Below are 56,438 nucleotides of genomic sequence, written 5' to 3'. Positions count from 1 at the left end.
GGGTGTGCTGGTGAACGGGAAGTTGGAGCGGGTAGCGGGAATCGAACCCGCATAGCCAGCTTGGAAGGCTGGAGCTTTACCACTAAGCTATACCCGCTCGGGCCAGCAGGCCTCATTGGCCTCGTGGTGCAGGCAGGGCGCTTGCCACGGACTTGGCGATCTAGTCAACCTTGGATGAAGCATGAATTCGCGTCGGCAGTTGACATGATGTGATTACGATATATCTTAGATGCATTGAAAACAGTCTTTAGAAGCGAGTGATCCATGACCTCCAGCCGCGCCACAGTCCCGACCGCAAACGCCAGCCGCTACTTGCAGCAGCTCTGCAAGCATTGGGGCCACAAGTTCGAGGTGTCCTTTGATCCCCATGAGGGTAGGGTTGCCCTTCCGTTCGGACCAGTCGATCTCAAGGCCCACGACTCAGCCCTTGAAGTCACGTGCACCATCGACGGCGAAGGCGATCTTTCGCGAATGCAGCAGGTTGTCGCCGATCATCTCAATCGTTTTGCGCACCGCGAAGGCGAACTGGCATTCGACTGGCAGCCGCTGAACTGAAAGCTTCACGGCGCGAACACCCCCGTCTTCCTTTTCACGAAAGCGGGGGCATCGACGTTGGTGCTGTCAGATCACTCCTGCTTCTCCATGAACACCCGCGCGCGATCGGCTGCCCAGTTCTGCAGGGCTTCGGTGCGCAGGCGGGCGCCTTCCGGGTCGGCTTCGAGGGGGAGGACCGATTCGACGATCCGATCGAAGTGGGCTCGCAGGCCGTCCCTGGCTTCGGGGTAGGGGATCACGTAGAGCTGGTTGGCTTCAATCGCGCGCTTGACGTGCTCGGCGAGTTCGACCGGGTCCATGCCGTGCTGGTGGATCGAGTGGAGCGAGGCGATGGAGTCCTCGTTTTCGACGTAGCCGCTCTGGCCGAACTGCGCGGGGCGCAGGCGGCTGGCTTCGGCGATGTTGGACTTGATGTTGGCCGGGCATAGAACTGAAACGCCGATGCCGTGCTTTTCAAGGCCGAGGCGGTAGCTTTCCATCAGGTTCACCACCGCAGCCTTGGCCGCCGAATAGGGTGCGGCCAGCGCGCTGCCCATCAGGCCGCCGAGGGACGAGGTGGTGACGATGTGGCCGGGCTTGCCGCTTTTGATCATGCGGGGCACGAACGTGACCATGCCGTTGATTACGCCCCCAAGATTGACGCCGATGATCCAGTCGAAATCGTCGTAGCTGGTGTTCTCTACCGGGCCGAAGCTGTTGACCCCGGCGGTGTTGAACAGCAGCGTGGGCGCGGCGCCGAACACGGCTTCGACTTCGTCAGCGGCACGGGCGTAGGCAGCGCGGTCCATGATGTCGAGCACGAGGCCGTGGGCGGTGATGCCCTCTGCGCGCAATGCGGCGAGCGCCTGATCGATGGCCTCGGCCCGGATATCCGCGATCACGACCTTTGCGCCGGCACGGCCGAAGACCTGCGCCTGCCCCAGCCCTGCGCCAGAAGCGCCGCCGGTGATGAACGCGATCTGATCGTTGAAGTCTTGCACCTTTGCGGCTCCTCTGCCCGATATTGTTAGTGTTACTTACAAAAGTCGCGTGACCAGGGCAAGCGCTGGCGATAATCCGGCCATGTTGCGCATGATTGACCTCACATCCGATAAGGTGCACCAAATGCGTAACATAAACTGACAAGTTCAGCGCGAAGCGAAAAACGGGAGATAGTATGGGCGAGATTTTTCCGGCCGGTGCAACGATCGTATTCGGCGGCAGTGGCGGCATCGGCCGGGGCGTGGCACTGGAGTTCGCGCGCGAGGGCAGCGACGTGGCGGTGGTCTATCGCTCGAAGGAGGATGTGGCCCGCGCGGTGGCCGACGAGATCGCTGCGCTGGGGCGCAAGGCCACGATTCACCGCGCCGACGTGCGCGACCGCGGGCAGGTGCAGGCGGCGCTGGCGGGCGCGGTCGAACAGCATGGCCGGGTGCATAGCGTGGTGTGGGGGGCAGGGCCGGTGGTGCCGCAAGTGGCGATTGCCGACTGGACGGAGGAAATGTTCCGCACGTCGATGGAGATCGAGGCGTTCGGCTTCAACAATGCCGTCCACGCCGCGCTGCCGCACATGCGCGCAAGCGGCGGGGGAAGCTTCGTCCATCTCGGCTCTGCCGGGCACGATTGGTGGCCAAAGCTCGATGGCCTGTCGGTAGCGCCCAAGGCCTGCAACGAGGCGCTGATCAAGGGCATCGCCAAGGAGGAGGGTCACAACGAGATCCGCGCCAATTCGATTCTCGTGGGTGTGATCGATGCCGGGCAGTTCAAGATCGGGCAGGAGGCGGGCACATTCACGCCGGAATGGGAAGCCGCGGTCAAGGCGATGCTGCCGCTGAAGCGCTGGGGCACGCCGCAGGACATCGGGCAGGCTGCGGTCTACTTCGCATCGTCGCGCGGGAATTACGTCACCGGGCAGACCATTTCGGTCGGCGGGGGCTTCGGTGTCTGAGCTGGCACCGCACCCGATCAGCCTTGACGAACTGATGGCGCGCGAGGCGCTGCGCCATCTCGTCACCGCCTATGGCCACTGCATCGACCGGCGCGACTGGGATCTGCTGCGCACCCTCTACCATGACGACGCGGTGGACGATCACACGCCCTATTACTGCGGGCCGGTGGATGGCTACATCGCGTGGCTGCCGGGCATGATGGCGAACTGGCGGGCGACGATGCACACGGCGCTCTCGGCGCTGTTCGTGGTGGACGGCACGCGCGCCCAGGGCGAGATCACGGCGCGGGCGTGGCACCTGACGCTGGATGGCGAGCGGCAGTTCGTAGCCTGGGGGCGCTATGCGGATCACTACGAGCAGCGCGACGGGGTGTGGCGCTTTGCCCGGCGCTCGTTCATCCTCGATCATGCCGAGGACCTGCCCGCCGCGCAGGGCGACGATTTCGGCAGTGGCGGCGTCGGCACCGGGCGGGCCGGGGCGGACGATCCGGTCCATGCGCGGCTTTCGCTGTTTGCGCGGACGGATGCGTAATCAGCGGTTGGTTTCGATACGCATAATACGTTCGGGTGATGACGCCGGCGCGGGGGTGAGCGATCTGGCCGGTACTGAACAGGCACTCACGAGAATGGGAAGAGAATGAGCGAGACGGGTGGGAAGGCGCGGTTGCGCTATGCGGTGATTGGTGCGGGAATGTCGGGCGTGATGGCGGCGATCAAGCTGCTGCAGCGCGGCGATGCCGACTTCGCAGTGTTCGAGAAAGGCGCGGAACTGGGCGGGACATGGCGCGATAACCGTTACCCGGGCCTGACCTGCGACACACCGTCGCACGCCTACAGCTACAGCTTTGCCCTGAACCCCGACTGGAGCGCCTACTACGCCACCGGGCCGGAGATCCACGCCTACTTCAAGGGCGTGGCCGAACGCTTCGGGGTGGTGCCCTACATCCGCTTCAATAGCGAAGTCACCTCGTGCACTTTCGACGATGCGACGAGGACATGGACCCTCGGCATCGTCGATGGCTCGACCTACGAGGCAGACGTGGTGATCGTTGCCACGGGCGTGCTGCACCATCCGAAGATGCCGGACCTGCCGGGGCTCGATACGTTCAAGGGCAAGGCGTTCCATTCGGCGCGCTGGGATGACAGCGCCGTGCTCGACGGCGCGCGCGTCGGCGTGATCGGTTGCGGGTCGACCGGGATCCAGATCGTCAACGCGCTGAGCAGCCGTGCGGCGAAGCTGGTGCACTTCCAGCGTTCGCCGCAGTGGATCATGCCGGTGGTCCAGTTCGAATATACCGCCGAACAGCGCGCCGCCTTCGCCGCCGATCCTTCGCTGATCGAGGCGATCCGCAATGACCCGCAATACTGGGAGGCGGTCTATCGCTTCACCGAGGGCGTGACCGACTTCACCAGCCCGCAGATGCACGAGATCGAGGAGCTGTGCCGCCAGAACCTGGAGCAGAGCGTGCGCGATCCGGAATTGCGCGAAAAGCTGCGGCCCGATTATCACGCCGCGTGCAAGCGCCTGATCTATTCGTGGGAGTACTACGAGTGCGTGCAGCGCCCCGGCGTTTCCGTCGAAGTGGGTGCGATCGAGCGGATCGTGCCGGAGGGCGTGCTGATGAAGGACGGCACCTTGCACGAACTTGACGTGCTGGTGCTGGCAACCGGCTTCCGCGCCGACAGCTTCATCCGCCCGGCGGTGGTGACCGGGCGCGGCGGGCGCTCGCTCGACGAATTCTGGGCGACCCGGCCGACTGCGCACTATGCGATCGCGATGCCCGATTTCCCGAACTTCTTCATGCTCAACGGCCCCGGCGCGCCGGTCGGCAACTTCCCGCTGATCGACATCGCCGAGCGGCAGTGGGAATACATCGAGCAACTGCTCGAACCGGTGCGGCGGGGCGAAGCGCGTACGGTGGAACCGCTGGAACCGGCCTATCAGGCGTATGAGGCGCGGCGCATCGCGGCAGCGAAAAAGACGATCTTCGGATCGGGCTGCACTAGCTGGTATCTCGACAAGACCGGCATTCCCGCGACCTGGCCGTGGGGCTATCACGACTTCGCCAATGCCATGGCCAAGCCGGTGGCCGAAGAGTTCGCGTTCGCGGCCTGACCCAATGGAGACGACCAAGCCGGAGGTGCCTGCCGAGGTCGAGCAGGCGATTGCCACGCTGATCCGCTGGGCGGGGGACGACCCCGCCCGAGAAGGCCTGCTCGATACGCCCCGGCGCGTGGCGCGGGCGTGGCGGGAGTATTGCCAGGGCTATGCCGAGGACCCGGCCTCGCACCTTTCGCGCCAGTTCGAGGAAGTGGGCGGGTACAACGAGCTGGTGCTGCTCAAGGACATCCCGTTCCAGAGCCACTGCGAGCACCACATGGCTCCGATCATCGGCAAGGCCGCCATTGCCTATCTGCCGCGCGACAAGGTGGTGGGCATCTCGAAGCTCGCCCGCGTGCTCCATGCCTATGCGCGGCGGCTGCAGATCCAGGAGCGGCTGACCGCACAAGTGGCGCAGTGCATCTGGGACAACCTGCGTCCGCACGGCGTGGCTGTCGTAATCGAGGCGCAGCACGGCTGCATGACCGGGCGCGGCGTGCGCACGCCGGGCGTGGGCATGGTGACGAGCCGGATGATGGGCACGTTCCTCGAGGACAACCGCAGCCGCAAGGAAGTGCTGAGCCTGATGGGCTATTGAGGGCGGCTTGCTGGTCATCCATATTCGGACTACATTCGGACCGAATATGGATGGAGCCGCGTCATGGGTCTTGAAAGCCGCATCAAGCCGATCAGCTACCTGAAAGCCAACGCCGCCGAAGTGCTGCGCGAACTGAATGAAGGCGCCGAGCCGCTGGTCATAACCCAGAATGGCGAGGCCAAGGCCGTGCTGCAGGATGCGGCAAGCTATTACCAGATGCAGGAGACAATGGCGCTGCTCAAGCTGCTGGCGCTGGCGAAGGAGAATATCGCGGCGGGGAAGGTCAAGACCGTCGAGGGACTGGCCGACCGTATCCGCGCCCGTGCCGCTGAAGAAACCCGCTTTGTCGAATGACGGGGACCTATCGCGTCGAAATTGAAGACGAGGCGGAAAACGATCTGTTCGAAATCTATCGGCGCCGCCTTGCGCAGCGCGGACCCGATGGGCCAGACGGCGCCGAGGCGCTGCTGGATTCGATGATGCAACTCATCGACAGCCTTGCCCACTATCCTGAGCGCGGTCCGGTGCCGGTGGAATTACTGGAACTGCGCGGAAGTCCGTGGCGGCAGGTTTCACATTCGCCATATCGCATCATCTACGAGTTGGGGGACGGAGTGGTGACGATCGCGCTGGTCGCAGATGCGCGACGAGACTTCTCGACCCTGTTCCAACGCCGCCTGCTCGCCTTGAAGCGCTGAGCCACCGCTAACCCGCCAGCGCGGCCTTGTCGCGTTCGAACGAGCGCATTGCGCGCAGGGCGGCCCAGACGCCGATGTAACCGGTGGGGATGGCGACCGACAGGCCAATGCGCAGGCCATGAGGACCGGCTCCCGCGATCCAGTCCGAAAGTTGTCCGGCCAGAACCGGGCCGAGTACGTTGGCGAACATGCTGGAGATCAGCAGGACCAGTGCGGTGCCGGTGGCGCGGTGGCTGTTGGGCAGGATGTACTGCAGGCCGGCAAGCACGCCGACCGACCAACCGCCGCCGAGCAGGCCCGAAGGCACCGCGAGCAGCCGGGCCACGGTCAGGCTGTCGCTCCAGGTGACGAGCAGGATGGTGGTCGTTGCGCCGCCGAGCGCCAGCGCGGTGAGGCGGAGCTGAACGGTGGCATCGCCCTTGCCGAGCTTGTCGGAGAGAAAGCCGAAGCCGAGCACGCCCAACAGGCCGGGCAGCCCGAACGACAGAGCGAAGGTGGCGCCCGCGGCTTGCGTCGAGAGACCATAGGCGCGCTCGAACAGGGCGGGGCCCCACATGCCGAAGGTCACGCCCGAAAGCGAGCCCAGCGCCATCACCGTGGCCAGCAGCATGACCGACGGCGTCCCGACCAGCAGGCGCATCGTCTGCTTGAGCGGGAGCACGGGCGTGGCGACGTCAATGACCTCACGCGCGGGTTCGCGCACGATCAGCCATGTCGCCAAGGCGATGACGATGCCGATCATGCCCAGTGCGTGGAAGGCGGTCTGCCAGGTCGAGGCGGCGGCGATGGCGGGGCCGCCGGCAAGGCCAGCCATCTGGCCGACATAGATCGCGGTCCCGAGCAGGGCGAAGGCGCGGCCCCGTTCGTTGGCGGGGAAATAGGCGGCGATCAGGGCGGCGGCAGGGGCTTGGTAAGCGGCCTCGCCAATGCCGACGCCGACGCGGGCCAGCGCCAGCATTTCGGCGTTGGTGGCGAGCCCTGACAGCAGGGTGAAGAAGCTCCAGAAGCCGCAGCCCAAGGCAATGATCATCACGCGCGAGCGGCGATCGGCGGCGCGCGCGATCGGCAGGGTGAACAGGCTGTAGAGCAACGCGAAGGCCGGGCCCATCAGCGCGCCCATCACCGTATCGCTGATGCCGAAGTGCGCCTTGATCGGCTGGGCGAGGCCGGGGATCAGAAAGCGGTCGGCATAGTTGAGCACCGCGACCATGACCAGCAGCGTCAGCGCCAGCCAGCGGTTGGTCAGCGGCTTGCCACTGGTGGACAGGGTGGCGGCGGCGCCTGCCGGAATGGTCGCGGCCACGCGGCTCAATCCCGCATCTGCGCGCCGCCGTTGACGTGCCAGACCTGACCGTTGACCCAGGCGCCATCGTCGGAGGCCAGGAACGTCACGGCGGCGGCGATGTCTTCGGGCTGGCCGAGGCGGACGTGCGGCACGGCGGCGAGGCCACGCTCGACATACTCGTCGGTGAGGTGCTGCCTGACCGCTTCGGTGAGGACGAGGCCGGGGCAGATCACGTTGGCGCGCACGCCCTTCTTGCCGAACTTGGCGGCAACGTGGCGGGCCAGCGCATGGATGGCGTTCTTGGTCATCGGATAGGCAACCTGCCACGGTGCGCCGCCCGATGCCGCGCCGGAGGAGGTGTAGATCATTGCGCCGCCGCCGCGTTCGAGCATCTTCGGCAGCGCCGCCTGCGTGGCGAGGAAGTGGCTCTTGGTGTTGATCGCGAAGCTGAGGTCGAGCACGTCCTCGGGGCAATCGAGGATGTCGTTGTCGCCCCCGGTGCCGCCCGCAAGGTTGGAATGGTAGAAGTCGAGGCCGCCATAGGTCTCTACCGCGCAGGCCACGATCGCGGCTTGTGAATCGGCCTTGGTGCCGTCAAGTTCGATGCCGGTGGCGGTGCCGCCGGTTGAGCGGATGCTTTCCGCCACTTCGCGGGCCCAGTCGCCCATGAGGTCACCGATGACGACGTGGGCGCCTTCTTCGGCGAGGCGCCGTGCGGTTGCAGCGCCAATGCCGCGCCCACCGCCGGCAACGATGCCGACTTTGCCCTTGAGGCCCTTCATTCCAGAATCTCCCGTATTGCCGATTTGCGGATCATAATGCCGCCAGAATTATGCAAACATGCATATCACCGGAATTATGATCGCGCAACGTGCGATATTTTTTGCTCTTATCTCCGCATAAAGCCAGTCTTGTGATTCGCGGCGTGCGCCGATGCGAGTGCTCTGGAGCGCATCGGCATGCTGCATTTTTGCGGGAATCGCCGGGTCCATATCCCGGACAAGTGGCGCATTTCTGCGAGTCATGGCATGTTTGCGTATTTCGACTTGTCAATTTCTACGCATTAGCTATCTTCCGCGCCAACAACGGTTTGGAGGGGAGTAACAATGAAGGCCACCACTTGCGCAACGCTCGCCGTGCGGCTGATGCTTGGCGCCAGCCTGGCGTCGATGATGCTGGGATCTGCCGCCCATGCTGCGGATGAACCCGTGCAGGCCAGCGATGACCAGGGCCAGCTGGAGCAGATCGTCGTGACCGCGCAGAAGGTCGAGCAGAACCTGCAGGACGTGCCGCTGGCAATCAGCGCGATCAGCGCCGACAAGGTCGAGAAGCTGGGCATCCGCGATGCCAAGGACCTGTCCGGCCTCGCCCCCAACGTGACCATCGTGCAGGGCACGACCAACGCCAATGCCGCCGTCATCTCGATCCGCGGTATTCCCACGCCGGCGACCGAGACCTTTGGCCTCGACACCGCGAACGGCCTTTACGTCGACGGCGTGTTCATCGCCCGCTCGGGCGGCAGCGCGCTTGACGTGATCGACGTTGCCCGCGTCGAAGTGCTGCGCGGGCCGCAGGGCACGCTGTTCGGCCGCAACACCACCGGTGGCGGCATTGCCTTCATCTCGCGTGCGCCGTCGAAGGAATTCAAGCTTTCGGCCGAAGCCGGCTATGGCAACTACAACGCGTTCAACGCCAAGATCACGCTCGATCCGGGCGAGATCGCGGGCATCTCGACCAGCTTCACCTACAGCCACCGCCAGCGCAACGGCGTGGTCGACAACCTCAACGAGCCAAGCGATGCGCGTGATCCCGGTGCGCGCAAGGGCGATTCCTTCCGCATCGCCGCCAAGGCCGACATCGGCGGCACGGGCTCGATCCAGTACATCTTCGACTGGAGCAAGATCGACGCCTCGCCGATCAACTTCCAGCTGACCAATGTCGCCAGCGGCGCGGTGCGTCCGCCCGAAGTGGTCGGCGGCGTGCCGGTGGTGGTGACGCAGCAGGCGCCCGTCGCGCCGTTCCTGAACACGGTCAACTTCCTCGATCCGCGCTGCGCCGCTCTAGCCGCGCCGACGCGCGACTGGCGCCGCACGGTGTGCAACGACATCAACAGCCGTTCAACCGACAAGGCCTGGGGCCACAACGTGCAGGTCCAGAACGACTTCGGCGCGTTCCACCTGAAGTCCACCACCGGCTACCGCTTCTGGAACAACGACAGCGTGACCGACCTTGATGGCATCGGCGCGTTCACTGCGCCGCGCTTCACGCAGGCGTCGCTGTTCAACGGCATGCCGGCAAGTCTGCTGCAGTTCATCCCGTCGATCCCGGCAGCATTCCGTCCGTTCATCGCCGCATCGCCGGTACCGACCGTGCAGCAGAACCTGTTCGACACCAACAACAAGCGCCGCCACAAGCAGTTCAGCCAAGAGGTTGAAATCGGCAACGAGAGCGACAGCCTCGACTGGGTGCTCGGCGGCTTCTATTTCTGGGAAAAGGGTTCGGAGTACAACCCGCAGAACAGCGGCTTCGTGCTCGATACCAATTCAATCTTCCTCGGCAACTTCGGCCCGCTCGGCCCCTCGTTCGTCGCGGCCAATCCGGCGCGCTACCGTCTGGTGCAGACGCTTTCGGTGCTCGATTACACCGCGACGGCGGAAAGCACTGCGGTCTATGGGCAGGCGACGTTCTACCCCGGCGGCAAGGACAGCGGCCTGCGTCTGACGGCCGGCGGCCGCTATACCTGGGATACCAAGTCGATGGTGCGCCGCCAGAACGGCGCCGCCCCGCTTGCCACGCCCGAGCAGGGCCGCGCCAGCTACAGCAAGTTCACCTGGAACCTGATGCTGGGCTATGACGTGTCCGACCAGGTCAACCTCTATGCCCGCATCGCCACCGGCTATCGTTCGGGCGGGTTCAATGCGCAGGACCCTGCGGTGGCCGGCGTGCTGCCTTCGTTCAAGCCGGAGAACGTCACGTCCTACGAAGTGGGCCTGAAGTCGGAACTGTTCGACCGCAAGGTGCGCTTCAATCTTGCTGGATACTACAACGAGTACAAGGATCTGGCGATCGCCGTGCCGATCACCAACCTTGCTCCGGGCACTTTCGCCACCAAGGTCACGAACGCCGGCAAGGTCACCTACACCGGCGTCGAAGCCGAATTGACGGCGGTGCTGACCGACAACTTCACCTTCGAGGCGAACGCCGGTTACGTCGACATCAAGTACAAGGAGTTCCTCGCCGGGCTTCCGGTCGCTGCAGGTCAGCCGCTGGTCAACATCGCGGCCTATGCCACGCCGGGCTACACCTCGCCGTTCACCGCAAATGTCGCGATGAATGCGCAGTTCCCGCTGGGCGACAACGGCATGCGCCTGACCGGCCGGGTCAGCTATGCCTACGAAGACGGCAAGTACAGCTTCTCGAACGTGCTGTCCTCGCCGTTCAACGAAGTGCTGAAGGGCGACAATCGCAATATCGTCGACGCGCAGGTGGCGATCGATCGCATCCCCCTTGCCGGGAGCGAGGCGGCGGTGCGCTTCTGGGTCAAGAACCTGACCGACGAGCACAACCTCGTCCGCGCAATCGACTTCGGCCAGCTGGGCTATGGCGGCGGCTACTACGCCGATCCGCGCACATATGGCGTGACGGTGGGCGTGAAGTTCTGATCTTTGGGGAGGATGGGCGCCGGTCCTCCGGCAACCGTCTTCGGGTGGCCCCGCTTCTGCAAGTGCAGGGGCGGGGCTTTTCTGTTATTACGCGTTCATATAACGAAAACGCATCTTCACAACGGAATGCGTATCCCTATAGCTAGTGACAAAGCGAATCATGCAAGGTTCGTGTGGGAGAGCCGTGATGACGATCAGCCTTGAAGACCTCGCCGCGCGGCTGACCGCGCTTGAGGACAAGGAAGCGATCCGGGCGCTGAAGGCGCGCTACCTGCGCGCCTGCGACCTCAAGCAGGTCGAAGATGTGCGCGATTGCTTCGCCACCGGCAAGATCCGCATCGCCTATGAAAACTTTCCCGAGTTCGATGACCGCGATGCATTTGTCGCGATCTATCAGCAGATGGCCTGCAATGGCGGCGTCTATGACATCCACCACGCCACCAACTGGCAGATCGATCTTGAAAGCGGCACGCGGGCGACGGGCAAGTGGTCGCTCAATTTCCGCACGATCCTGACCGGGCCACGCCAGGTCGTCCGCCTCGCGGTGGAATACGATGACGTTTACGAAAAGCGCGACGGCCGCTGGTGGATCGTCGAGACTGTCAGCCGCGTGACTTCGATGCTGACCGAGCAGGTCGGCGAGGACGGGAGCGTGACCGTGATCGCGCTGGCCGAGCCGCCGGCAGCCTGAACCTTCGAAAGGGAAATCCAGACATGGCAATCAATTACGGCCTTGATGGCAAGGTGGCACTGGTCACGGGCGCAGGCGGCGGCATTGGCCGTGCGGCGGCAGAGGCATTCGCGCGTTCCGGCGCGAGCGTCATGGTCAGCGACGTGAACGAGGCAGGCGGTGCTGAAACGGTAACTTTGATCGAGGCTGCAGGCGGCAAGGCCGCGTTCGTGCGCTGCGACGTGAGCAACGCGGGCGAGGTCAAGGCGATGGTCGCGGCCACGGTCGCAACGTTCGGCGGGCTCGACTGTGCATTCAACAATGCCGGGATCAACCGCATCACCGACGACCAGTACGACGACGCGATCTGGGAGCGCGACATCGCGATCAACCTTTCCGGCGTGATGCGCTGCATGCGTGAGGAGGCGGCTTACATGCTGCAGAACGGCGGCGGCGCAATCGTCAACACTGCCTCGATCAACGGGCTGGTCGGCAATGGCGGACAGCCTGCCTATACCGCCGCCAAGCACGGCGTGGTCGGCCTTGCTCGCCATGGCGCGCTGCGCTGGGCCAAGGCCGGCATCCGCGTCAATGCGGTCTGCCCTGGCGTGATCGAAACGCCGATGACCGCGCCGCTGGTGCAGAACGCGGAAATGAAGGCGCTGATCGACGGGATGACGCCGATGGGCCGGATGGGACAGGCCAGCGAAATCGCCGAGGCGGTGGTGTGGCTGTGCTCGCCTGCGGCAAGCTTCGTCACCGGACATGCCATGGTCGTCGATGGGGGCGCTACGGCGTTCTGACGCCTTGCATTTAATCGCGCGCTTAATTACCCCTGTGTCAGTAACCGCGAGCAACGCGGAATCGGGACAGGTGGATGATGGCGACAGGCGCTTTCGACTTTATCGTGATCGGTGCGGGCAGCGCGGGCTCGGTGCTTGCCGCGCGCCTGTCCGAAGACCCGCAGACGCGTGTGCTGCTGCTCGAGGCCGGCGGGCCCAACACGTCAGTCCTGGTGCGGATGCCGGCGGGCGTGGGCACGCTGATCAAGCAGAAGAGCAAGCACAACTGGGGTTTCTGGTCGGAACCGGAACCGCACATGGACAATCGCCGGATGTGGCATCCGCGTGGGCGCGGCCTCGGCGGCTCGTCGGCGATCAACGGCATGGTCTATATCCGGGGCCACGCGCGCGATTATGACCAGTGGCGGCAGATGGGGCTGGAAGGCTGGTCCTGGGCCGATGTGCTGCCCTATTTCCGCAAGGCCGAGGACAATTGCGACGGTGCCGATGCCTTCCACGGTGCGGGCGGGCCGCTGAAGGTCAGCTGGGGCGAGAATTCGCACCATCCGCTCTATCGCGGGATCATCGAGGCCGGGCGGCAGGCCGGGCACAAGGTCACGCCCGATTTCAACGGGGCGGATCAGGAGGGCTTCGGCCGCTACCAGCTGACCATCCACGATGGCCAGCGCTGGAGTGCGGCGCGTGGCTACCTCGCGCCGATTGCGGGCAAGCGCGGCAACCTGAACGTGGTGACCGGCGCGCGGGTTCACCGCATCGTGGTGGAGAACGGGCGCGCTGTGGGCGTGGACTATTCGCTTGGTCAGGGCAAACCGGTCATCCGCGCCAGCGCGACGCGCGAAGTGCTGCTTTGCGCAGGCGCGTTCCAGTCCCCGCAGATCCTCCAGCTCTCCGGCATTGGCGATCACGAGGCGCTGAAGGCCAAGGGCGTTGCGCCGGTCCATGCGCTGAAGGGCGTGGGCGCGAACCTTCAGGATCACCTGGACGTCACGCTCAACTGGGCCTGCACCCAGCCGATCTCGCTCTACAACGAGATCAAGGGGTTGCGGCAGCTCAAGGTCGGTCTGCAATACCTGCTGACCGGCAAGGGCACCGGGCGGCAGAACGGGCTGGAGGCCGGCGCCTTCCTCAAGTCGCGCCCCGATCTTGATCGGCCCGACCTGCAGATCCACTTCGTCATCGCGATCATGCAGGAACATGCCAAGGTCCAGGCCAAGCGCGATGGCTTCACCATCCACGTCTGCCAGTTGCGCCCGGACAGTCGGGGGCAGGTCTCGCTCAGCAGCGCTGATCCTTACGCCGACCCTGCGATCCTTGCGAACTTCCTCGCCGCCGAGGAAGACCGCCGCGTGGTGCGCGAGGGCATCCGCATCGCCCGTAAGGTGGCGGGGCAGGAGGCATTGGCACCCTATCGCGGCGAGGAGATCTGGCCCGGGGCGCATGTGCAATCCGATGCCGACATCGACGCCTGGGTGCGCGCCAGGGGCGAGACAATCTACCACCCGGTCGGCACTGCGAAGATGGGCACGCGCGATGACCCGATGGCGGTGGTGGACAAGGACTGCAAGGTCATCGGCCTCGAAGGCCTGCGGGTGATCGATGCCTCGGTCATGCCGACGCTGATCGGTGGCAACACCAATGCGCCGACGATCATGATCGCCGAGAAGATCGCCGACGTGATCCGGGGGCGGGCGCCGCTCGCTCCGGCCGATACGCGGGTGGCAGAACTGGTGTGATAATGTGATGAAGGCCATTGCGCGAGGAGGACCGGCTGGGCCACCTTGCCGCGCATGATAAAGCGTCTGTTCGCCAAGCATCCCGTCCTCACTACCGCAGGCGCCGTGGCGCTGGGCAGCCTTGGCGTGGGCACCGCACTGTGGGCCTGTGCCGATACCTCGTGCTATCCCGGCTGGCAGCTGGGTGCGCTGGACTATGACTGCGCAGGCCGCGCGCTGATCAGCCCCGGCAACGATACGCGCATCAACATGGTCATGCTGATGCAGAGCGTGCAGCCGGGGGTGGCACTGCCTGCCGAGGCGAAGATTGATCCCAACGATCCGCAGTTCGGCAAGGTGTTCGTGTCGTGGGAAGGCTTGCGCGCTTCGCTGTGGCCTGAGCCGGAGGCGCCCGAGCCGGATTATGACGAGAAGAGGTGCTCTGAGGCTGAGGCGGGTAGTGCCGATTTCCTTGCGGCGCTGGCGGCGGACAAGGGCGTGCCGGCGGGAGAGCGGGCCACGCTGACAGCGCTGCGGGCGACGGCAGGGTGCCATGACGGCGAGTGGAATGACGCGGCAATTTCCAGCCAGCAGGGCCGCGCTTTCCTCTCCTACCTGAAAGCCGCCGATGCCTTCCACAAGGCGGACTATGCGGCAGCAGAAGCGGGGTTTGCCACGCTGGCCAAGGTCGGCAATCCGTGGATTGCCGAGACTGCGCGCTACATGCCGATCCGCACGGGGCTTCGCCGCGCGGCGGCGACGTCGCTGGACGAGTGGGGCGATTTTGCCGGACCGGAAAAGGTGGATCGCGCGGCGCTGACATCGGCGGCACGTGCGATCGATGCCTATCTCGCCGCCTATCCCAAGGGCCGCTATGCCGACTCTGCGCATGGCCTGAAGCGGCGCGTGGCGTGGCTGGGCGGCGATACCGAGGCGCTGGTCGGCACCTACGAGGCGCTGCTCAGGGCGACGCCCGCATCAAGTGTCGAGGCGGCCTATCTCGTTGAGGAAATCGACCGCAAGCTGCTTGATCGCGAGGATGCGGCAGCTGTCGTGGCAAAGCAGGGCAAGGCGCCGCTGCTGCTGGCGCTGGCCGACATGAAGAAGATGCGGCCGGTCTACGACGGGCCAGCGGTGGGGTTGTCTGCCGCAGAGCTTGCGGCGCATAAAGCGCAGCTCTTGGCCTACCCCGATCTCTACGGCCTGCTCGAAGCCACGCGGATCACTTATGCTGGCGAGAATGCGAAGCCGATCCTCTCGATCCTGCCGGATGCGGCGCGGGCGAAGGGGATGACGCCGCTGGCCTTCAGCCGCCAGATGGTGCGCGGGCAGGCGCTCTCGGCCTTGCGCGATCCCAATGAGGCGGGGTTCTGGCGCGAGCTGATCGGCGCGGCGAGCCCGTTCCACCAGCGCCCCTTGGCCGAACTCGGCCTTGCCCTGCGCTGGCAGCGCGACGGGCGCGTGGATCAGGTCTTCGCGCCGGGATCGCCGGTGCAGGAGCAATCGATCCGCGAGGTGCTGTTGCAGACCGTTGCCAGCCCGGAGATCCTGCGCGCCAGCGCGGCCGACGCCTCGCGTTCGGACCATGAGCGCGACGTTGCCCGCTTCGCCCTGCTGCACAAGGACCTGACGCGCGGCGCGTTCGCCGATTTCACGCGCGATGTGGCGCTGGTGCCTGCCGATGCCAACACCGATGGCGGGCTGTGGGGCTTTGCCAGCCAGCAGAGCGTGCCGGTGGGCCTGTTTACCAAGGGCCAGTGGTCGGACGGCTTTGCCTGTCCGGCGATTGCGCAGACCGCCGCCACGCTCGCCCGCAATCCGGCTGACCAACGCGCGCGCCTGTGCCTCGGCGATTTCTGGCGCCTGAACGGCTTTGATGGCTTCGCCCTGCACGCGCCGGGCGATGGCGCGAATATTCTCGGAAGCGCGCCAGACCTTTTCCCCGGCAAGGCCAGCTATCGCGATGCGATCTATGCCGCGATCATCGCTGACAAGGCGGCCCCGGCAGACCTGCGCGCCTATGCGCTCTACCGCGCGGTGCGCTGCTATGCGCCTTCGGGCTACAATGGCTGTGCCGGGCCTGCGCGGAGCACGGCGGAACTCGAGGGGGCGCAGGTGCCGCTGGCCGTGCGCAAGGGCTGGTACGACGAGCTGAAGAAGCGCTACCCGCAAAGCCAGTGGGCCAGGGCGCTGCGCTTCTACTGGTGAACTGGCGCGCGATTGCCTTTGCCGCTGCGCTGCTCCTCGCCGGATGCGAGCGGCAGCCAGACGCGCCGCGCGTGCGGGCCGAAACGGCTGAGGCAGTGTTCGTCTGGCCCGGCGTCCACCCTGCGCCTGAGATAAAGGCGCGCACCGTGTACCTGCTCGATGGCGAAGTGCGGCGCGATGGCGCAGCGCGGCTGCATCGGCTGCGCATGGGCATCCCGCGCTTGCCCGGGCGGACGCTGTGGCTGGTCGTGCGAGCCGAGCGGCTCGACTGGACCGACGCCACCCGAGCCGCGATCCTCGCCGACCTTGCGCAGTGGCGTGCGGCGGGTAACGAGGTGGCGGGCCTGCAGGTCGATTTCGATGCCGCCACCAAGGGCCTGTCAGGCTACGCCGCGTTCCTCAAAGACCTGCACGCCCGCCTGCCCAGGGACGTCCGCCTGTCGATCACCGGCCTGATGGACTGGAGCGCCAATGGCGATCCCCGCGCGCTTGCCCAACTTGCCGGCACGGTCGACGAAGTGGTGATCCAGACCTACCAGGCCCGCTCCACGATCCCCGGCTACGAAGCCTACTTCGCGAAACTGGCAAATTTCCCAATTCCCTTCCGGGTGGCGCTGGTCGAAGGCGGCGAATGGCAAGCCCCACCGGGACTTGAGACCCACCCGATGTTCCGGGGCTACGCGGTGTTCCTGCTGGGGCGCGAGCGGCGTTGGGGGGAGGTCCGGTTTCGGACGCGGCGTAGTTCGGGCTGAATGGCTAGAATGGGGTGGAAAATGGACATTGCTCCGTTGGCTGATTTTCCCGATAGAGCACTGGTGACAGATCAGCTTTACATCTATCTTGCCGAGGCGATTGCGACGGAAGCAACTGATAAGCGGCCCGGCGCCCGCCATGCCTTGATGCTTTACGCCTCCGGGTCCACCATGGACTGGGCTCGGGGCCGAGCAACGAAACATGCAGATGAAGCGGGCTGGCTGCATGTCGAAGTTAAGCGGGAAAAGGAATTGAACCGCGACACCAGCCTCATTGCCGATCCGACGTTAAGAACGGCTGCGGATGCAGCGCTCGCTCGAGGCTCTGCTATCGTCATTTACGGCAACGAAATACCAACCCACAGTTAGCCAATCCAATTGTCCGCAATGGCGTCGTATGCGGAACGGCGGCTTTTCAAGTAGGAGTTCGCCATAGCCGCCGATCCTCCCTTTTCATCGCTGGTGCAAAGGAGGGCGCGGAAAGGACTGGTTGCCACCCCTCCGTCAGTCCTTCGGATTGGCACCTTCTTTGGCCTTCGCGAGGACGGGGAGGATCAGAGATCTTCGAAGGCGGCTCAGGGCCGCCCGCAGATGCAGGTTGCGTGCGGCGTCGATTGCGGCCAGACCTTCGCTCCATGCAACCTCATGTCATCGCAGCCGTCCTGTGGGCCCTGATCCTTGGCGGGGCGGGTGGGGTCCTGACCGAGATCGGGCCGTGGTATCGCAATCTGAAGAAGCCTTCCTGGCAGCCGCCCGACTGGCTGTTCGGCCCGGCGTGGACGGTGATCCTGGGGCTTGCCGCCTGGGCGGCGGTGCTGAGCTGGGATGGTGCCAGTGACGAGGCCGGGCGGATGACGGTCATCGCGCTGTTCGCCGTGAACTTCGTGTGCCACTTCCTGTGGTCGCCGCTTTTCTTTGCGCGCAAGCGGCCCGACTGGGCGCTGATCGAGGTGGTGCCGCTGTGGCTTTCGGTACTGGCGCTGTGCGTCATGCTGCGGCCGTTCTCGGTGCTGGCGAGCTGGCTGATCGTGCCCTATCTTGCGTGGGTGAGCTTTGCCGCCTGCCTCAACCTTGTCATCGTCCGGCTGAACCGGCCTTTCGGCAACGTGAGAGAAATCTCGTAGACGTGTGAATTGTCGCACATTCTTCTGCGACGAAGCGAGCTAATCAGCCCTTGCGACCCGAAGGGCTCTGCCAGTCAGAGTTCCTGAACTTCAAGGGGACGGCGCGAGCGATCGCACCGTCCCCCTTTTTTGCAGGCGTTCCGTAACAACGCCGAGGTCCCCGCTCCAAAATCCATTCAGGCGCGGGGACGCCGGGTTTTTGTCACGCGGCGAGCGCCAGGTCCTTGGTATCCTTCGTGGTGGGCACGAAGGGCAGGTAGGAGACGCGGTAGCGCACGGCGAAGGTGATCTGGTGATCGCCTGCGGCAAGTTCGCCGTTGAGCACGATGATCCGGGCCTTTTCGCCGAAGTTCCAGCGATCGTCGTAAACGGTTTCCATCTCGTCGAGCGTGTAGGTGTTGCCGTGCGCGGAGAAGCGCACGGTTTCACGCGGCTGCACGACGCCGTCGACGGTGACCTGGATGTCCTCGATCATCGAGAGGCCGAGGCCGCGGTAGTAAGGCAGGCGCCCGAGGAAGGAAAAGCCGCCGTCCTCGCTGCGGAGGCTGCCCTCGACGATCATCTTGTTGTCCATCATGGGAAGAGTCTCCTTATTCTGCAGCTTCGGCCATGGCTTCCGCATCGGCGCAAGCCGTGGGCGAGGTCTTGATCGCGGGGTCCTGCGCTTCGCCGAGAAGGCGGGCGAGCATGACCTGCTGGCGGCGGACCTGTTCGACCGAATCCGGCTCCTGCGCGTCCTCGATCCAGCGGTTGCCTTCGTATTCCGAGCAGATGTAGCCGTCGTAGCCGCCCTGGTTCAGCACTTCGACGATCTTGTCGTAGGGGATCGAGGGTTCCACGTAGTCTTCGTTCATCTGGTAGAACTTGCCGTGGATGTTGTGGATGCGCGGCATGTAGTCGAGCATGCGCTTGGGCTCATAGGCGGCGTTGTGGCGCATGGTTTCGGCCATGGCGATGGCAGGGCCGGTGCCGCCCATCTCCTGCACGTTCAGGATGACGTATTCCGAAAGAACGCGGTCTTCATAGGCCTTCACGATGTAATCCGCGATGTTCTTCGGCACGCCAAGCCGCATGAACCGTTCAGTGAACACCGGCGGGAAGGCGTGGAGGAACATGCCCATGTCGGGCAGGAAGCCGAGCGCGTCCGAACCGGACTTCTCGAAGGCTTCGGCGTGACGGATGATCCAGGGGTGATCGAAGTGCAGCGGGGCGTGGACCTCGATGAGGATCTTGATGCCCTTTTCCTCGGCATAAGGCGCGGCGGCAACCAGTACTTCGGGCGCGATCGAGACGAGGGCGCGGATGTACTTCGCGCCAAGACGGGCGCCGAAGTCGATGTCCTTCTTCACGCTGGCGACCTGCTCTTCCAGAGGCATCAGGCGGCCCTTGTAGCGCTTGTAGTCCAGCATGAAGTCATGACAGACGGCGGTGCAATCATACTGCGAGATAATGCGGTGCCAGTTTTCGATCTCGGCATCGGCCACGCCATATTCGGGCCAGCCCCAGAACGACTGTTCGCCGATGACCTCGATGCCCTTGGCGCCGAGTTCGGCGCTGGTGCGGATGCAGTCCTCGAGGGTCATCTTACCCTGGAAGGTCTCGTTCTGGTAGGAATAGAGGCTCACGCCCCTCTTGATCTTGGACACATGTCACCTCTTGGCGGGGTTGTTGCGGATAGCCGGCACAGGCTCGATCGAAATGCCGAGTTAGCGTTGCGGACAGGGCGGGAAGGGGCGTGCAAGATAGCGCAGGCCTTTCGCTCTCTCCTGGGGTCTGCCGCCCCTTATTGGAATGGATATTCTAACAATATGCGGCGTCCGTCAAGTCCTGCTTGACCATCGTTTTAGAATCACCATACTTATTCTGAATCCGCGATGCCGCGCATGATGCGGTGCTGCCCGAAAAGACTGCAAAGGGAGATGGAGATGAACGCAAAGACGTTGCGCCGGGCCATGATCGGCCTTCTGGCAAGTGCCGCGCTGGCAGGTCCGGTAATGGCAGGTCCGGCCGCTGCAAAGGACGATCTGGCCGCGATCAAGGCCGAGATGCAGGTGCTGAAGGCGCAGGTCGAAGGTGCGCGCGACCGGGCGGCGGTGGAAAACCTGTTCTCGCGCTACATGTACCTGCACAATGCCTTCCGCGATACCGACATCATCCCGCTGTGGGCGAAGAAGGGCACGCCGGGCGTACGCTCGCAGTACAGCAACCTTGGCGTCTACACCGATTGGGACAAGATCATGTCCTACCACCAGGGCCGTCCCGCGCCGGTCAGCAAGCTGGTGTTCCACTATGTGACGACGCCGGTGATCGAAGTGGCTGGCGATGGCCAGACCGCCAAGGGCCTGTGGATCGTCAACGGGCTGGAATCGGGCCTGGTCGATGTCGACAAGGCCAAGAACATGCCTGCCTGGATGTTCGAGAAGGATCTCGTGCAGGGCAAGAAGGTGTGGATGCACAACGTCTACCTCAAGTACGGGGTCGACTTCATCAAGCAGGACGGCCAGTGGAAAATCTGGCACTTCCACTGCTTCGAGGTGGCCCGCGCGCCCTATGGCATGGGCTGGATTCCCTTTGCTGCTGTCGCTCAGGACGATGCCTTCAACGTTGACCTGATGTATGTGGGCGAGGACGGCAAGCCGGTGTTCATGCCCAAGGTCGATGGGCCCGCCACGGTGCTTTCCAACACCTACCGCACCGATACCTCGCAGAAGCTCGAGGCGCGTCCGCCCGAACCGTATCGCACCTTCAGCGAAACCTTCGAGTACTGACCTGCATGATGCGGATCGCGGGCCCTGTCGGGGCGTTCGCCCTTGCTTTTGCGGCGAACGTCTCCTTTGCGCAGACCGTGGTGGCGACCAGCGGCGGCGCGGTCCGCGGGACGGTGAAGGGGGGCGCCGAGGCTTTCCTCGGCATCCCCTATGCCGCGCCGCCGGTGGGGCCGCTGCGCTGGCGCGAGCCGCAGGGGGCGGCTCCGTGGCAAGGCGTGCGCGAGGCATCTGCGTTCGGGCCGGTGTGCCAGCAGGGCGTACCGGCGCCGTGGGGCCCCTATACAGCTGAGTTCCTTGCCGCGCCGCCGATGAGCGAGGACTGCCTGACGCTCAATATCTGGCGTCCGCAGCATGCGGTAAAGAAGTTGCCGGTGCTGGTGTTCATCCACGGCGGCGGTTTTGGCGGCGGGGCGGGCAGCCTGCCGATCTATGACGGGGCGAAGCTTGCCGCGCGGGGCGCGATCGTCGTCACGATCAACTATCGCGTCGGCGTACTGGGCTTCATGGCGCATCCGGCGCTCACGGCGGAATCGCCGCTGGGGTCTTCGGGCAATTACGGACTGCTGGATCAGATCGCCGCGCTGAAATGGGTGCGCGCCAATGCTGCGGCATTCGGTGGCGACGCGGCCAACGTGACCGTTTCGGGCGAGAGCGCGGGCGCGGCTTCGGTGGCGGACCTGATGGTATCACCGATGGCCAAGGGCCTGTTCGACAAGGCGATCGCCTTCAGCGGCGCCAGCATGGCAGTGGATGTGCCGCCGCTGGCGAAGAACGAGCAGATCGGGGCAGAGCTTGCGGCCAAGCTGGGCAAGGCGAGCATCGCGGAAATGCGCGAGGTTCCTGCCGAGGCGCTGATCGAGGCGACGCGCTATGTGCCGGGCGCCAGCAGCGGTCCGCCGCCGCTGCGGTTCGTGCCCAATGTCGATGGCAAGGTGGTGCCGTTCGATCCGGTCCGGGCGAGCGGCCCGGTGGTTAGCCCGGTGCCCTTGATCACCGGGTACAACAGTGCCGAGATGATCGATCCTTCGGTGCGGACGCCGGCGCAGTTCGAGGCGGCGGTGCGGGCACGCTATGGCGCGTTCGCGGACCGTCTGCTGGCGCTCTATCCGCATGCGACCGAGGCGGAAGCGATTGCATCGAACACGCTGATCGCGCGCGATCGCTACATGGCAGGGCTGCTGCTGTGGGCGAAGGAGCGCACGCGCAGTGCGCGGCAACCGGTTTTCGCCTATGTCTATGACCACGCCTATCCGGCGGTGCGGGGCGGGCAATCGTGGGGAGCCTTCCACTCCTCGCAATTGCCCTATGTGTTCGGCAACATCGGGATCGGCGATCGGACGTGGACGGCGGCTGACAGGCGCATTGTGCGGCAGTGGCAGGACCGCCTGCTGGCCTTCATGCGCAGCGGCGCGCCGGGCGCAGGATGGGCCCAGGTGGGCCCGGCGACGAGCGGCGTGATGGGGCTGGGGGACCGTGAAGCGATGCGGCCGGCCGTATCCTCGACCGAACGGCTCGAGGCGTTCAAGGCCTATGCTGCAAGTGGTAGCAAGCTGGGGCTGATGTGAAGCGCCCGTGAAAGGAGTCCTGCCATGCGCAACCGCTTGATCTTGCGAATTTTCATAGGACTTGCCGCATTTGCCGTGGCGTCGATGCCTTCGGCAGCAAGAACTTCCGGAGCAAACGGGGCGGGGCAGGCCTGGCGCGATGCCTTCCAGTCCAGCCCGGCAACCTACGAGGCGCCTTCGGAAGCGTTCCTGCGTTTTGCCGACGAGCATTGGAACGTCAAAGGCGAGGAACTGCGCCGCAATCTGTTGCCGCAGCCGGTGACAGGGACCGTGCGCTACCGGGTGACCATACAGGCCGACGGCGCACAGATCCGCGTAAGGCTATCCAACGAAGAGGGGTCGAAGCCGCTTCAGATCGCTGCTGCATCGGTCGGCATTGCGGCAGCCGGCTTTGACGCGCGCCCCGGCAGCCTGCGCAGATTGACTTTCTCGGGTGCCAGCCAGACCGCAATGGCCGTTGGCGCGCCGCTCGTAAGCGATCCCGTTGACCTCAAGGTGAAGGCGGGGGCCGAGCTCGTCGTCAGCGTGGATCTCGCCGGGCCGATGATGAACGAAGGCCGCGGCGGCGCCGGGTTCGTGGTGGCGAAGGGCGGACAGGCGATGGAGCCCGTGCTTGGCGGGGCAACTGTCCTGACCGGGAGGCCGCTGGTTACGGGCGTTTCCGTGCTCGGCGAAACTGCTGTGAACGTTGTCGTCGCCTTTGGTGATTCGATTACCGATGGCAACCGCGCCACTCCCGGTGCGTTGCACGGATGGCCCGAAATTCTGGCGCGCAGGCTGAATGCGCGCAAGGGCGCCAGGCGCTATTCCGTGATCAATGCCGGGATTGCCGGCAACCGCGTTCTCGCCCCCGGCTGGGGAGCAGCCGCGCTGGCCCGGTTCGATCGCGACGTGCTGCGCATCGAAGGCCTTTCGCACGTGATAATGCTCGAGGGCATCAACGACATCAATTTTTCCGGCAAGGGCCCGTTCGGCGACAATCCGGAAATCACCAGCGCCGACCTGATCGGCGGCTATCGCCAGATCATTGCCCGCGCCCACGCGCGTGGCGTGAAGGTCTATCTTGCCACGCTTACGCCCAGCCCGGGCGATGCGGCGACGTCGACCCTGCAGAAAAGGGCTCTGCGCGAGGAGGTCAATCGCTGGATACGCAGTTCCGCAGAGCCCGATGCGGTCATCGATTTCGACGCGATGGTCCGCGATCCTGCAGCGCCCGACCGGTTCGCCGCGCCCCATGATTCAGGTGATCACCTGCATCCCAGCGACGCCGGCCATCAGGCGATGGGAGAAGGCATGGACCTGGCTCTCTTTCCGTAGTGTTCTTCAGCGCTAAGTAATTCCCGTGCATCAAGAAAGCTTCACTTTTAGACATTTAACTTAGGCAAGGCATGCTCGCCACGATCGAGGAGTCTGTCTTGCCGAATAAGAGCCTGCACCCCGGTCGCTATGCGCAGATGCTTGCGCGGTCCGCTACTGCCGCCATCTGCGCCGGGCCTGACAACCTGATCCTTTCGTGGAATTCCGCGGCCGAGCAGTTGTTCGGCTTCAGCGCGGAGCAGGCGATCGGCAAGCCGCTGACGATCATCATGCCGGAGCGCTACCACGCCGCGCACGAGGCGGGATTGGCCCGCGCCGTAAAGAGCGGCAAGGCGCGGTTGGCGGGCAAGGCCATCGAGATGCTGGTGCGCCATGCCGACGGACATGAAATCCCGGTCGACCTTTCGCTGTCGATGTGGGAGGAGAAAGGCCAGCCGATGTTCGGCGCGCTGATCCGCGACATCACCGATCGGCAGGCGGCCAAGCGCCGGCTCGAGCATCTCGCCCATTGCGACACGCTGACATCCTTGCCCAACCGCAATGCCTTGAACGCCCGGCTGGAGGAAGCGATCGCGCGCGGCTCCTGCGCGCTGATGCTGCTTGACCTCGACGGGTTCAAGGACATCAACGACACGCTGGGCCATAGCGTAGGCGATCTGCTGCTGGCTGATGTGGCGCGGCGGATGGAAGGCTGCGTGGGCGATGCCGACATGGTGGCGCGGTTCGGCGGCGACGAGTTTGCCATCGTCCTGTCCGATTGCAGCAATCCGCTGCGGATCGATTCGCTGTGCCGTGCAATCTTCGAAAGTCTCGCCACCCCGTTCCAGATCAACGGCAAGAACGTGTTTGTCGGCACCAGCATCGGCATCGCGCTGGCGCCGAAGGATGCATCGACGGTGGACCAGCTGTTGTCGCGCGCGGACCTTGCGCTCTACAGCGCCAAGGCCGAGCACGGGGCGCAGCGCAAGTATTACCTGCCGACGATGCACAACCGCTCGGAGCAGCGCCAGAGGCTGGGCGCGGAACTGCGCGAGGCCTTGCCGCAAGGGCAGTTCGTGCTGCACTTCCAGCCGCAGGTCTCGCTCGAAGACAAGGCGCTGCTGGGCGTGGAGGCGCTGCTGCGGTGGAAGCACCCGCAGTTCGGATTGCTGCACCCCGATGCCTTCCTTTCGGTTCTGGATGACAGCGTTGTAGCCGAGGACGTGGGCGACTGGGTGATCGACGAGGCCTGCCGCGTGGCCAGTTCTTGGCGCAGCGCCGGGCTTGGCGAAGTGCGCATGGCGGTGAACCTGTTTGCGGCGCAGTTGCGCTCGCCCCGGCTCTATGGCGTGATCGGCGAAGCCTGCCGCAAGCATCGCATCGCGCCCACGCAGCTGGAAATCGAGATCACCGAGAACATCGTGATCAAGCACAACGACGAAGTTGCCACGATGCTCAAGCGCCTGAAGACGCTGGGCGTGGACATTGCCTTCGACGATTTCGGAACCGGGTATGCCTCGCTCAGCCTGCTGCAGCGCTATCCGCTGGATCGGCTCAAGATCGACCGCTGCTTCGTTGAAGCGATCCATCGTTCGGATGCAGATGCCGCGATTGTCGATGCGGTGCTGCAGATGGCGCGCACGCTTGGCCTGGAAGTGATCGCCGAAGGGGTGGAAACGCGCGAGCAGGAACGGGTGCTGCGCGAACTTGGCTGCAAGGAAGCGCAAGGGTTCCTCTATGGACGGGCCGTTGCGGCGGACGAGATCGCGCGCCTGTTCGCGCCCGTTCCGCAAGCGCGGGTGGCTGCTGCAAGGTAGGGCAGCGCGGCAGGCTGGGAGAGGGGTAGGTTGCCATTTTTTGCCATGCAATCTATCTTGGCGGCATGTCTTCGATGAACATTTCGCTGCCAGACGCCTTGAAGTCTTTCGTTGACGCCCAGGTTGCAAGCCGGGGGTTCGGCACGAACAGCGAATACGTCCGCGAGCTGATCCGCAAGGACCAGGACGTGCAGCGACTGCGGGGGATGATTCTGGATGGCGCGGCCTCGCCAATTGCGGGCGAGGTGGATGAGGCCTACTTCGACGGATTGCGAAAGCTGGCGCGGGACAGCGTCGGCAGCTGAGCAGAAGCGGGCCGATGCGCCGTCTGGTTTTCCATGAGCTGGCAGACAAGGATGCCCGGCGCGCTACGGAAGACTATGCCCTGACAGCCGGGCTGGATGTTGCCCTGCGCTTTGTCTACAGATTGCAGGATACATATGCGTCGATCGCTCGTGCGCCGGACGGAGGTTCACCGCGGTGGGCTTACGAGTTGTCGGTGCCGGGTCTTCGTTCGAGAAGCGTAAAGGGATTTCCCTGGGCGGCTTTCTATCTTGTGGCGGAGGATCGCATCGAAATCCTCCGCCTGCTTCATCTGCAGAGCGACATCCCTGCATGGCTCGCCGCCGATCCAGAAGCGTGAATTGCCAAGCCGCGGTCAGGGCCTGGTCGGATAGTCCTTCGCTTCTTCCAGTACGGGCAGGGTGACCTTGCCGGTGGCGGCCCATTCGGTGCCGCGCAGGATCAGGGTCTGCAGCGGCTGGAAGTGGAGCGAGACTTCATCGTGGCCAAGCGTGATCGAGAAGACGCGGCCCTTGCCGTAGTCGGCGGTCCAGACCTGAGGGTGATCGGCGTCGATGCCTTTCATGGCTTTGAGCTTTTCGGGCGTATAGGCGGCGGCGGGATACTTGGGGCCGGTCAGCTTCGGGTCATAGGCGGCGGCGGAATCGTGAGCGGTGGCGAGGACGTGGATCTTCGCATCCGGGTCCATGCCCATGTTGGTGTACATGTCGTCGTTGTAGGTCCAGATGAATTCGCGCATGCCCGCAGTGATCGGGTGGGTGCGGTCAACCAGATGGACGGGGAAGGCACCCGGAGGGGCACGGCGGCTGGTGCCGGGTTCCATCGCGCCGCCGATCAGCTTCTTGTATTCGGGTATGTCCCGCCCCCAGGTGAAGCTGGAGTGATAGGCGACGAGCCCGCCGCCTTCGCGCACGTACTGGTAGAGCGCCTTGAAGGCGCTGTCCGACCACACCTTCTGCACCGGATCGGCATAGTTCCAGCGGCTGGAATAGTTGAGCAGGACGACGTCGTACTGCTTTAGCGTTTCCAGCGTGCCGTTGTCGAAATCCTCGGTCACGCGAACGTCGAAGCGCTTGGTATCCTGCATCATGGTGCGCAGCATGTTGTTCACGCCGGTCCAGTCATGCTCGTAGGAATTGCGGCCCGAAATGATGAGGACCTTGAGGCGGTTCTCGGCCGGGTTCACCGGGATGGCGACGCGCTGCACGGTTTCGGGCGGGCGGTAATCGATGGTGACGATGACCTGCGCGGCGGCAGGCACGGCCCAGAATGCGACGGGGCAGGCCGCAAGCAGGGCGGCTGTGATCTTCTTCATGAGGTTCTCCCTTATTCCGCCGCTGCGGGCTGGCGCGCGGCGATGTCGTTGCGGATGGTTTCGTGCAGGCCGTCCATCGGCCACATCAGGACGACCACGGTCTGCAGGCCGAGCAGGACGACGGCGCTGCCGTAGTAGGTCCAGCGGATCGCTTCGCGCGCGGCATCAGTCACGGCATCGGGCACATAGCCTGCCGCGCCGAGCATGAAGGCGAAGCCTGCGGTGCCCACTGCCATGCCGACCTTGGTGGAGAGGCTGATCCCTGCCGAAAGCAGGCCCTCGCGCCGGGTGCCGAACTTCCATTCATGGTAATCCACCGTCTCGGCGATCATCGCGAAGGCGGCGGTAATGGTGATGGACGTAGCAAGGCAGGCGGCGATGTAGAGGCTGAGGAAGGCGGCAGTGTTGTCCTGCGCCAGCGGGAGCACAGCGAAGATCACGGCGGCGAGCGCGAGGACGAAGGCGCTGCCCTTCCTGATGCCGGTGCGGGCAAGGATCGGCGGGGCGACGAACGAGGACAGCAGCAGCATCCCCGAGACGGCAGGCAGCATGACCGAGATCAGCCAGGGCTGGCGCATCACGTCGATCGCGAAATAGGCGGTCGCGCTCATCATCAGGCCGAAGCGGATGAAATAGAGCAGGCACGAGGCGAAGACGACGAGCCAAGCCTTGTTTTGCAGCATTTCCTTGACGGCAGGGCCGATGGCGAAATCGGGCGAGGAGCCGTCCTCGAAGCGCTCCTTGCAGTTGGCGAAGAGCGCGAGCGTTGCGGCAAAGCCGATCGCGGCAAAGAGCATCGCGACGTACTGGAAGCCCTTGTTCTGGTCTTCCCCGCCGAAAACCCCGACCAGCGGCATGACGGCAGCGGTGCCGAGCACGACCGAGATCGAGGTGCCGACGCCGCGCATGCCGGACAGCTTGAGTCGCTGCTTCGGGTCCAGGGTCATCATCGGCATCAGCGCGGTATAGGGGATCGCCTGGACCGACATCAGGATGCCCAAGGCCTTGAACGTGACGAAGGCATAGACCAGCTGCGCGCTGTCGCTCCAGTCGGGCACGTGGAACAGCGCGACGGTGAGCAGCGCATAGGGCAGGGCGGTGAACAGGAAATAGCCGCGCGTGCGGCCCCATCGGCTGCGGGTCTTGTCGACCATGATGCCGACCACCGGATCGATGATGGCATCGAGCAGGCGCGCGATCAGGAAGATGGTACCCACCCCTGCCGCCGGCATGCCGACGACATTGGTGTAATAGAACAGCAGGAACCCGCTGGCCATGTTGTAGGCAAGGCTGGTGCCCATGTCGCCCATGCCGTAGCTGAGGCGTTCGGCGAAGCTCAACTTTTCGTTTGCCACATCCCTCTCCCGGACCGCAGCGTTACAGTTTGCTCAGAGCGCCAGCGTCTTGCGGGTCAGCTCGAGCGACTGGTCCATCGGCAGGGTGGGAAAATACTCCATGCCGATGCTGCCCTTGTAGCCAAGGCTTTCGAGCGTTCCCATCACATGGCCCCAGTCAACCGTGCCGGTGCCGGGTTCGTTGCGGTCGTCCATGTCGGCCACCTGCACATGGGCGACGAGGTGGATGCGGCCTTTCAGAACGTCGGCAATATCCTCGCCCATCACGGCGCTGTGCCAGACATCGTAGAGCAGGCGCAGGTTGGGGCTGCCGACCGCTTCGACAAGGTCCAGCCCGAGCGTGGTGCTGACAAGGTACATTGCCGAGAACAGGCGGGTGTTGAGTGGTTCGAGCAGGAGGGTGACGCCTGCTGCTTCCGCAAGCGCGGCGGCTTCCTTCAATGCGGCGACGGCGTTGGCGAAGTGGTCTTCCTCGCTCATGCCTTCGACCTTGAAGCCCGATGCGACGATCAGCGGTGGTTTGCCGAGGGGGGCAGTGGCTTCGATGGTCTCGCGCACGGCCTGCACCATCTCGGCGCGTTCGGCCGGATCGACGATGGAGCGGCGCGGATCGACGCAGATGCCGGTGAGCGTGACGCCGGTTTCGGCAAGGGCCGCGCCGATGGCTTCGACGGGCTTGTCCCGCCAGAGGTGGAATTCGACCAGGTCGAAACCGCCAGCCTTGGCGGCGCGGATACGCTGGGCAAGGTCACCGGCTTCGGCGAACTGCCATTCGATGCAGGATGAAAGCGGATAAGCAGCAGGCACGTCGATCTCCCAATCGGCGGCCCCGCACCATGCGGTGCGTTTGCCTGGCGGCAGAAAGGGCCGCTACTTTATTGGAATGCATGTTCGCATTCTCTCGGGCCTAGGTCAAGAGGGCTCCGCCGAATGCGGCAGCAACACTAAGACATAATGCAGACCGGGGTTTGACAAATAGAATCTATATTCCAGAATAAGCCTTCGCATTCCGGCCGAATCGGCGGCGAACAAGTTTTGGGAGGAAAAACCAGATGAAATCGAATGGATTCAAGTTCCTGCTGCTGTGCGGCGCAGGCTGCATCGTGCCGTTTTCGGCGGCTCTGGCGCAAAGCGAAGCCGACGAGGCTGCCGACCCCAATGTCATCATCGTGACCGCGCAGAACCGGTCGCAGAACGTGCAGGACGTGCCGATCGCGATAAACGTGGTCAGCGGCGAGGCGCTCAAGGCTTCGGGCGTGACCGATCTCGTCTCGCTCCAGCGCGTGGCGCCGGTCGTCCAGATCGTGAACGATACCGTGCTGACCCGCGTCACCGTTCGCGGCATCGGTTCGAACAGCAACGACGAGGCGCAGGACCAGGCCATCGCCATCAACATCGATGGCGAATACATTAATCGCCCGACCGTACTGAATGCCGCGCTTTTCGACCTCGATCGCGTTGAAGTGCTGCGCGGGCCGCAGGGCACGCTCTATGGCCGCAACGCCACCGGCGGCGCGGTGAATTTCATCACGCGCAAGCCCGGCAGCGAATTTGCCGCCAACGGCAGCCTGAGCTATGGCAACTTCAACCACGTGATCGCCGAGGGCGGCGTCACCGTGCCGCTGGGCGACATCGGCGGCATCCGCGCGTCGGGCATCTACTCCGACCGCGATGGCTACAACTACCATCCGAACATCGACAAGCGCAGTGGCGATGACAACACCTGGGGTGGCCGTCTGAGCCTGCGGCTCGAGCCGGTCTCGGGCCTGAAGATCAACGCGGCGGTCGAGCGGGTGGAGCAGGACATCGTCGTTCCTGCCCAGGCCTTCATGAACTTCAACGCGGCCGGCAACTCGCCGGGAGCGGGCTGCGCCGCCAACCCCGGTTGGGTCGAGATTGCCCCGGCTGTACCGGGTACGCAGTGCATTCCGGCGCTGACCAACAATCTCGCCAACGTGGACCGTTCGACCTACAATGCACCGGCGAGCGGCCTTGGCAGCAACGACCTGAAGTCAACCGCCGTGCGCGGCAGCATCGCCTATGATTTCGGCGCCGCCACCGTGACCTACACCGGCGGCTTCCGCGAGACCGATGCGCTTTCCGCGCTGGGCCTTTCGCCCGCCTATCGCTTCAACACCTTTGTCGGCAACACCAAGACCCACAGCCACGAGCTGCGCCTCAATGGCGAGAGCGACCTGCTGGTCTGGCAGACGGGCGCGTTCTACTTCAACGAGAAGCTCGACGTGGAGCGCGGGCTGTTTCGCTTGCCGCCGCCGCCGTTCCTGCTCGGCGCCAATGGCGGATACGTGAACTACTTCTTCCGCAACGTGGAATCGCGCAGCTGGGCGGTGTTCGGCCAGACCGACGTGAAGCTTTCGGACCAGTTCACGATCGTGGCCGGCCTGCGCTATACCGATGACAAGCGCTCTGCCCGTTATCGCGACCATGGCGGTGCGATTGCCAATCCGTCCAACCCGCTGTTCAACACCGGCAACGTCCGGCCGACCAACCCCGGCACGCCCCTGCGCAATCTGACGCTGGGTTCGGAAGCGGACAAGCTGACCTGGCTGGCCGGCGTGAACTTCAAGCCCGATGCCGATACGCTGATCTATGGCAAGGTTTCGACCGGCTTCAAGGCGGGCGGCTTCGATTCAGTCGGCCAGTATGCGCCGGAAACCAACACGGCTTACGAAGCAGGCCTGAAGAAGAACTTCGGCGCATCGTCGCAGCACACCTTCAACCTTGCCGGCTTCTACTATGACTACAAGGACCTGCAGGTCGGCGTGCTGCTCGATACGACGAAGGGCAGCCAGATCTTCAACGCCGGCAAGGCGAGGATCTGGGGCGTCGAAGCCGAAGCGGTGATCAAGCTTTCGGACAACGACACGTTCTCGGCCACGGCGAACTACGTCAACGCCGAGTACAAGCAGCTCCTGACTGCAATCCCGGTGTTCTGCGTGAGCGGCTCGGGTTGCCGTCCGAGCGGCGGCAACGGCGAGCTGACGGTCGGCAACCTCGAGACGACGCCGGGCGTTGTCACGCAGCCCAACCTTGCCGGCAACACCCCGCCGATGACGCCCGAGTGGACGATCACTCTGGCCTACGACAAGGTGATCCCGCTGGGCGACATGGGCAGCCTGACGGCCAGCGTGTTCTCCACCTTCAAGAGCGCGTACTTCGGCGACGTGTTCAACTACCGCGATTCGAAGCAGACGGCCTTTACCCAGACCGACCTGTCGCTGACCTATGCGCCGGAAAACAAGCGCTTCAGCCTGCAGGGCTTCGTCCGCAACATCGAGAACACCCGTCCGCTGACCTATGCCGGGTTCACCGTGGCCGGGCCGGACGACATCTATAACTGGCAGTTCGCCGCGCCGCGCACCTATGGCGTGCGGTTGAGCGTCGACTTCTGATCGGCGTGATCGCCTGACGGACAGAAGAGGCGGGCCGCAAGGTCCGCCTCTTTTCATTGGGCGTCACGATATTGCCAAGCGACGGTCGCGCGTCCAGAGCGGCTCGGGTTGGACGACGATCGGGGATGCGCGATGGGTGACGAGGCGGGTACAACCTTGCGGCTGGAACGCGATGGCGCGGTGGCGCGCCTGCTGATCGACCGGGCGGACAAGCGCAACGCCTTCAACATCGCGATGTGGCAGCGTCTGCCCGAATTGCTGGCCGAGGCCGACGCCGATCCGGACGTCAGGGTGCTGGTGGTGAAATCCGCCAATGGTGGCGCGTTCTGCGCTGGCGCCGACATTGCCGAACTGCTCGCCAACAAGGACGATGCGGCTTGGCGCGCGGCAAACCAGACCGCGATCAACCGCGCGCAATACGAATTGACCCGCTTTCGCCTGCCGACCGTGGCAATGGTCGAGGGCGATTGCGTGGGTGGCGGCTGCGGCATCGCGCTGGCCTGCGACATCCGCGTGGCGGGGCCTGAGGCGCGGTTCGGCATCACGCCGGCCAGGCTGGGCTTGGTCTATCCGCTGCATGACGTGAAGCTGCTGGTCGATCTCGTCGGGCCGGGACAGGCGCGGCGGATGCTGTTTACCGGCATGCTGCTGGGGGCAGAGGAGGCGAGGGACGTCGGGCTGGTCGAGGAACTGGCCGCGAGCGAGGACGCGCTGGTCGCGCAATTGCTGGCGGCCTCGCCGTTCTCCACGCAGGCAATCAAGGGCTTCGTGCGCAACGTGCTCGACGGGCAGGTTGGCGATGACGCCGAAAGCCTGCAGGTGTTCGCCTCGGCGTTCGAGGGTGCGGATTTCCGCGAAGGCACCACCGCCTTTGTCGAGAAGCGAAAGCCGGTGTTCGGCAAATAGCGTTCGGCAGATAGCGCGCGCTTTGGAACCAAGTCCGGCCCGCGCGGTTCTGGAAGGGTTCCAAAGAGGTAATCCATGATAGGCAAGATCATTTCCGCAGTGGTCGGCAAGAAGATTGCCGACCGCACCCCCGGCATGAGCGAAGGCACTGGCGCGCTGATCGGCGTTGCTGCGGCCACGGTCATGCGGCGCATGGGGCCGCTGGGCATGCTGGCAGCCGCCGGCGGCACCTGGGCGGTATCGCGCGCCATGAAGAAGAAGCAGGCCCGTCAGGGCGCTTCGGGCACGACACGCACTTATTGATCCCGTTCCCCTCGGACCGTCGCGCGCTCCTCCCCCTCCCGGCGCGCGGCGGTCCACCCTCGGGAACCGACTTTCCCCATATTTCCCGCGTGAACGGGCGGGCGCAGTGTTCCTGCGCCCCTCACCCGTGCGCGCAACCCAAGGACACGCGCCATGGCCAAGACCGGCAAGACCACCAATGAATCGTCCTCGATGTCGCCCGCGCTCGACAATGCGCTTGCCGATCATCAGCCGGGGGCCGGGCAGGGCGCCTATGCCACGCAGACCGGCAATGCCGGTGAAACGCATCAGGACGCTGCCGCCGGAGCCGATGGCGCGGCCTATCTTACCGACAACTTCGGCCACCGCCTGTCGGACAACCAGAACAGCCTGAAGGCGGGCGCGCGCGGGCCGACGCTTCTGGAAGATTTCATCCTGCGCGAGAAGATCTTCCACTTCGATCATGAGCGCATTCCCGAGCGCATCGTCCACGCCCGTGGCTCTGCCGCGCATGGCGTGTTCGAGGTGACCAAGGCGATCCCGGAACTGACCAAGGCGGGCCTGTTCCAGAAGGAGGGCACGACCTGCCCGGTGTTCGTGCGTTTTTCGACCGTGGCCGGTGGTGCCGGATCGATCGACACCCCGCGTGACGTGCGCGGCTTTGCGGTCAAGTTCTATACCGACGAAGGCAACTGGGATCTGGTTGGCAACAACATCCCGGTGTTCTTCATCCAGGATGCGATGAAGTTCCCCGATCTGGTCCATTCGGTGAAGATGGAGGCCGATCGCGGCTATCCGCAGGCCGCCAGTGCCCACGATACGTTCTGGGACTTCGTGGGCCTGATGCCCGAAACCATGCACATGATCATGTGGGCGATGAGCGACCGCACCATCCCGCGGACGCTGCGCATGATGCAGGGCTTTGGCGTCCACACCTTCCGCTTCGTCAACGCCGCGGGCGAGGGCAAGTTCGTGAAGTTCCACTGGAAGCCGGTGCTGGGCATGGAATCGCTGATATGGGACGAGGCGGTGAAGATTGCCGGGGCCGATCCCGATTTCCACCGCCGCGACCTGTTCGAAAGCATCGCCATGGGCAGCTTCCCGGCATGGGACCTGGGCGTGCAGGTGTTCGACGAGGAGTTCGCCGCAGCGCAGCCCTATGACGTGCTCGACGCGACCAAGCTTATCCCGGAAGAGGACGTGCCTGTTCAGATCGTCGGACGCATGACGCTGAACCGCAATGTCGACAATTTCTTTGCCGAGACCGAACAGTCGGCGTTCCTGCCGAGCAATGTCATCCCCGGCATCGACTTCTCGAACGATCCGCTGCTGCAGGGGCGGCTGTTTTCGTACCTGGATACGCAGAAATCGCGCCTTGGCACGACCAACTTCCACCAGATCCCGGTCAACGCGCCCAAGTGCCCGTTCCACAACATGCAGCGCGATGGGCTGATGCAGACGCTGGTGCCGACGGGACGCGCCAATTACGAACCCAACTCGCTTAACGAGGCGGGCGAGGACAGCGGCCCGCGCGCTTGCCCGGACACCGGCTTCACATCGTTCCGCGAGAACGGCGAACGCAACGATCCGACCGAGAAGGTGCGCGTGCGCGCCGAACTCTTCGCCGATCACTACAGCCAGGCGGCGCTGTTCTATCACTCGCAGACCGAGAACGAGAAGGCGCACATGGCCTCGGCGCTGGTGTTCGAGCTTTCGAAGTGTGCGATGGAGCATGTGCGGATGCGCGTGCTTTCGCGCCTGCGCAACGTGGACGAGGATCTGGCCGCACGGGTGGCTGATGGCCTGGCCATGGACCTGCCAGAGAAGGCGCCTGCTGCGCGCGAGCCGGTGGAGATGAAGCCATCGGACGCGCTGTCGATCCAGAAGCAGGCGAAGATGACCTTCGAGGGCCGCAAGGTCGGCATCCTCTTTGCCGAAGGATCGGACAAGGCGACGATCGACAAGCTGAAGGCGGGCGTGGAAGCGGCGGGCGGATCGGTGTTCCTGGTTGCGCCCAAGGTTGGCGGCTTGTCCGTCAAGGGCGGAACGCTCAAGGCCGATGGCAAGCTTGATGGCTCGCCCTCTGTCCTGTTCGATGCGGTGGCTTCGGTGCTGATGCCGGCGGAGGCCGAGAAACTGGCGAAACAAGGCGCGGCGGTGCAGTGGTTCATGGACGCCTTTGGCCACTGCAAGACCATTGCCCACTGCAATGGCACGAAGGTCATCCTCGAGAAGGCGGGCGTGGAGCCGGACGAAGGCGTGGTGCCGAACGAAAAGCTGCTGGAAGTGGGGCCGGTGCGCCACTTCGGGCGTGAGCCGAAAATCCGCGATCTCGCCTGAGGAGACGACAGATGGCGATAGTGACCAAGATGAAGCCTGCCGAGGCCAAGGCGAAGGCTATCGCCAAGGCCAAGGCGATTGCTCCTGACGTCCCGGCGCAGATCGGGCAGACCCCGGCAACCGATCTGCGTGGCCTGCCCGATGTGTTCGGGCGGCTGATCGAGGACCATGACCGGCACCGTGCGCTGCTCGCCATGCTCGAGGCGACGGGCGGCAAGGGCGATGATGCCCAGGCGCTGTTCGAGGAGCTGGTCTATGAGCTGAAGGGCCACGCCGCTGCCGAGGAGCAGGCGCTGTGGTCAACCGTGCTGCGCAATCCTGAAACCACCGAGTTCGCCCGCCATGCCGTTGCCGAGCACAAGGACATCGACAAGATGCTCGACGATCTTGCCGCGCGCGACTTGGGCACGCCCAAGTGGCTGGAGCGCTTTGCCGCGCTCAAGCACGAATACCTGCACCATATCCGCGAGGAGGAGCAGGAGCAGTTCGTCGAAAGCGAGAAGATCCTGACCGCGGCTGATCGCAAGCACATGCTGGCCGTGTTCGAGCGGCGCAAGGAGGCGGAAAAGGCGGCGGCGGAAGTGAAGCCGAGGCTGAGGATCAACGATATCGCCTAAGGCATCAGTACCGTCGATCCGGTGGTTTTCCTCGCCTCGAGATCGCGGTGCGCCTGGGCGACTTCGGCGAGCGGGTAGGTCTGGCCAATGGTCACGGCAACCGCGCCGCTGGCGATCATGTCCCACACCCGCGCCGATCCCGCCGCGCGTTCGGCCGGGTCGGCGTAGTAGTGGTAGAGTGTCGGGCGGGTCACGAACACCGAACCCTTTTGCGACAATGTGCCGAGCGCGACACCGCTGACCGGACCGGAGGCGTTGCCATAGCTGACGATCAGCCCGCGCCGCGCGGTGGAATCGAGGCTGGCTTCCCAGGTATCCTTGCCCACGCCATCGAAGGCGACGCGCACTCCGGCGCCGCCAGTCAGTTCACGCACGCGCGGGCCGACGTCCTCGCGCGAATAGTCGATCACGTGGTCCGCCCCGGCAGTGCGCGCAATCTCGGCCTTTTCAGGCGTGGAGACGGTGCCGATCACCGTGGCGCCGATGTGCTTGAGCCACTGCACCAGCATCAGACCGACGCCGCCCGCTGCGGCATGGACCAACACCGGCCAGCCCGGCTGAACCTGTGCGCAGCGCTCGACCAGGAATTCGACGGTGAAGCCCTTGAGAATGGCGGCCGCAGCGGTCGCATCGCTGATGGCATGGGGCAGCTTGAACAGTGCGCCTTCGGGATAGATGCGCGCCGTGGCATAGGCGCCAAGTTCCGGCCCGAAGGTGGCGACGCGATCACCGGCCGAAAACGCGCTAACGCCATCGCCCACCGCAACCACGCGCCCTGCCGCTTCCACGCCCAGGCCGCCGGGAATCGGGATCGGATAGAGCCCGCCACGGTGGTAGGTGTCGATCATGTTGAGGCCGACAGCGGTATGTTCGACCAGCACTTCGCCCGCAGCCGGTGCAGGCAGGTCGATATCCGCCCACGCGATGACTTCCGGGCCGCCGGTGGCGGTGAGGCGGACGGCTTTGGCGTGCATGGGTGGCCCTCCTGGAATGGCGAACGGTTTGGCCGACCCTAGACCGGCGATGCCGCGCTTTGCAAACCGCTGACCGATGGGCGGATAGTGGCGACGCAGGCCTGCTGCGCAGGCGCGCGCATTGCCACTGTCCCCGCTTTCGAACCTTCCGGAGAAGCGTGGATGCTGCGGATCGTCCTTGCCGGCCTTGCCCTGCTGCTTTCGCTGCCAGCCTTGGCGCAAGAGGGCGAACTTGCGCCGATGCCGGTGTGGCCCGCTGGCGTGCCTTCGATGAAGGGATGGCCCGGCTTGGCCAAGGTGCCGGTGCAGGAAGGCCTGCTCGAGAATGGCGAGCAGGTGTGGAACGTCACCGTGCCGACGCTGCAGCCGTTCCTGCCCGATCCGGCCAAGGCCACCGGCATGGCGGTGGTGATCGCACCGGGCGGGGGCTTTCGCCTGCTGGCGATCCACCACGAAGGCACGCGCGTGGCGCGCTGGCTGGCGGCGCACGGGATCGCGGCTTTCGTGCTGAAGTACCGCCTGATCCAGTCACCTCCGGGTGAGACCAACGAGGCGATGCGGCAGCGAGTGCAGGCAACGCTGGCGCCGGGCGTGGGCGGCATTCCCGGCGTCGAGGACGGGATGGAAGCGTTGCGCATCGTCCGTGCCAATGCGGCGAAGTGGAAGATCGATCCGCATCGCGTGGGCGTGATGGGCTTCTCGGCGGGCGGGCATGTGGCGGGGATGACGATGCTTGCGCCCAACCCGGCGGAGCGCCCGGATTTCGCCGCGCTGATCTATGGCATGCCGTTCGGGCCGACGCCGCCGATTCCGCCCGCGAACCTTCCTTCCGCGCATGGCACTTCAAAGAAGCCGTGGCTGCTGCCGCCACCGGCCCCGGCGCCGGGCCGCCTGCCGCCGATGTTCATGGTCATGGCGCAGGATGACATGGCCGTGGATCAGGGATTCCGCGCCTTTTACGACCGGGTGTTTGCCGCAGGGTATCGGCCAGAGCTGCACCTCTATCAGCGGGGGGCACACGGTTTCGGCATGGCAACGCGCGGCACGACGGCCGACCACTGGATCGAGCAGTTCGGCTGGTGGCTCGACGCCGAGATGGTGCGCAAATGAGGCTGGTGACGTTGCTCGGCATGGCGCTTGCCGCGATGGGAGTGCCCGCGCTGGCCGATGTGCCGGTGCCCGATTATGCGCAAGGCCAATACTGGAGCACGGTGGAGAGCCTGCCGCAGGGCATGGCGGCGCCGAAGGGCCTGCGCGGCGTCGACGTGTTCTGGATCCACCCGACGACGACGCGCTCGCCAACGGATTACAACCACGATCCGCTCGATCCCGCAGTGCTCAAGTGGACCGAGGAAAGCGCGGTGCAGCGGCAGGGAAGCGCGTTTTCGGCGTGCTGCCGGGTGTTCGCGCCGCGCTATCGCGCTGCAACGACCAAGGCGCTGGCCGATCCTGCCAATCGCGAGAAGGCCTTTGCGCTCGCCTATTCGGATGTCGAGCGCGCGTTTGACTGGTACATGGCCCACGAGAACAAGGGCCGCCCCTTCATCATCGCCGGGCACAGCCAGGGCGGGGCGCATACAACCTCGCTGCTGGAAAAGCGGATCAAGGGGACGAAGCTGCAGGGCCGCATGGTGGCGGCCTATGTCATCGGCATCAACCTGATGGAGGGTGACCTTTCCCCGCGGCTGGCGGGCATTCCGTTTTGCGAAAGCCCTGCGCAGACCGGGTGCTTCGTGCAGTGGAACGCAGTGCTGGCGGGCAGCGACAGCGGGCCGATGCTCAAGTCCTACCGCGATATCTTTGTGGCGCAGAATGGGGGGAAGGATGGCGGCAAGCCGCTTTGCGTGAACCCCGTCACGTTCGACATGCGCCGTGGGCTGTCGCTTTCTGCCGAGGCGAAGGGCGCAGTTGCCGGTGATCCGGGCTTCGGGCCGATGGGTCCGCTGCAGGCCGGAGCCGTGGCCGCCGAATGCCGCGATGGACTGCTGACCGTCTGGCCCGCGCCGTCGCTGGGCCTCAAGCCGCTGCCGGGCGGTTCGATGCACTTTCACGACGTCGGCCTGTTCTGGGCCGATATTTCCGCCAATGCCGCGCTGCGTGCCAAGGCTTGGCTCAAGGCGCACGGTTCGCGTTGATCGCGCGCTGCAAACAATGGAAAAGACTGCAATGCTGAAGTTTGTTGTCCCCCTCACCGCCGCCCTGGCTCTGGCTGCCGCCCCTGCACAGGCGCAGGATGCCGCCGCGGGCAAGCGCGCGTTCCTCAAGTGCGTGGCATGTCATTCGATCGCCAAGGGTGCGCCGAACAAGATCGGCCCGAACCTGTTCGGCGTGGCCGGCCGCAAGGCGGGCACGGCGCCGGGCTTCCGCTATTCGGCGGCGATGAAGGCCAAGGGCGCGGCCATCGTGTGGAACCCGGCCACGCTCGACAAGTGGCTGGCGCGTCCTTCGGCGGTGATCCCCGGCACTTCGATGGCCTTTGGCGGCGTGCCCAACGCGGCCGAGCGCGCAGCGATCATCGCCTATCTCAAGAAGCCGATGCCCTGATGGCCGGATTCCCGATAAACCGGCGCGGTCTTCTGGTCGGGGCGGGGGCGCTGGTCGCCTCGGCCCGGCTGGGCGCGATGGCGGCAAGGCCAGCGGCAGAGCGGCAGTTCACGCTGACCGGCCCGGGCGGGCGCGAGATCCGGGTGAGCGAGTGGAAGCCGCGGGGCAAGGCAAAGGCGCTGGTGCTGTTCAGCCATGGCGCCGCGTCATCGCCCCGGTTCTATGAGGCGATCTTTGGGCCGTGGCTGGCGGCGGGCTTTCACATCCTCGCCCCGCTGCACGTCGATTCGATCGAGCATCCGAGGACCAAGGACTATCCCGGCCTTGCCAGCTGGAAGGCCAGGCTTGAGGACATGCGGGTGCTTTCGGCCCATGTCGGCAAGCGGCCCTGGATCGCGGCCGGGCATTCCTATGGCGGTCTGGTCGCGCTGACCATGGGCGGCGCGGCAGCAGTTCCGCCCCAAGGCTGGAGCGGCCCGATGCGCGATCCCAATGCGCGCGCGGTGGTGGCGTACAGTCCGCCCGCGCCGATCCCGGTGCTATGTACGGCCGAAGGTTATGGCAAGATTGCGGTCCCGGCGGTGGTCCAGACTGGCACCAAGGACATCGTGCCGGGCATCACCAGCACCGATGGCGACGGCTGGCGCGGCCATCTCGTGCCTTATGAGGCGGCAGCGCCGGGCGGAAATCGCTATGGCCTCGTGCTCGAAGGCGTGGACCACTACTTCGGCGGCGCGATCTGCCGCTATGATCTGCCGGGGCCGAAGCAGCTGGATCGGCTGGCAGATGCGGCGCGGATATCGGCGTTGTTTGTCGACGCTTACGGGCGGGGCGAGAAAGCTGCGGCCAAGCGGCTCGATGCAATGTTGACAGACCGCCTGCCGGTGATGCTCTTGCGCAAGTAGGAGCATTGGCGGGAGAAAGCATGAAATCTGGATTTGCCGGGGCCATTCTGGCCCTTGTGGGCGCAGCATCCGCATCTGCGGCTGACAAGCCCCCGATGCCCGAGCCCTCGCTCGAATTCGTGTTCGAGGAAGAGGTCCTTCTCGCCCAGAGTGTCACTCCCGGCACGACGCCGCTGGGTGGGCGCAACATCATTCCGATTACCGGCGGCACGTTCAGCGGCCCAGGGATCAGTGGCGCGGTCATGCCCGGCGGGTGGGACTGGCAACTGATCCGCCCCGATCGCTGCGTGCAGCTGAAGGCCGACTATTTCCTCAAGACCGACGACGGCGTGGTGATCAACATCGTCAACACCGCGACTGCCTGCCGCGATGCGCAAGGCAAGCCCGTGCCGGTTCGGACACACGCCGTGTTCGAGGCGCCGAATGGCAAGTACGACTGGCTCAACCGCCAGACCTTCATCGGCGCGCTGGTGCCGGGGGATGCCAAGGTCCCATCGGTGCGAATCCGGTTCTACCGGGTGAATTGAGGGCTTCGCGAACCAAAGTTCCTCGTCACCCCGGGCTTGACCCGGGGTGACGTTGGTTTGGTGGACGATATGGGGTTCGAACCCCCTCAATCCTGAAGCGCGATTTCCGCGATCGTGGCGTTGAAGCCCTCGGCGGTCTGGGCCTGGGCGGCTTCGTCGGCGTCTTTCAGCTGGAGATAAAACAGGCGGCGCAGGAAATCCTGGCGGCGCTCCTCGCGCTCTTCCAGCGCGGCCTGATCGAGTTCGAGCGTCTCGATGCCGGCGGCAAGATCAATGCCCGATGCCTTGGCCACGCGCTCTGCGCTGTCCATGCGGTCACGCAGGACCGAGACTTCGTTGGCCAGCACCATGATCATCGACATGACGTGATCGAGGCCGGGGGTTTCGTAGAACTCAGGGCGCTTGCCGCGGGCGTGGCGGATGACTTGGGGGCGTTCGGTCATGGTTTCGGTTCCGGTCATGCTGCCATCTGCTTTTCGAGCGGCTTGCGGGCGATCAGCACTTCCCAGCCGCCGCCGGGAGCAAATTCGCCCGCGGTGAATTCACGCTCGGCCACGGCCTCGCTAGCTTCCTGGCTGTAGCCTTCGGCGGCGGCGGCAAATTCCATCACCGCCATGGGTGCGGTATCGAACTTCACGTCCGCCCGATCGAACCCGGCCTTTTCGGCCAGCGCGACTTGTAATTCACGTCGCTGCGGATGAACCAGGTAGCATTGTCGCGGCCCGGAATGTCGCCCGAGAATTCTGGCGTGATCGCAAAAGAGTACTTTGAAGTCAGCGGCAGGCTGTTGCCCTTGAAGCCATCGCCCGTAACGCCCGTGACACGAGTGATCGCCGGGTCATTGAACGAACGGATGTTGGTGTCGTTGTAGGCCCCCGAGAACGTGAGCGACACGCCTTCCATGGGAAGGATTGTCGTATCGAGTTCGATTCCCTTGACCTTGGTCCGGCCCGAGTTTGCGATGCCGGTGACGGTTGAGCTCAGCGGCGGGTTCAGCGAATTGTCCACGAAGAAGACGCTGCGCGTGTTGTACTGGTTCTTCCAGTCACCGTAGTAAGCCGAAAGAGCAAAGATCAACTTGTTGTCGAAGGCCCGGCCCTTGAGGCCGATTTCGTAGTTCGTCAGCTTTTCGGGAACGGTAATGCCGCGCAGGCCAAGCGACTGGGACGCGGCGATTTCGCCGGCCGTGCCCGAGAACAGGCGGGCGTTGAATGACGAGATACTGACGTTCGCGGCCTTCGACCATGACGCGTAAGCCATGATTTCGGGCGTGATCTTGTAGTTGACGATCACGCGCGGCATGAAGTTGTCGTAGTTCTTCGAGAAGAACTGCGTCAGCGGGGCATAAGTGCCAGCCGGAACACCGTTTTCAGCAGCAGCGGCCGCCGAGATCGTTGCGCCCAGACCACCGGTGAAACCGAACACCTTGTCGCGCTGGTAACGGCCTTCAAGGCTGATCTCCAGCGCGTCGGTAGGCTTGATGTTGACGCTGCCGAAGATACCCTTGGTTTCCACCCGCTGCGGGGCAGAAGCCGTGCCAGCACCGCGAGCCAGGCCCAGAACAGCTTCTCCATAGGCGTTGAACAGGTCACGCTTGACCTTGGTGTCCATGTAGTTGAGGCCGATCATGCCCGAGATCATGCTGCCATTGTCAAAGGAAGCGCGCAGTTCCTGAGAGAAGTCGTTGTTGTGGCGTTCGATCGCGAAGGGGAAGTTGTAATAGGGAAGCAGGCCGTTGGTCGGCGTGGCGGCCGTGTTGATCAGCGACGAGCTGTCATAGTTGTCGAGCTCGGACATCTGCGACCACTTTTCGTCGTTGACGCCGGTGAGCGACGAGAGCGTGATGCCCGTGTCGCCCAGTTCGTAATCGATGTTGGCGTGGGCATGGAGGTACTTGCGCTTGAGGCCATAGCCCTGAACGTCATCGCTGGGCGAGACGGGGCGGAAAAGGCCATCGGCCAGCACGGCCGCGGTCCTGGCATCGATGTAGGTGTTACGGGCAGGCGAGAACGCTGCCGGCAGCGCTGGGGCCTGACCGCAGATGAACGGGTTGACGCCGTTCAGCGTGCAGTTGGACAGGCCGGGGACGATGATCGTGCCGTTGGTGTTTCCGCTCAGCGCCGGGATGTTGACGACGCCGTTGTTCGAGCGGACTTCGTAGGCCGAAAGCATGCCCTGTGCGGCTGGGCCGTCATTGTCTTCGCTGTAAAGACCAAAGACCTTCATCGTCAGCTGGCTGGAGGGCGTGAACATCAGCATGCCGGTGACGGTGCGGGTGCTCTGATCGCCGAGACGCTCGTTGGGGTTTGCGCGATTGCGGTAGGAACCGCCACGCTCGAGCGCGCGCCCGGAAATGCGGAAGCTCAGGATGTCGCGCGCGATCGGGCCTTCGAGCGAGCCCTGCACATCATAACCATGGCGGCTGAAGACCGAGGCGTTCATGCTGCCGCCAAAATCGCTCTTCGGGGTCTGGTTGACCACGTTGACCGCGCCAGCAAAGGCATTGCGGCCGAAGTAGGCGTTCTGCGGGCCCTTGAGCACTTCGACACGGGGCGGATCCGTGATCGAGTTCAGCGCAGACGCAGACGAAACCGGCACGCCGTCGATAAAGGTCGCGGTCAGCGTCGAGTCCGTGGTCGAGGGCGTGAAGCCGCGCAGCGAGATCTGCTGGAACGAGCGGTCATTGCGGCCCGAGTTGTTGCCGGTGACGTTGATGCCGGGCGTTGCGTCGATCAGGTCGGTCAGCGAGATGATGCCGCGCTGGCCGATTTCCTCAGACGGCATCGCAGCAATCGCGATCGGCGTAGTCAAAAGGGTTTCAAACGCCGATATCCGGCAGGCCAATATTGATCGAGATCATGGACTGAGCTGTAACTCCATGCCCTGACTCCATCGAACAATGGCAAAGTTGCGTCGCTGCCTCGCAGCGAATCTGTGGCGTGTCCGTCTGTCGGATGGAAGCGCGTTCTCCGCGAATGCAGTGGTGGAATGCTTCAGAAGCGTTTCGGTGGCCGATTGTGAGAGCAAACGTCTGTCCGCTCAGTGGCTTTTTGGCACTCGTGATCCCTGCAATCGGATGTGCATGATTTCGCTGCCCCATGATTGCACTGGATAACGGGTTTCAGGAAGTCGTCGGCATGGTTGCCGACGCGGACGAAGCAAGTCGGCGCCTCGCTGGCGCGCTGGGGTATGACATCAGCTACGCTGGCGATCTTGCAGCTCCACTGAGTGCCGCATGGGGTGCGGATCAGGGCGCGAAAGGTCGCGAGGTCCTGATCGTCCATCGCGACATGGCCCGGGGTGCCATTCGCTTGTTTTCCTTTGGCGGCGAGCATCGCGCCCTTATGCGCGACGGCGCGCAGCCATGGGATGCTGGCGGCATTTTCGACATCAATATGCGCCCTGGATGATAGCGAGACTCTGCATCACGCCTTGGGCCGTGCCGGACATCGCGCATTCGCGCCGATCACCAACTGGCAGTTTGGCGCATTGGCTGTCCGCGAAGTCGTGGAGAACGATTCCGACGGGCTCTGCATTGCCCTGATGCAGCGCATGAGTCCGCCACTGCAAGGATACGAAGGCGTGGGCGGTAATGCCTCATGGGTGTTCAATTCCACTCAGGTGGTCACTGATTTTGTGCAGGCCCGTGCGCTTTTCGTTGACCATCTGGGCTGGGTGCCGGTGCAGGAAACGGAAGGGGTCGCCGGCAACGCTGGCGGCGTCAATTGCATGGGTCTGCCGCTTTCCCTTGCCGAACAGATCCCGATGCGGATCGGCATCTACCAGGCGCAGGGCCGCATGGAAGGTTCGGTCGAGATCATCAGCTTCGGCCTCGGCGGGCACGACTTTTCCGAGGCGCGCCCTCCCTTGCGAGGGTGGGCGGCCCTGCGTTTTCCGGTTTCCGAACTCGACGGCTTTGCCAAAGCGATGATCGCAGGTGGATGCGAGATCGTTGACGAAGGCCGCTTCGAGTGGGCGCCTTATGGCAGAGCCGAATTCGTTGCTGCGGTTACGCCTTGGGGAGCCCGGCTTAAGGGTCTACGGTTAGACTGAAGGTCGCAGAGTTTCCAGAAACGCGATGGCCTCCGCTTCGCTGACCACGTCGGCATACTTTGCGTTCATGTCGAACAGGTTCGCTTCATGGGGACCTGCGTGACGATCGCCGCACGCCTCCGCAACAACCGCGGTCTTGAAGCCATGGCTCATCGCGTCGACGCAGCTCGCACGGACGCAGCCCGATGTCGTCAGGCCGGTCAGGATCACGCTGTCAACGCCGGCAGCCGTTAGGGTCGAGGCGAGGGAGGTGCCGAAGAATGCGCTCGGATACTGCTTGGAGACGACGAGTTCCGTTTCCAGCGGTTCAAGGCCCGGGCCCCAGGCCGCCATGGGATTGCCTTGCGTGAAATTGCGCAAGGGCATGGCCTTTTCGAAGAAGCGGCCGCCGTCGAACCCGCTGGGGTGGTAGACGACATTGGTCAGGATCACCGGAATGCCGGCGGCATGCGCGACAGAGCGGATGCGCAGCGCGGATGCCAGCGCTTCATCCACCTCGGCATAGAGGGCATTGCCCTTTTCAAAGTAGGCCTGGCAGAAATCGATCAGCAGCAATGCCGGCCTTGTCCCGAAACCAACCCGGTTGTCATAGGCCTTCTTGTAGTTGGCCAGCAGGTCTTCTTCGGTGCTCACGCGGCAAACTCCCTGGTGTAGAGCCACGGCTGGCTCTGGCGCTGACGGACCTCGAACGCCTCGATCTCGCCACTGTACTGATTCACGATCTGATCGGTTTCGTCCCACCCGTTCAAAAGGGCAAGACGGCGTTCAGGCGGGATCGAGAACGAGATGGGCGCAAGGCCTTCTGCGCTCAGCTGCTGACTCTCAAGATCCACGGAAAAGTTTGCGCCTGCTTCTGCCAGATCCATCAGCGCGGCAACCTGTCCTTCGGTAGGACGATCGGAACGATGCCGTTGCGCATGCAGTTGGACTGGAAAATCTCGCCGAAGCTGGAAGAGATGACGGTCCGGACACCAAGGCCGAGGAGCGCCCAGACCGCCTGTTCGCGGCTTGAGCCCGAGCCGAAGTTGGCACCGGCAATGATCACCGGGGCATCGGCAAAGGGCGGATCGTTTAGGACGTAACCTTCGACCTTGCTGCCATCGCTGGCAAAGCGGCGATCATGGAAGGCGTATTCCCCGAGGCCCGCCTTCGCCGTGATCAGCAGGAAACGCGCGGGGAAGATGATATCGGTATCGAAATTGTCCTCGCGCATGGCGGCGGCGCGGCCCGATACTGTGGTGAACGGCTGGGCGGGCATCAGGCAAGGCTCCTTACATCGACGAGATGGCCCGTCACGGCAGCGGCTGCAGCCATGGCCGGACTGACGAGGTGCGTTCGACCACCCGGCCCCTGCCGTCCTTCGAAGTTGCGGCATCGAAACGCGCGAGATCTGCGCATTGGATAGGTAACGTCCAATGGCGTTCAGCGCAGATTCCGGCAGCAACGGATCGGCCGTTCCCCACAGCAGCAGGACAGGCTTGCGCACCTTGGCCATCTCGATGGTGGCCTGCTTGCCATCGCCGATGCGGGCCATCAGCCCGATGAGGTTCTTTTCGGGCGCGCGCCGGTAGAAGTCGTAATACTCCTTCTGGGTCTGCGCGGAAATGCGGGCTGGAACGCCTGCGAAGAAGGTCAGGAAGTTCGTCCAGAAATCCTGATCGCGAAAGCCGGTTTGCTGCGCCCGGTCCATCGCGGATTTCAGGCCCTGGCTTAGCTTCAGGTGGCTGGTATCCACCGGATCGGAAGGCGTGTTCGAAAGAATCAGGCGTTCGATCATGTCCGGCCGGCGGGCGGCCATGTACATGCCCATCGTGCCGCCGCTGGAAACGCCGGCAAACGTCACCTTCCGAACCTGCAGATGATCGAGCAGGGCAATGGGAACGTCGGTGGGAACGAGAGTCTTGAGAGACTCGTCGGTGGGGCCATCGGAGAGGCCGTAGCCCGGCAGGTCGAGGCGGATGATGCGATAACGCGCCTTGAGCCGCTTGGCGATCACGTCCCATGTGCGCAGCGAGCTTTCCGAGCCATGGACCAGCAGGAGCGCGGCCCCTTGCGCGCACCTTCGTCCTTGTAGTGGATCTTCAGTCCACCCACCGTTAAGAAGCGGCTGTTCTTGTCGGCATAGATCCGGCGGAGTTGGTCGATGGTCAGGTAGGGCCTGGCAGCTCCAGCGCTGGCAGCTGGTTGCACCGTGGTGCTGAAGCCCGCCGAGGACACCTCGCTTACCGCAATCCGCCTGGCGAACTGATGGTCGAGGCTGGCGTGCCCGCCGGTGTGCTCAACGTCGTTACCGGCCTTGGCGGACAGACCGGCGCCACGCTGGCTGCGCATCCTCATGTCGACAAGATCGCCTTCACCGGATCGACCGCGACGGGCCGTGCGGTGCTCGATGCGGCCAAGACGAACTTCAAGCGCGTCACGCTGGAGCTTGGTGGCAAGTCGCCTTCGATCGTTTTCCCCGATGCCGACATGGCCATCACCGTGCCGGGCGTGGCCAATGCGATCTTCTTCAACGGTGGGCAGGTGTGCATCGCCGGTTCGCGGCTATACGTTCACCGCTCGGTCCACGATCAGGTTGTCGAGGGCGTCGCGGCATATGCCAAGGGGCTGAAGATCGGCCATGGCCTGCTGCAGGACACGCAGATGGGACCGGTTGTCTCGGCCCGCCATGCCGAGCGCGTCGAGGGCTTTCTCCAGCGCGCGAAGGGCGAAGGCGCGACCATGCTGACCGGCGGCGAGCGCACTGGCGATGCCGGCACGTTCATCACCCCGACCGTTGTGGTTGACGTGAAGCCCGACATGGAAATCGTGCGCGAAGAAGTGTTCGGACCGGTTCTTGTCGTCCAGTCGTTCGATGACGAGGAAGAGGTCATCGCCGCCGCCAATGCCAGCGATTATGGCCTTGCTGCCAGCGTCTGGACCGAGAGCCTCTCTACCGCGCACCGCATGTCTGCCGACATCCGCGCCGGCACGGTCTGGATCAATTGCCATGCCATGTACGACGCCTCGCTCGCCATTGGCGGGGTGAAGCAATCGGGCTGGGGCCGCGACAGCGGGCGGCAGGCGATGGACAACTACCTCGAATGGAAGACGGTCTGCGCCTGCGTCTGACGCCTCACCCTCTCCCCAGAACACCCGGATCCCAGCCATGAACGCCAGCCTCGCCGCAAAATCCACCCTGCCCGACGAGGTGCCTACAGGCGTCGTCCTGCGCTATGGCGTGGGCCAGTTGGGCGCGCAGGTGTTCCGCGATACGCCTGCGGTTCTGCTGCCCCAGTTCATGACGACGATGCTCGGTGTGCCGGCTTGGCTTGCGGGCCTCGTCGTGCTGCTGCCCAAGCTCTGGCTGATTGTATGCGATCCGTTGGTCGGGGCCTGGTCGGACCGGATGAAGACGGCAATTGGCCGCACGCCCTTTCTGATCGCCGGAGCGGTCGGCACGACGCTGGGCTTCATCGCGCTATTCGCCTTTACCGAATACCCCAGTCCTTACATCGCCGCCGCGGCAATCTGCGCCCTGTTCTTCCTCGCATCGACGGCGTTCAGTGTCTACTCGGTGCCGTACCTCGCCATTGCTGCAGAGCTGTCCAGCGATCCGCACCAGCGCAACCGCATCATGGTGCTGCGCATGTTCTTCGCAACGATCGGCGTGCTCGTCGGTGTGGGCCTTGCCCAGCCGGTGATCGAGCATTTCGGCGGCGGGGCCGCCGGTTGGCACGCGATGAGCTGGATCTTCGGCGGTTTGTGTCTCGTATCCATGCTCACCACGGCGAGCGGCTTGCGACGCGTGCCGCTGATCAATGCTGGCGCAGTGCCCGGTTCACTGCTTGACCAGCTGCGCACTGTTGCCGCCAACAAGCCCTATCTCGTTCTCCTTGCCACGACTTTCGTTTCGAACACCGGTCAGGCGGCGAGCTACACCGTCATCGGGTTCGTGTTTCTCTATGTGGTTCAGGCGATCTGGCTGATTCCGATCTTCATCCTGTGCATGTCTGCCACCAGCCTTGCTTCGCAGCCGCTGTGGTTGTGGCTGCCAAGGCGCATTGGCAAACCGCGCGCCTATGTTCTTGCCGCGGCCATCTGGGCAGCGGTGACGATCACCTGGCTTTGGGTCGGCAAGGGTGGGCTCGATGTTGCCACGCTGCCGGGCGGGCAGCCGGTCAATACCCAGCACCTGCTGATCCTGCTGCGTGCCATGATCATCGGGGCGTTCAACGGCGGGTTCATCCTGCTTGCTCTGTCGATGATGACCGATACGGTCGATTACCAGCGCCGGATGCAGGGCGTGGCCAACGAGGGTGTCTTCGCCGGGCTGTTCTCCGCCATGGAGAAGCTGGCGTTTGCCCTTGGCCCGGTCATCGCCGGGATCGTGATGAGCGCGTTCGGTTTCGTTTCATCCACTGGTGGCGCCGCCGCGCAGAGCGAAAGCGCGCTTACCGGCATCATCCTGCTTTACAGTGTAATCCCTGCCAGCCTGCAGGTGATCGCCCTGTTGATCTTCAGCCGTTATCGCTTGCCTGACGCCTGACAGAAAGGGGGCCGGGCCATGTCTTTCCGGGAGGGTGTGGAACGGCATGGCCCGGTCTGCGCGGCGGCGTGTGGTGAGTAGGTCCACCGCGCGAGGGAAGTTCGATCAGAAGCGGAAGCGGACGCCCGCGCGATAGATCCGGCCGAGCCCGTCATAGAGCGCGGGGTTGGAGAAGATGTTGGTCCGCGCCGGGGCCGTGTCGAACACGTTGTCGACCTTCGCGTAGGCGACGATTTCCTTGGTGATGTTCACGCTGCCGCCGATGTCGAGGTAGAAGGCCCCTGGCAGGAAGTTCTTGTCGATTGTCGGGCGTTGCGAGGTCGAGGTCGGGCAGGTGCCAGCCGAGCATACCACGTACTGGTGGCCGATCACGCCGTCGCTGAACCAGCGCTCCTGCACCAGGAGCGAGAACTTGTCATTCTCGTAGCTCTGGATCAGCAGGAACTTCCAGTCCGGCGTCGCACCGTTGTTGTTGCCTGCTGTATCGACCGGAAGCGTGCCCGGAAGGCCGGTGTCGGTGATGAACTTGATCACGTGCGTGGCAAGGCCGCGGAAGGTGAAGCTGCCGGGCAGGCCCAGCGGCTGCTGCCAGCGGTACGAAGCTTCGATGTCAAACCCGCTGGTGTTGATCGAGGCGAGGTTGAACGCCTGCACGTTGATGAAGTTGGGACCGTTCGTGTTGCTCAGGTTGAACGCGCTGCAGGTGGAGAGCAGCACCTTCTGGAAGCAGAGCTGGACGATATCGTTGGCGCCGAGGCTCGAGATCACGTCCTTTATCTTGATCTGGTACCAATCGAACGAGACGTTGAGGCCGGGCAGCCAGGAAGGATTGGCGAGCGCGATGCCTGCGGTGTTGTTGCGGGCAAACTCCGGCGTCAGCGCGGTGTTGCCGATGGTATTCTGGATCGCCAGCACGTTCGAATTGGTGAACGGATCGAAGAAATTGGGCAGCGTCGTGGTGACGGGCGCCGCGAACAGTTCCGAAAGGTTCGGCGCGCGCACATCGCGCGACATCACACCACGAACGCGCAGCCCGTCGACGGGCAGGTCCCAGGTGCCGCCGACCTTCCACGCCCAGACCGTGCCCGAGGTGCTGTAATCGGTCACGCGGCCAGCGGCGTTGATGTTGAGCTTGCCGGTGCTGTCCGAATTGAGGATCGGCACGTCGACTTCGAGATAGGCTTCCTTGACTGTGTAGGTGCCGTTGCCGTTCTTGTAATTGCCTGCATACCAGTTGTTGCCGCCCTGGATGAGCAGCGGGTCGGCCGGGTAGTCGCCCCCCGCCGGCGTGTTGGCAAAGCCCGCGCCGTAAGGGTCGGCGGTCACGCGGTAATGCTCGCGCCGCCATTCACCGCCGAAGGCAACGGAAAGCGGGCCGGCCCACAGTTCGACCGGCGAGCCCGAAAAGTTGATGCTGGCCACGTCCTGCGTCTGGCGCGTGCGCTGGTAGGGCCCGGCTTCGGGCATTATGTAGTTCCGGGCAGCTTCCGAAGCCTTGTCGCCGAAGATGCTCAGCGGCACGCAGCCATTGGCCCGCGCGACCGGATTGCGGCATACGATCACGCCGTTTTCGAGTACCGCGTCGATCGCGTTGTTGAAGCGGTTGCTGAGCAGGATGTTGTCGACGTCGATGCGCGTGCGATTGACGCCGTGCTCGTAGTAGGTGTCGTAAGTCCACTCGGTGCCACCGATCTCGGCTGCACCCTTGGCGCCGATCACCGCGCGCACTTGCTCGCGATCGGTATGGACCTGCGTGTTGCCAAGCGAGGCATTGCTGGTGCCGAAGCGGAAGCTGGTGATTCCGGCGTTGGCGCAGGCAGCGGCGATGCTACCCGGCAGGAACGGATTGGAGCACTGGATCGTCAGGCCCGGGCGGTTCTGGCCATTGACCGGCTGGTTCTGCGTTTTCACCCGGCCATAGTTGAACGTGGCGTAGACTTCGCTGCCCGGCGTGAACTCGAAACCGATGCGACCATAGCCGTTGTAGCGATCTATCCGAGACTTGAGCGAGCGGCCCGCATCGACGTTGCCGGTCAGGTCACCTCCAAGGCAGAAGCCGGGGAAGCAGCCGCTGATGTTTCCAGCCGCATCCTTGGCAGGAACGCCATTAGAACCGTACTGGAACTGGAACGGATTGCCCGCGGCGTCGAACGCAATGCCCTGCAGCGGACCAGCCGTGATCAGGCCGTACTTGGTGAAGGTGGTCGATTGCGCGAAGTCGCGCACGAGGAACTGCGGCGAACCGTCGTTGAGCACGCCGCGGTTGATCAGCGTGGTCTGCTTGAACCAGTCGCGCCCGTTGGCAAGGCCGATGCCCCATTCGCCGCCGCCGACGCCACCTTCATGCGAGTATTCGACGTTGCCGATCACGCGCAGGCGGTCGTCCGCAAAGGCGGTGCCGAACGCGAGCTGGGCCACGGCCTGCTCATCATCGCCGTAGTTGGTGATGCCGCCCTGGATATTGCCCTTGATGCCCTTGAAACGGGTGTCGGTGACGAAGTTGACCACGCCGCCAACCGCGTCCGAACCATAGGATGCCGAGGCACCGCCATTCACCACGTCGACACGCTGCGTGAGGAGCTGCGGGAACAGGCTGATGTCGGGCACGCCCGTCACGTTGGCGCCGACGACGCGCTGGCCGTCGAGCAGGGTAAGCGTCCGGATCGTGCCGACTCCGCGAAGCGAGAAGGAACTCAGTCCCTGCGCGCCGCTTGAGGTGCTGAAGGTGTTGACCTGCGTGCCGCTCGACCCCTGCAGCGAGGGAAGCTGCGAGATAGTGGTGAAGATGTTGGGCTGGGCGTTTGCGGCGATCTGCTCGCTCCCGATCACCGTCGTCGGCGTCGGCGCGGTGAAGCCGCTGGTGTTGATGCGCGACCCGGTCACGATGATCTCTGCCGCGCTGGGCCTGTCGTCAGCTTGATCCGCATCTTCGGCGGCGACAGAAGGCGCAGCCGCGTCCTGGGCGCTGGCCGCGATCGGTGCAAGCGCGGCAATCGCCACGACCCCAAGCGATGCGCCTTGCAGCAGCAGGCGACGACAATCCAGCAAGTTCAACAACATCCCACTCCTCCACATAGAATTTCGTGTGCTCCGCATCGGATCGTGCGGCGTTTTTCACTGACAAGTATGATCGGGAGGGTTTCCGCCGGTAACTGCCGGTCACTGCGCCGACGCTCCTGGAAGCGTCTGCGCTGCGAGTCGGTGGTTAGGCTTTTCCTCCCCGATCCTTGATGTTCCGGGGCTTTACTAAGCGGAATTCCCCGATTAGTGGTAACGTTAACGCATTTTTCTCTAGGTCGCGAATCCTCTCTTGTCAATAGTCTGACAAATTGGCATTGCCTCCGCAGTAGCAGAAATGCCTGCACATGATCGTTCGGCGCCGTCGGCCGAAAAATCGTGCTTTGGGAGATACTTGGTTGCCAGGCTTGAGGATGACCCGAATCCGGTGGACGATCATTGCGCTTTTCGTCGGCGCGATGGTTCTGAACTATCTGGCGCGCTCGGTCCTTGGCGTCGCTGCGCCGGTCGTGCTGGAAGAGCAGGGCATAACCAGCGAACAATATGGCTGGATCACCGGTGCCTTCCAGCTTGGCATCATGCTTCAGCCGTTGGCCGGATACTTCCTCGACAGCGTCGGCCTGCGCGTCGGCTTCGCGATCTGCGCAGCGGCGTGGTCGCTCATCACCATGGCCCACGTCTTCGCCTCCGGCTGGTTGAGCTTCGCGGCCTTGCGCGGGCTGCTGGGCCTTGCCGAAGGATCGGCGCAGCCGGCAGGGCAGAAACTCGTCGCCACCTGGTTTCCGGCGCGTGAGCGGGGTACGGCCGGCGGCATCTACAACATCGGTGCATCGTTCGGCGCCGTCTTCGCCCCGCCGCTGGTGGCGTGGGCCGTGCTGGCTTACTCCTGGCGTGCGGCTTTCGTGGTGGCCGGCGGCTTCGGGCTGCTGTGGGTCATGCTCTGGCTGTTCTGGTATCAGAGTCCCGACCGGCACCGTCACATCGCAGAGAATGAGCGGGAACTGATCGCCAGCGGGCAGGAAGCACATCTCGCCGCCACCGAGCGACGCCCCTCGATCGCGCAGATCCTGCGCCGCCGCAACCTCTGGGGCATCGCCCTGCCGCGGCTGCTGGCTGATCCTGTCTGGGGCATGCTGTCATTCTGGATGCCGCTTTACCTTGCGCGGGTTCACCGTTTCGACCTGACGCAGATCGCCATCTTTGCCTGGCTGCCATTCCTTGCCGCCGACCTTGGCTGCCTGTTCGGCCCGGCGGTGGCGTCAGCGCTCAACCGGCGCGGCGTCGACCTTGTCGATGCGCGGCGTTTCGCTTTTACGCTGGGCGCAGTGATGATGACCGGCATGGCCTTCGTCGGCATGGTCAGCAGCCCTTACGTTGCCATTGCGCTGCTCTGCCTTGGCGGATTTGCCCACCAGACGCTGTCGGTCACTGTCATCACCATGGCGTCCGACCTGTTCCGCCGCAACGAAGTGGCCACCGCCGCCAGCCTGGCGGGCCTTGCCGCCAATCTCGGCGTCCTGATCTTCTCGCTCCTGCTTGGCGGGCTGGTCGACCGCGTCGGCTATGAACCCTTTTTCATCGTTCTGGGCTTGCTCGACCTTTTCGGCGCGGCCCTCCTCTGGACCCTGGTGCGAAAGCCCGCATGACCCATTTCGCCAATCCTGTTCTCCGTGGCTTCAACCCCGATCCTTCGATCGCCAGGGTAGGCGACGACTTCTACATCGCGACGTCGACCTTCGAATGGTATCCGGGGGTGCAGATCCACCACAGCCGCGATCTTGTTCATTGGAGAACCGCGGCACGCCCGTTGCACCGGCCCAGCCAGCTCGACATGCGCGGCGATCCCGATTCCTGCGGCGTTTGGGCGCCCGACCTCACTCATGCGCATGGCCGGTTCTGGCTGATGTTCACCGATGTGAAGCGCTATGGACAGACCACCGTCAGCGGTGCCACCGGCGCGTCCCTGCGAGACTTTCACAACTATCTCGTCACCGCGAAAGAGATCGATGGCGAGTGGTCCGATCCGGTTCACCTCAACAGCAGCGGGTTTGATCCCTCACTGTTTCACGATGACGACGGGCGGACGTGGCTGGTGAACCTGCTGTGGGACCATCGCCCCGGCCGCAGCCGGTTCGGCGGCATCATGGTGCAGGAGCTCGATCGCCAGACGATGCGCCTTGTTGGCAAGCGCCGTCTTGTCTTTGGGGGAACCGAGCGCGGCTTTACAGAGGCCCCGCACATCTACAAGAGCAATGGCTGGTATTACATCCTCGTGGCTGAGGGCGGTACGGGCTGGGACCATGCTGTGGTCATGGCCCGGTCGCGCGATCTGTTCGGGCCTTACGAAGTCCATCCCGATGGTGCCGTGCTGACCTCGGCCGGGCGCCGGGAGGGTAATCTGACGCGTGCCGGTCATGGCGATCTTGTCAATCTGCCAGATGGCAGCACCTGGATCGCCTATCTCTGCGGTCGACCCTTGACCGGTCACGAACGCTGCGTTCTCGGGCGTGAAACCGCGGTCCAGCCGATGGTTTGGGGCAACGATGGCTGGCTGCGGACCGTCGCGGGCGACGGCGCGCCCGACCCGGCACCGCCGCTCCCGCCGTTGCAGGCCGCCCCCGAGATCGCCGATCCAGACTGGGATGGCAGCTTTGAGGCAGGGTGCCTGCCGCTTCCTTTGCAATGGCTCCGTACTCCCTGGCCCGAGCGCCTGTTCAGCCTTTCGGCGCGGCCGGGCTGGTTGCGGCTCTATGGTCGAGAGACGATAGGCAGCTTCTTCGAGCAGGCGCTCGTCGCGCGCCGGCAGGAGCATTTTGCGTACGAAGCCAGCACGTTGCTCGAGTTCGATCCACAGGATTTCCAGCAGTCCGCGGGGCTCGTCTGCTATTACAACAGCACCAAGTTTCACTACCTCAACGTTACCGTCGAAGGGGAGCGCCGCCAATTGCAGGTGCTTTCCGCGGTGCCGAACGAGGAGACGGCTGCGCACGTCGTCGCCGAAGAGCTGCCCGATGGCCCGGTCGAGCTGCGCGTCGAGGTTTCGGGGCCTGATCTTCGCTTCAGCTGGCGTTGCGGTGATGATGAGTGGATCGAGTGGCCGCATGTTCTCGATGCCAGTGTACTGTCGGACGAAGTATCGCTGCCAGGCCTGCCCAACTTCACCGGAACGTTTGTCGGCGTTGCTGCGCAGGATTTGTCGGGTGACGGCGCCCATGCCGACTTCCACTTCCTGCGATACCGCGGGAACGACCTTTCCTGACCAAGGCATTTGCCAGGTATCGTTATTGCCAATCTGTGTTAACGTACAACCACGTTCGAACAAGGATATGTCTGATTTAATATGAAGCAGGGCAGGGGCCGGGGCCAGGACCAGAGTGGCGATAGCGAACGCCAGCAGCGCGGCGCCACCGTGATCGATGTGGCCGCACGCGCCGGTGTCTCGGCGATGACCGTGTCGCGCGTCATCAACGGGCAGGGCAGGGTAAAGGCCGAAACGCGCGAGGCGGTGGAGAGAGCGATCGCTGAACTCGCCTATGTTCCAAATGTTGCCGCCCGCAGCCTCGTCAGGTCGACAGAACTGCGCATCGGCGTAGTCTATTCCAACCCCAGTGCCACTTTCATGAGCGATTTCCTGACAGGGGTTTATGAAGAGGCATCGGCGCGGGGGGCGCGGCTTATCCTGGTCAAAGGCGAGGGCGGCCAACCGCCATCCGAGGAATCGCTGCGCGAACTGGTCCGGTCTGGCGTGCTTGGTGTGCTGGTTACCCCTCCGCTGGGGGAATCGCCCCGCGTCTTGCGCATCCTTGGTGAGGCAGGA

General features: G+C 64.3%; 53 protein-coding genes, 1 tRNA gene and 3 pseudogenes (1 of these 57 only partly in view). 38 read left to right on the top strand and 19 right to left on the bottom strand.

The features are described 5' to 3' along the window. Positions 1-23: 23 nt before the first annotated feature. Positions 24-97, bottom strand: a tRNA-Gly gene (locus tag NJ75_RS14780). Positions 98-264: 167 nt separating this feature from the next. Between NJ75_RS14780 and NJ75_RS14775 the strand changes: the two genes are divergently transcribed. After that, a complete protein-coding gene (locus NJ75_RS14775; protein WP_039335738.1) occupies positions 265-555 on the top strand; it encodes a DUF2218 domain-containing protein in 291 nt (96 codons plus the stop codon). A 71-nt stretch (positions 556-626) separates the two neighbouring features. On the opposite strand, the gene NJ75_RS14770 is transcribed toward NJ75_RS14775, so the two are convergent. Beyond that, positions 627-1,535 carry an SDR family NAD(P)-dependent oxidoreductase gene (locus NJ75_RS14770; RefSeq protein ID WP_039335737.1) on the bottom strand — a complete coding sequence of 303 codons (909 nt, stop codon included), beginning with the start codon at positions 1,533-1,535 and terminating at the stop codon, positions 627-629. Positions 1,536-1,711: 176 nt separating this feature from the next. Here NJ75_RS14770 and NJ75_RS14765 point away from each other — a divergent pair, with 176 nt between their 5' ends. From NJ75_RS14765 to NJ75_RS14740, 6 genes are all read left to right on the top strand, one after another. Then, positions 1,712-2,482 (top strand): SDR family NAD(P)-dependent oxidoreductase, encoded by a 771-nt coding sequence (locus NJ75_RS14765; RefSeq protein ID WP_039335736.1) that lies wholly within the window; start codon positions 1,712-1,714, stop codon positions 2,480-2,482. Further along, positions 2,475-3,014, top strand: coding sequence for a nuclear transport factor 2 family protein (locus tag NJ75_RS14760; protein ID WP_052242527.1), 540 nt, complete (start codon positions 2,475-2,477; stop codon positions 3,012-3,014). Before NJ75_RS14765 ends, NJ75_RS14760 begins: the two co-directional genes overlap by 8 nt. Before the next feature lie 105 nt (positions 3,015-3,119). Beyond that, the gene (locus tag NJ75_RS14755; RefSeq protein WP_039335735.1) at positions 3,120-4,598 is read left to right on the top strand and encodes a flavin-containing monooxygenase; all 1,479 of its coding nucleotides are present in this window, start codon (positions 3,120-3,122) and stop codon (positions 4,596-4,598) included. A 4-nt stretch (positions 4,599-4,602) separates the two neighbouring features. After that, the gene (gene folE, locus NJ75_RS14750; RefSeq protein ID WP_039335734.1) at positions 4,603-5,181 is read left to right on the top strand and encodes a GTP cyclohydrolase I FolE; all 579 of its coding nucleotides are present in this window, start codon (positions 4,603-4,605) and stop codon (positions 5,179-5,181) included. 63 nt (positions 5,182-5,244) lie between these two features. Beyond that, positions 5,245-5,535 carry a type II toxin-antitoxin system Phd/YefM family antitoxin gene (locus NJ75_RS14745; RefSeq protein ID WP_039335732.1) on the top strand — a complete coding sequence of 97 codons (291 nt, stop codon included), beginning with the start codon at positions 5,245-5,247 and terminating at the stop codon, positions 5,533-5,535. Further along, positions 5,532-5,879 carry a type II toxin-antitoxin system RelE/ParE family toxin gene (locus tag NJ75_RS14740; protein WP_039335730.1) on the top strand — a complete coding sequence of 116 codons (348 nt, stop codon included), beginning with the start codon at positions 5,532-5,534 and terminating at the stop codon, positions 5,877-5,879. The genes NJ75_RS14745 and NJ75_RS14740 overlap by 4 nt, the downstream gene beginning before the upstream one ends. A gap of 7 nt (positions 5,880-5,886) precedes the next feature. On the opposite strand, the gene NJ75_RS14735 is transcribed toward NJ75_RS14740, so the two are convergent. After that, positions 5,887-7,182, bottom strand: a complete 1,296-nt coding sequence (locus tag NJ75_RS14735) for an MFS transporter (RefSeq protein WP_052242526.1) — start codon at positions 7,180-7,182, stop codon at positions 5,887-5,889. 5 nt (positions 7,183-7,187) lie between these two features. Further along, positions 7,188-7,946: an SDR family NAD(P)-dependent oxidoreductase gene (locus tag NJ75_RS14730; RefSeq protein ID WP_039335728.1), complete on the bottom strand. Its 759-nt coding sequence runs from the start codon at positions 7,944-7,946 to the stop codon at positions 7,188-7,190. A 324-nt stretch (positions 7,947-8,270) separates the two neighbouring features. On the opposite strand from NJ75_RS14730, the gene NJ75_RS14725 reads away from it, so the two are divergent. From NJ75_RS14725 to NJ75_RS14690, 8 genes are all read left to right on the top strand, one after another. Then, positions 8,271-10,826: a TonB-dependent receptor gene (locus NJ75_RS14725; RefSeq protein WP_052242525.1), complete on the top strand. Its 2,556-nt coding sequence runs from the start codon at positions 8,271-8,273 to the stop codon at positions 10,824-10,826. Between the two features lie 187 nt (positions 10,827-11,013). Further along, the gene (locus NJ75_RS14720) at positions 11,014-11,517 is read left to right on the top strand and encodes a nuclear transport factor 2 family protein (protein ID WP_039335727.1); all 504 of its coding nucleotides are present in this window, start codon (positions 11,014-11,016) and stop codon (positions 11,515-11,517) included. A gap of 23 nt (positions 11,518-11,540) precedes the next feature. Beyond that, a complete protein-coding gene (locus NJ75_RS14715; RefSeq protein WP_039335726.1) occupies positions 11,541-12,299 on the top strand; it encodes a glucose 1-dehydrogenase in 759 nt (252 codons plus the stop codon). Between the two features lie 77 nt (positions 12,300-12,376). After that, positions 12,377-14,032: a choline dehydrogenase gene (locus tag NJ75_RS14710; protein WP_039335831.1), complete on the top strand. Its 1,656-nt coding sequence runs from the start codon at positions 12,377-12,379 to the stop codon at positions 14,030-14,032. A 54-nt stretch (positions 14,033-14,086) separates the two neighbouring features. Then, positions 14,087-16,219 carry a hypothetical protein gene (locus tag NJ75_RS14705; RefSeq protein ID WP_039335725.1) on the top strand — a complete coding sequence of 711 codons (2,133 nt, stop codon included), beginning with the start codon at positions 14,087-14,089 and terminating at the stop codon, positions 16,217-16,219. Continuing rightward, complete coding sequence (locus tag NJ75_RS14700; protein ID WP_236727155.1) at positions 16,216-16,971, top strand: DUF3142 domain-containing protein; 756 nt, start codon at positions 16,216-16,218, stop codon at positions 16,969-16,971. The genes NJ75_RS14705 and NJ75_RS14700 overlap by 4 nt, the downstream gene beginning before the upstream one ends. A 21-nt stretch (positions 16,972-16,992) precedes the next feature. Further along, positions 16,993-17,340 (top strand): hypothetical protein, encoded by a 348-nt coding sequence (locus NJ75_RS14695; protein ID WP_156135811.1) that lies wholly within the window; start codon positions 16,993-16,995, stop codon positions 17,338-17,340. A gap of 266 nt (positions 17,341-17,606) precedes the next feature. After that, a complete protein-coding gene (locus NJ75_RS14690) occupies positions 17,607-18,095 on the top strand; it encodes a TspO/MBR family protein (protein ID WP_039335721.1) in 489 nt (162 codons plus the stop codon). Positions 18,096-18,297: 202 nt separating this feature from the next. Here NJ75_RS14690 and NJ75_RS14685 read toward each other — a convergent pair whose 3' ends face one another. Both NJ75_RS14685 and NJ75_RS14680 read right to left on the bottom strand, forming a co-directional pair. Then, positions 18,298-18,672, bottom strand: a complete 375-nt coding sequence (locus tag NJ75_RS14685) for a C-glycoside deglycosidase beta subunit domain-containing protein (RefSeq protein ID WP_052242524.1) — start codon at positions 18,670-18,672, stop codon at positions 18,298-18,300. A gap of 13 nt (positions 18,673-18,685) precedes the next feature. Further along, positions 18,686-19,678, bottom strand: coding sequence for a sugar phosphate isomerase/epimerase family protein (locus NJ75_RS14680; RefSeq protein ID WP_082013409.1), 993 nt, complete (start codon positions 19,676-19,678; stop codon positions 18,686-18,688). A gap of 342 nt (positions 19,679-20,020) precedes the next feature. On the opposite strand from NJ75_RS14680, the gene NJ75_RS14675 reads away from it, so the two are divergent. The 6 genes from NJ75_RS14675 to NJ75_RS14650 all read left to right on the top strand — a co-directional run bounded on the left by NJ75_RS14675 (position 20,021) and on the right by NJ75_RS14650 (position 26,184). Further along, positions 20,021-20,863 carry a nuclear transport factor 2 family protein gene (locus NJ75_RS14675; RefSeq protein ID WP_082013408.1) on the top strand — a complete coding sequence of 281 codons (843 nt, stop codon included), beginning with the start codon at positions 20,021-20,023 and terminating at the stop codon, positions 20,861-20,863. 5 nt (positions 20,864-20,868) lie between these two features. Next, a complete protein-coding gene (locus NJ75_RS14670; protein WP_039335718.1) occupies positions 20,869-22,428 on the top strand; it encodes a carboxylesterase/lipase family protein in 1,560 nt (519 codons plus the stop codon). A 24-nt stretch (positions 22,429-22,452) separates the two neighbouring features. Then, positions 22,453-23,745 (top strand): SGNH/GDSL hydrolase family protein, encoded by a 1,293-nt coding sequence (locus tag NJ75_RS14665; protein WP_039335717.1) that lies wholly within the window; start codon positions 22,453-22,455, stop codon positions 23,743-23,745. Positions 23,746-23,843: 98 nt separating this feature from the next. Then, positions 23,844-25,541, top strand: coding sequence for a putative bifunctional diguanylate cyclase/phosphodiesterase (locus NJ75_RS14660; protein ID WP_169745727.1), 1,698 nt, complete (start codon positions 23,844-23,846; stop codon positions 25,539-25,541). Between the two features lie 65 nt (positions 25,542-25,606). Then, the gene (locus tag NJ75_RS14655) at positions 25,607-25,846 is read left to right on the top strand and encodes a ribbon-helix-helix domain-containing protein (RefSeq protein ID WP_039335715.1); all 240 of its coding nucleotides are present in this window, start codon (positions 25,607-25,609) and stop codon (positions 25,844-25,846) included. A gap of 14 nt (positions 25,847-25,860) precedes the next feature. Continuing rightward, a complete protein-coding gene (locus NJ75_RS14650; RefSeq protein WP_039335713.1) occupies positions 25,861-26,184 on the top strand; it encodes a type II toxin-antitoxin system RelE/ParE family toxin in 324 nt (107 codons plus the stop codon). A gap of 15 nt (positions 26,185-26,199) precedes the next feature. On the opposite strand, the gene NJ75_RS14645 is transcribed toward NJ75_RS14650, so the two are convergent. Genes NJ75_RS14645 through NJ75_RS14635 form a run of 3 tightly spaced genes read right to left on the bottom strand, consistent with a single transcriptional unit; the run spans position 26,200 to position 29,321 of the window. Then, entirely contained in the window at positions 26,200-27,159 is a 960-nt protein-coding gene (locus NJ75_RS14645) for a ThuA domain-containing protein (RefSeq protein WP_039335711.1), read from the bottom strand. A gap of 11 nt (positions 27,160-27,170) precedes the next feature. Then, a complete protein-coding gene (locus tag NJ75_RS14640) occupies positions 27,171-28,514 on the bottom strand; it encodes an MFS transporter (protein ID WP_039335708.1) in 1,344 nt (447 codons plus the stop codon). A 33-nt stretch (positions 28,515-28,547) separates the two neighbouring features. Next, positions 28,548-29,321 carry a TIM barrel protein gene (locus tag NJ75_RS14635; protein WP_039335706.1) on the bottom strand — a complete coding sequence of 258 codons (774 nt, stop codon included), beginning with the start codon at positions 29,319-29,321 and terminating at the stop codon, positions 28,548-28,550. Positions 29,322-29,566: 245 nt separating this feature from the next. Here NJ75_RS14635 and NJ75_RS14630 point away from each other — a divergent pair, with 245 nt between their 5' ends. The 5 genes from NJ75_RS14630 (at position 29,567) to NJ75_RS14610 (ending at position 36,072) form a co-directional block, all read left to right on the top strand. Beyond that, positions 29,567-31,927 (top strand): TonB-dependent receptor, encoded by a 2,361-nt coding sequence (locus NJ75_RS14630; protein ID WP_039335704.1) that lies wholly within the window; start codon positions 29,567-29,569, stop codon positions 31,925-31,927. Between the two features lie 132 nt (positions 31,928-32,059). Next, complete coding sequence (locus NJ75_RS14625; protein WP_039335702.1) at positions 32,060-32,833, top strand: enoyl-CoA hydratase/isomerase family protein; 774 nt, start codon at positions 32,060-32,062, stop codon at positions 32,831-32,833. Positions 32,834-32,908: 75 nt separating this feature from the next. Further along, positions 32,909-33,136, top strand: a complete 228-nt coding sequence (locus tag NJ75_RS14620; protein WP_039335700.1) for a hypothetical protein — start codon at positions 32,909-32,911, stop codon at positions 33,134-33,136. Positions 33,137-33,328: 192 nt separating this feature from the next. Next, positions 33,329-35,455, top strand: a complete 2,127-nt coding sequence (locus NJ75_RS14615; protein WP_156135820.1) for a catalase — start codon at positions 33,329-33,331, stop codon at positions 35,453-35,455. A gap of 11 nt (positions 35,456-35,466) precedes the next feature. Further along, positions 35,467-36,072 (top strand): hemerythrin domain-containing protein, encoded by a 606-nt coding sequence (locus NJ75_RS14610; RefSeq protein WP_082013403.1) that lies wholly within the window; start codon positions 35,467-35,469, stop codon positions 36,070-36,072. Here NJ75_RS14610 and NJ75_RS14605 read toward each other — a convergent pair. Further along, complete coding sequence (locus NJ75_RS14605; RefSeq protein WP_039335696.1) at positions 36,069-37,046, bottom strand: quinone oxidoreductase family protein; 978 nt, start codon at positions 37,044-37,046, stop codon at positions 36,069-36,071. The genes NJ75_RS14610 and NJ75_RS14605 overlap by 4 nt on opposite strands. 162 nt (positions 37,047-37,208) lie before the next feature. Between NJ75_RS14605 and NJ75_RS14600 the strand changes: the two genes are divergently transcribed. Genes NJ75_RS14600 through NJ75_RS14580 form a run of 5 tightly spaced genes read left to right on the top strand, consistent with a single transcriptional unit; the run spans position 37,209 to position 41,022 of the window. Beyond that, a complete protein-coding gene (locus NJ75_RS14600) occupies positions 37,209-38,156 on the top strand; it encodes an alpha/beta hydrolase (RefSeq protein ID WP_039335817.1) in 948 nt (315 codons plus the stop codon). After that, positions 38,153-39,181 carry a DUF3089 domain-containing protein gene (locus NJ75_RS14595; protein WP_039335694.1) on the top strand — a complete coding sequence of 343 codons (1,029 nt, stop codon included), beginning with the start codon at positions 38,153-38,155 and terminating at the stop codon, positions 39,179-39,181. Before NJ75_RS14600 ends, NJ75_RS14595 begins: the two co-directional genes overlap by 4 nt. 31 nt (positions 39,182-39,212) lie before the next feature. Next, positions 39,213-39,590 carry a c-type cytochrome gene (locus NJ75_RS14590; protein ID WP_211257946.1) on the top strand — a complete coding sequence of 126 codons (378 nt, stop codon included), beginning with the start codon at positions 39,213-39,215 and terminating at the stop codon, positions 39,588-39,590. Continuing rightward, entirely contained in the window at positions 39,590-40,495 is a 906-nt protein-coding gene (locus tag NJ75_RS14585) for an alpha/beta hydrolase family protein (RefSeq protein ID WP_039335690.1), read from the top strand. Before NJ75_RS14590 ends, NJ75_RS14585 begins: the two co-directional genes overlap by 1 nt. 20 nt (positions 40,496-40,515) lie before the next feature. Further along, entirely contained in the window at positions 40,516-41,022 is a 507-nt protein-coding gene (locus NJ75_RS14580; protein ID WP_052242522.1) for a DUF3237 domain-containing protein, read from the top strand. Positions 41,023-41,108: 86 nt separating this feature from the next. Here NJ75_RS14580 and NJ75_RS14575 read toward each other — a convergent pair whose 3' ends face one another. Genes NJ75_RS14575 through NJ75_RS14565 form a run of 3 tightly spaced genes read right to left on the bottom strand, consistent with a single transcriptional unit; the run spans position 41,109 to position 43,833 of the window. Next, positions 41,109-41,483, bottom strand: a complete 375-nt coding sequence (locus NJ75_RS14575; protein ID WP_039335688.1) for a hypothetical protein — start codon at positions 41,481-41,483, stop codon at positions 41,109-41,111. Then, a complete protein-coding gene (locus NJ75_RS14570) occupies positions 41,480-41,659 on the bottom strand; it encodes a hypothetical protein (protein ID WP_039335686.1) in 180 nt (59 codons plus the stop codon). Before NJ75_RS14570 ends, NJ75_RS14575 begins: the two co-directional genes overlap by 4 nt. Then, positions 41,656-43,833 carry a TonB-dependent receptor gene (locus NJ75_RS14565; RefSeq protein ID WP_039335684.1) on the bottom strand — a complete coding sequence of 726 codons (2,178 nt, stop codon included), beginning with the start codon at positions 43,831-43,833 and terminating at the stop codon, positions 41,656-41,658. Before NJ75_RS14565 ends, NJ75_RS14570 begins: the two co-directional genes overlap by 4 nt. 287 nt (positions 43,834-44,120) lie before the next feature. On the opposite strand from NJ75_RS14565, the gene NJ75_RS14560 reads away from it, so the two are divergent. Both NJ75_RS14560 and NJ75_RS14555 read left to right on the top strand, forming a co-directional pair. Beyond that, positions 44,121-44,432, top strand: coding sequence for a hypothetical protein (locus NJ75_RS14560; protein WP_039335683.1), 312 nt, complete (start codon positions 44,121-44,123; stop codon positions 44,430-44,432). Positions 44,433-44,454: 22 nt separating this feature from the next. After that, positions 44,455-45,075, top strand: a complete 621-nt coding sequence (locus tag NJ75_RS14555) for a hypothetical protein (RefSeq protein WP_039335682.1) — start codon at positions 44,455-44,457, stop codon at positions 45,073-45,075. On the opposite strand, the gene NJ75_RS14550 is transcribed toward NJ75_RS14555, so the two are convergent. The 5 genes and pseudogenes from NJ75_RS14550 to NJ75_RS25125 form a co-directional block, all read right to left on the bottom strand. Continuing rightward, positions 45,067-45,708 carry an isochorismatase family protein gene (locus tag NJ75_RS14550; RefSeq protein WP_039335681.1) on the bottom strand — a complete coding sequence of 214 codons (642 nt, stop codon included), beginning with the start codon at positions 45,706-45,708 and terminating at the stop codon, positions 45,067-45,069. The genes NJ75_RS14555 and NJ75_RS14550 overlap by 9 nt on opposite strands. Further along, a complete protein-coding gene (locus NJ75_RS25135; protein WP_236727154.1) occupies positions 45,705-45,941 on the bottom strand; it encodes a 3-isopropylmalate dehydratase small subunit in 237 nt (78 codons plus the stop codon). Before NJ75_RS25135 ends, NJ75_RS14550 begins: the two co-directional genes overlap by 4 nt. Beyond that, the gene (locus NJ75_RS25130) at positions 45,941-46,288 is read right to left on the bottom strand and encodes a 3-isopropylmalate dehydratase small subunit (RefSeq protein WP_236727157.1); all 348 of its coding nucleotides are present in this window, start codon (positions 46,286-46,288) and stop codon (positions 45,941-45,943) included. Before NJ75_RS25130 ends, NJ75_RS25135 begins: the two co-directional genes overlap by 1 nt. A 44-nt stretch (positions 46,289-46,332) precedes the next feature. Further along, a pseudogene (locus NJ75_RS24395) lies at positions 46,333-46,446 on the bottom strand (aconitase family protein); the annotation flags it as partial. A 73-nt stretch (positions 46,447-46,519) separates the two neighbouring features. Then, positions 46,520-47,071, bottom strand: a pseudogene (locus tag NJ75_RS25125) (alpha/beta fold hydrolase); the annotation flags it as partial. 195 nt (positions 47,072-47,266) lie between these two features. Between NJ75_RS25125 and NJ75_RS14535 the strand changes: the two are divergent. Beyond that, positions 47,267-48,186 (top strand): annotated as a pseudogene (locus NJ75_RS14535) (aldehyde dehydrogenase family protein). A 37-nt stretch (positions 48,187-48,223) separates the two neighbouring features. Continuing rightward, positions 48,224-49,603 (top strand): MFS transporter, encoded by a 1,380-nt coding sequence (locus tag NJ75_RS14530; protein ID WP_039335680.1) that lies wholly within the window; start codon positions 48,224-48,226, stop codon positions 49,601-49,603. 105 nt (positions 49,604-49,708) lie between these two features. Here NJ75_RS14530 and NJ75_RS14525 read toward each other — a convergent pair whose 3' ends face one another. After that, a complete protein-coding gene (locus tag NJ75_RS14525) occupies positions 49,709-52,657 on the bottom strand; it encodes a TonB-dependent receptor domain-containing protein (protein ID WP_039335813.1) in 2,949 nt (982 codons plus the stop codon). A 377-nt stretch (positions 52,658-53,034) separates the two neighbouring features. Here NJ75_RS14525 and NJ75_RS14520 point away from each other — a divergent pair, with 377 nt between their 5' ends. The 3 genes from NJ75_RS14520 to NJ75_RS14510 all read left to right on the top strand — a co-directional run. Then, a complete protein-coding gene (locus tag NJ75_RS14520) occupies positions 53,035-54,267 on the top strand; it encodes an MFS transporter (protein WP_082013401.1) in 1,233 nt (410 codons plus the stop codon). Next, a complete protein-coding gene (locus NJ75_RS14515) occupies positions 54,264-55,880 on the top strand; it encodes a glycoside hydrolase family 43 protein (RefSeq protein ID WP_039335678.1) in 1,617 nt (538 codons plus the stop codon). The genes NJ75_RS14520 and NJ75_RS14515 overlap by 4 nt, the downstream gene beginning before the upstream one ends. Positions 55,881-55,961: 81 nt before the next feature. Then, positions 55,962-56,438, top strand: the start of a protein-coding gene (locus NJ75_RS14510; protein ID WP_082013400.1) for a LacI family DNA-binding transcriptional regulator. 606 nt of this gene lie beyond the right edge of the window; the window shows 477 of its 1,083 coding nt (coding positions 1-477); the start codon lies at positions 55,962-55,964; its stop codon lies off the right edge, out of view.

The organism is Novosphingobium subterraneum, from assembly GCF_000807925.1.
In the GTDB taxonomy this organism is placed as follows: domain Bacteria; phylum Pseudomonadota; class Alphaproteobacteria; order Sphingomonadales; family Sphingomonadaceae; genus Novosphingobium; species Novosphingobium subterraneum.
This window is presented reverse-complemented; position numbering and strand designations above follow the sequence as displayed.

Coding starts and splice junctions, on each gene's coding strand:
- NJ75_RS14715 (WP_039335726.1), top strand. CDS start 11,541: ATGGCAATCAATTACGGCCTTGATGGCAAGGTGGCACTGGTCACGGGC.
- NJ75_RS14520 (WP_082013401.1), top strand. CDS start 53,035: ATGACCCGAATCCGGTGGACGATCATTGCGCTTTTCGTCGGCGCGATG.
- NJ75_RS14680 (WP_082013409.1), bottom strand. CDS start 19,678: ATGACCCTCGAGGACTGCATCCGCACCAGCGCCGAACTCGGCGCCAAG.
- NJ75_RS14675 (WP_082013408.1), top strand. CDS start 20,021: ATGAACGCAAAGACGTTGCGCCGGGCCATGATCGGCCTTCTGGCAAGT.
- NJ75_RS14605 (WP_039335696.1), bottom strand. CDS start 37,046: ATGCACGCCAAAGCCGTCCGCCTCACCGCCACCGGCGGCCCGGAAGTC.
- NJ75_RS14690 (WP_039335721.1), top strand. CDS start 17,607: ATGCAACCTCATGTCATCGCAGCCGTCCTGTGGGCCCTGATCCTTGGC.
- NJ75_RS14615 (WP_156135820.1), top strand. CDS start 33,329: ATGTCGCCCGCGCTCGACAATGCGCTTGCCGATCATCAGCCGGGGGCC.
- NJ75_RS14580 (WP_052242522.1), top strand. CDS start 40,516: ATGAAATCTGGATTTGCCGGGGCCATTCTGGCCCTTGTGGGCGCAGCA.
- NJ75_RS14600 (WP_039335817.1), top strand. CDS start 37,209: ATGCTGCGGATCGTCCTTGCCGGCCTTGCCCTGCTGCTTTCGCTGCCA.
- NJ75_RS14725 (WP_052242525.1), top strand. CDS start 8,271: ATGAAGGCCACCACTTGCGCAACGCTCGCCGTGCGGCTGATGCTTGGC.
- NJ75_RS14610 (WP_082013403.1), top strand. CDS start 35,467: ATGGCGATAGTGACCAAGATGAAGCCTGCCGAGGCCAAGGCGAAGGCT.
- NJ75_RS14685 (WP_052242524.1), bottom strand. CDS start 18,672: ATGATGGACAACAAGATGATCGTCGAGGGCAGCCTCCGCAGCGAGGAC.
- NJ75_RS14645 (WP_039335711.1), bottom strand. CDS start 27,159: ATGAAGAAGATCACAGCCGCCCTGCTTGCGGCCTGCCCCGTCGCATTC.
- NJ75_RS25130 (WP_236727157.1), bottom strand. CDS start 46,288: ATGCGCGAGGACAATTTCGATACCGATATCATCTTCCCCGCGCGTTTC.
- NJ75_RS14585 (WP_039335690.1), top strand. CDS start 39,590: ATGGCCGGATTCCCGATAAACCGGCGCGGTCTTCTGGTCGGGGCGGGG.
- NJ75_RS14695 (WP_156135811.1), top strand. CDS start 16,993: ATGGACATTGCTCCGTTGGCTGATTTTCCCGATAGAGCACTGGTGACA.
- NJ75_RS25135 (WP_236727154.1), bottom strand. CDS start 45,941: ATGGATCTGGCAGAAGCAGGCGCAAACTTTTCCGTGGATCTTGAGAGT.
- NJ75_RS14560 (WP_039335683.1), top strand. CDS start 44,121: ATGATTGCACTGGATAACGGGTTTCAGGAAGTCGTCGGCATGGTTGCC.
- folE (WP_039335734.1), top strand. CDS start 4,603: ATGGAGACGACCAAGCCGGAGGTGCCTGCCGAGGTCGAGCAGGCGATT.
- NJ75_RS14730 (WP_039335728.1), bottom strand. CDS start 7,946: ATGAAGGGCCTCAAGGGCAAAGTCGGCATCGTTGCCGGCGGTGGGCGC.
- NJ75_RS14740 (WP_039335730.1), top strand. CDS start 5,532: ATGACGGGGACCTATCGCGTCGAAATTGAAGACGAGGCGGAAAACGAT.
- NJ75_RS14625 (WP_039335702.1), top strand. CDS start 32,060: ATGGGTGACGAGGCGGGTACAACCTTGCGGCTGGAACGCGATGGCGCG.
- NJ75_RS14575 (WP_039335688.1), bottom strand. CDS start 41,483: ATGACCGGAACCGAAACCATGACCGAACGCCCCCAAGTCATCCGCCAC.
- NJ75_RS14705 (WP_039335725.1), top strand. CDS start 14,087: ATGATAAAGCGTCTGTTCGCCAAGCATCCCGTCCTCACTACCGCAGGC.
- NJ75_RS14665 (WP_039335717.1), top strand. CDS start 22,453: ATGCGCAACCGCTTGATCTTGCGAATTTTCATAGGACTTGCCGCATTT.
- NJ75_RS14590 (WP_211257946.1), top strand. CDS start 39,213: ATGCTGAAGTTTGTTGTCCCCCTCACCGCCGCCCTGGCTCTGGCTGCC.
- NJ75_RS14765 (WP_039335736.1), top strand. CDS start 1,712: ATGGGCGAGATTTTTCCGGCCGGTGCAACGATCGTATTCGGCGGCAGT.
- NJ75_RS14755 (WP_039335735.1), top strand. CDS start 3,120: ATGAGCGAGACGGGTGGGAAGGCGCGGTTGCGCTATGCGGTGATTGGT.
- NJ75_RS14670 (WP_039335718.1), top strand. CDS start 20,869: ATGATGCGGATCGCGGGCCCTGTCGGGGCGTTCGCCCTTGCTTTTGCG.
- NJ75_RS14775 (WP_039335738.1), top strand. CDS start 265: ATGACCTCCAGCCGCGCCACAGTCCCGACCGCAAACGCCAGCCGCTAC.
- NJ75_RS14620 (WP_039335700.1), top strand. CDS start 32,909: ATGATAGGCAAGATCATTTCCGCAGTGGTCGGCAAGAAGATTGCCGAC.
- NJ75_RS14530 (WP_039335680.1), top strand. CDS start 48,224: ATGAACGCCAGCCTCGCCGCAAAATCCACCCTGCCCGACGAGGTGCCT.
- NJ75_RS14655 (WP_039335715.1), top strand. CDS start 25,607: ATGTCTTCGATGAACATTTCGCTGCCAGACGCCTTGAAGTCTTTCGTT.
- NJ75_RS14720 (WP_039335727.1), top strand. CDS start 11,014: ATGACGATCAGCCTTGAAGACCTCGCCGCGCGGCTGACCGCGCTTGAG.
- NJ75_RS14630 (WP_039335704.1), top strand. CDS start 29,567: ATGAAATCGAATGGATTCAAGTTCCTGCTGCTGTGCGGCGCAGGCTGC.
- NJ75_RS14745 (WP_039335732.1), top strand. CDS start 5,245: ATGGGTCTTGAAAGCCGCATCAAGCCGATCAGCTACCTGAAAGCCAAC.
- NJ75_RS14710 (WP_039335831.1), top strand. CDS start 12,377: ATGGCGACAGGCGCTTTCGACTTTATCGTGATCGGTGCGGGCAGCGCG.
- NJ75_RS14515 (WP_039335678.1), top strand. CDS start 54,264: ATGACCCATTTCGCCAATCCTGTTCTCCGTGGCTTCAACCCCGATCCT.
- NJ75_RS14595 (WP_039335694.1), top strand. CDS start 38,153: ATGAGGCTGGTGACGTTGCTCGGCATGGCGCTTGCCGCGATGGGAGTG.
- NJ75_RS14650 (WP_039335713.1), top strand. CDS start 25,861: ATGCGCCGTCTGGTTTTCCATGAGCTGGCAGACAAGGATGCCCGGCGC.